General features: G+C 38.1%; 29 protein-coding genes (1 of these 29 running past the window's edge). 27 read left to right on the plus strand and 2 right to left on the minus strand.

Annotated features, from left to right (window positions below; all coding sequences use genetic code 11):
- From A6733_RS08965 to A6733_RS09685, 14 genes are all read left to right on the plus strand, one after another.
- Nucleotides 1-1,434 (plus strand): hypothetical protein (locus tag A6733_RS08965; protein WP_176696781.1); only part of this gene is annotated, 1,434 nt, incomplete at its 5' end.
- A 769-nt stretch (nucleotides 1,435-2,203) separates the two neighbouring features.
- Nucleotides 2,204-4,006, plus strand: coding sequence for a hypothetical protein (locus A6733_RS05585; protein ID WP_092460618.1), 1,803 nt, complete (start codon nucleotides 2,204-2,206; stop codon nucleotides 4,004-4,006).
- Between the two features lie 327 nt (nucleotides 4,007-4,333).
- A complete protein-coding gene (locus tag A6733_RS05590; protein ID WP_092460620.1) occupies nucleotides 4,334-6,436 on the plus strand; it encodes a hypothetical protein in 2,103 nt (700 codons plus the stop codon).
- A gap of 2,086 nt (nucleotides 6,437-8,522) precedes the next feature.
- On the plus strand, nucleotides 8,523-10,631 hold the full coding sequence (locus A6733_RS05600) for a hypothetical protein (RefSeq protein ID WP_092460624.1): 2,109 nt from the start codon (nucleotides 8,523-8,525) through the stop codon (nucleotides 10,629-10,631).
- Nucleotides 10,632-10,696: 65 nt separating this feature from the next.
- Entirely contained in the window at nucleotides 10,697-10,822 is a 126-nt protein-coding gene (locus tag A6733_RS09670; RefSeq protein ID WP_278183890.1) for a hypothetical protein, read from the plus strand.
- 311 nt (nucleotides 10,823-11,133) lie between these two features.
- Nucleotides 11,134-11,382 carry a hypothetical protein gene (locus A6733_RS05605; RefSeq protein ID WP_092460627.1) on the plus strand — a complete coding sequence of 83 codons (249 nt, stop codon included), beginning with the start codon at nucleotides 11,134-11,136 and terminating at the stop codon, nucleotides 11,380-11,382.
- Nucleotides 11,383-11,487: 105 nt separating this feature from the next.
- Nucleotides 11,488-11,631 (plus strand): hypothetical protein, encoded by a 144-nt coding sequence (locus A6733_RS08970; RefSeq protein ID WP_176695548.1) that lies wholly within the window; start codon nucleotides 11,488-11,490, stop codon nucleotides 11,629-11,631.
- 1,130 nt (nucleotides 11,632-12,761) lie between these two features.
- Nucleotides 12,762-12,947 carry a hypothetical protein gene (locus A6733_RS05615; RefSeq protein WP_092403616.1) on the plus strand — a complete coding sequence of 62 codons (186 nt, stop codon included), beginning with the start codon at nucleotides 12,762-12,764 and terminating at the stop codon, nucleotides 12,945-12,947.
- A 188-nt stretch (nucleotides 12,948-13,135) separates the two neighbouring features.
- A complete protein-coding gene (locus A6733_RS09675) occupies nucleotides 13,136-13,258 on the plus strand; it encodes a hypothetical protein (protein ID WP_278183850.1) in 123 nt (40 codons plus the stop codon).
- A gap of 319 nt (nucleotides 13,259-13,577) precedes the next feature.
- Nucleotides 13,578-17,672, plus strand: coding sequence for a hypothetical protein (locus tag A6733_RS05620; protein WP_092460631.1), 4,095 nt, complete (start codon nucleotides 13,578-13,580; stop codon nucleotides 17,670-17,672).
- Nucleotides 17,673-17,897: 225 nt separating this feature from the next.
- Complete coding sequence (locus A6733_RS09680) at nucleotides 17,898-18,020, plus strand: hypothetical protein (RefSeq protein WP_278183851.1); 123 nt, start codon at nucleotides 17,898-17,900, stop codon at nucleotides 18,018-18,020.
- Nucleotides 18,021-18,407: 387 nt separating this feature from the next.
- Nucleotides 18,408-20,630, plus strand: a complete 2,223-nt coding sequence (locus tag A6733_RS05625) for a hypothetical protein (RefSeq protein ID WP_092411406.1) — start codon at nucleotides 18,408-18,410, stop codon at nucleotides 20,628-20,630.
- Between the two features lie 745 nt (nucleotides 20,631-21,375).
- Entirely contained in the window at nucleotides 21,376-22,623 is a 1,248-nt protein-coding gene (locus A6733_RS05635) for a hypothetical protein (protein ID WP_092402817.1), read from the plus strand.
- A 909-nt stretch (nucleotides 22,624-23,532) separates the two neighbouring features.
- Nucleotides 23,533-23,661, plus strand: coding sequence for a hypothetical protein (locus A6733_RS09685; RefSeq protein ID WP_278183860.1), 129 nt, complete (start codon nucleotides 23,533-23,535; stop codon nucleotides 23,659-23,661).
- A 153-nt stretch (nucleotides 23,662-23,814) separates the two neighbouring features.
- Here A6733_RS09685 and A6733_RS08975 read toward each other — a convergent pair whose 3' ends face one another.
- Nucleotides 23,815-23,973: a hypothetical protein gene (locus A6733_RS08975; RefSeq protein WP_176696148.1), complete on the minus strand. Its 159-nt coding sequence runs from the start codon at nucleotides 23,971-23,973 to the stop codon at nucleotides 23,815-23,817.
- Between the two features lie 269 nt (nucleotides 23,974-24,242).
- Between A6733_RS08975 and A6733_RS05640 the strand changes: the two genes are divergently transcribed.
- The 12 genes from A6733_RS05640 (at nucleotide 24,243) to A6733_RS05680 (ending at nucleotide 52,085) form a co-directional block, all read left to right on the plus strand.
- Nucleotides 24,243-24,503 carry a hypothetical protein gene (locus tag A6733_RS05640; protein WP_092402819.1) on the plus strand — a complete coding sequence of 87 codons (261 nt, stop codon included), beginning with the start codon at nucleotides 24,243-24,245 and terminating at the stop codon, nucleotides 24,501-24,503.
- Between the two features lie 455 nt (nucleotides 24,504-24,958).
- Nucleotides 24,959-25,129 (plus strand): hypothetical protein, encoded by a 171-nt coding sequence (locus A6733_RS08980; RefSeq protein ID WP_175330602.1) that lies wholly within the window; start codon nucleotides 24,959-24,961, stop codon nucleotides 25,127-25,129.
- A 1,054-nt stretch (nucleotides 25,130-26,183) separates the two neighbouring features.
- Nucleotides 26,184-30,749, plus strand: coding sequence for a hypothetical protein (locus A6733_RS05645; RefSeq protein WP_092460633.1), 4,566 nt, complete (start codon nucleotides 26,184-26,186; stop codon nucleotides 30,747-30,749).
- Entirely contained in the window at nucleotides 30,730-30,873 is a 144-nt protein-coding gene (locus A6733_RS08985; RefSeq protein ID WP_175330669.1) for a hypothetical protein, read from the plus strand. Before A6733_RS05645 ends, A6733_RS08985 begins: the two co-directional genes overlap by 20 nt.
- A gap of 564 nt (nucleotides 30,874-31,437) precedes the next feature.
- Nucleotides 31,438-34,611 (plus strand): hypothetical protein, encoded by a 3,174-nt coding sequence (locus A6733_RS05650; protein ID WP_092460635.1) that lies wholly within the window; start codon nucleotides 31,438-31,440, stop codon nucleotides 34,609-34,611.
- 1,367 nt (nucleotides 34,612-35,978) lie between these two features.
- Nucleotides 35,979-38,312 (plus strand): hypothetical protein, encoded by a 2,334-nt coding sequence (locus A6733_RS05655; protein ID WP_092411427.1) that lies wholly within the window; start codon nucleotides 35,979-35,981, stop codon nucleotides 38,310-38,312.
- Nucleotides 38,313-38,967: 655 nt separating this feature from the next.
- Nucleotides 38,968-40,788, plus strand: a complete 1,821-nt coding sequence (locus A6733_RS05660; RefSeq protein ID WP_092460637.1) for a hypothetical protein — start codon at nucleotides 38,968-38,970, stop codon at nucleotides 40,786-40,788.
- A 1,473-nt stretch (nucleotides 40,789-42,261) separates the two neighbouring features.
- Nucleotides 42,262-46,566, plus strand: a complete 4,305-nt coding sequence (locus A6733_RS05665) for a hypothetical protein (protein ID WP_141663466.1) — start codon at nucleotides 42,262-42,264, stop codon at nucleotides 46,564-46,566.
- A gap of 417 nt (nucleotides 46,567-46,983) precedes the next feature.
- Complete coding sequence (locus A6733_RS05670; RefSeq protein WP_092411478.1) at nucleotides 46,984-47,193, plus strand: hypothetical protein; 210 nt, start codon at nucleotides 46,984-46,986, stop codon at nucleotides 47,191-47,193.
- 15 nt (nucleotides 47,194-47,208) lie between these two features.
- A complete protein-coding gene (locus A6733_RS05675; protein ID WP_092415032.1) occupies nucleotides 47,209-47,442 on the plus strand; it encodes a hypothetical protein in 234 nt (77 codons plus the stop codon).
- A gap of 444 nt (nucleotides 47,443-47,886) precedes the next feature.
- Complete coding sequence (locus A6733_RS09690; protein WP_278183853.1) at nucleotides 47,887-48,012, plus strand: hypothetical protein; 126 nt, start codon at nucleotides 47,887-47,889, stop codon at nucleotides 48,010-48,012.
- A gap of 1,280 nt (nucleotides 48,013-49,292) precedes the next feature.
- Complete coding sequence (locus A6733_RS05680; protein WP_092460642.1) at nucleotides 49,293-52,085, plus strand: hypothetical protein; 2,793 nt, start codon at nucleotides 49,293-49,295, stop codon at nucleotides 52,083-52,085.
- Between the two features lie 214 nt (nucleotides 52,086-52,299).
- On the opposite strand, the gene A6733_RS08990 is transcribed toward A6733_RS05680, so the two are convergent.
- The gene (locus tag A6733_RS08990; protein WP_176695564.1) at nucleotides 52,300-52,452 is read right to left on the minus strand and encodes a hypothetical protein; all 153 of its coding nucleotides are present in this window, start codon (nucleotides 52,450-52,452) and stop codon (nucleotides 52,300-52,302) included.
- A 1,166-nt stretch (nucleotides 52,453-53,618) separates the two neighbouring features.
- Between A6733_RS08990 and A6733_RS08995 the strand changes: the two genes are divergently transcribed.
- Nucleotides 53,619-57,671 carry the 5' portion of a hypothetical protein gene (locus A6733_RS08995; RefSeq protein ID WP_092460644.1) on the plus strand. The gene runs 3 nt beyond the window's last position, so only the first 4,053 of its 4,056 coding nucleotides appear in the window; the start codon lies at nucleotides 53,619-53,621; its stop codon lies beyond the right edge, outside the window.

Below are 57,671 nucleotides of genomic sequence, written 5' to 3' on the forward strand. Positions count from 1 at the left end.
GGTTTTGTACACAGATGCCTTCGTGAGTATCATGCTAAGCACAGACCTGGTTTTATACGTTCTCTTTCTGACATTAAAGTGTTATCTAATTCCTCTGGCAGTGATGTGGAGATGTTAAGTGGAGATGTGTTGCTGAGTTTTTTATCGAAACTAGATTCTGCTGTTCGTGGTATGGTGGAGCGTATTTTTAACTCTAATTGGGATAGGGTAGTTGGTAAGGTTTTTAGTGCTCTAGAAGAAGGGTCCTTGGATGATGTTAGTTGTAAAGATTTTAAAGATGTCCTCGACATTGCTGGCGTTCCCTTAGTGGCATCATCTTTAGTATCGCGTTCAAAAACACAATCTTTGAGAACACATACAAGTAATGAAGATATTGATGAGAGTACAGCATCAGGAGGTGGACCTTCTTCTAGTATGACTGCAGAAGAAATGGATACTGGTGGTGCTTGTGCTGGGGCGGGAGTCGTTTGTGCCACTGTTGATGGGTTATCGCCCATTCAATGTGTTGATTTGCTGGGTGTTAGGGTTCATCCCGATAGTACCAAATCAATTTATGGGCTCTTTTCTGGTATACGTGAATCTGCAAAGATGTCTTATTCTAGTTCTATACTAAACCACCTCTTGACGACTATTAATAGCGAACTTTCGTTGGTTGGGCGAGCCATTTGGTGCAAAACTTACAGGGAATTGCATCTATGTAGTTTTATATTCAGGTTTCTTTGTATCTACCACTACAAGTATCGTCCTGATTTTATACGTTTACTTCCCAGTATTAGAGTATTGTCAAGTTCCTCTGATTGTAAGTTAGTTCCATTGAGTGGAGGTAGTTTATTAGGTTTTTTATCGAAACTAGATGTTGCTATTCTTGATGAAGCGAAGTCTGTATTTATATCTCATTGGGATAAATTAGCTGGCAAAGTTTTTGTAGAAGGTGGATCATTGATCGACGTTAGTTGTGGAGATTTTGTTAATGTCCTCGATGTTGCTGGTGTTCCTGCTGTGGCATTTTCATACTTCCAAAGACGCAGGGTAGGTAAAAGAAAGATATCAGAAAATAGTAGTAAAGTTACAAGTGAAGGTACTACTTCAGAAGATGGTAACACAGGTTCTGTAGGTTCTTCTTCAGGTTTGCAGCTTCAGTCTGAATTGTCGTCTCGGCCTGAACCTGGTTCACTTGAAGGTGGATCTTCGTTGCCTAATGTTGCTGCGACAAGTGTTTCTGGCGAATCTTTTTTGACTCCTAGTGATGATCTATTAGCTTCAACTGATGATGGTGCTGTTTCTAATTTGGAAGTTTTAGAGGGTGAATTACTTGCACCCTCATTCTCGCCTGAACTTATACCTGAATCTTTGCTTCCACCTTCGCTTGAGTTGGAGCAAGTTCTGATGCCTCCTCCTTTCCTACACCACCATTGGCTAGAGAAGTTAGACTGACAGCGGTTGGTGCTGTTTATGTGTTGTGAGCTTTAGGAGATGGTTTACCTTCGTCTCTGATTATTCTTTTTTGTGTCTTTTGCATGCTCAGATGTAGGTTGTACTTTTTACCCGCATTCATTTAGATTTTCATAGGCACTTTTTTGTTTTTTTCCACATTTTATATTTATTCTGCACATGATACGTACGCGCCAAGGTTATATATGGTTTTTTGTCAAATATAAAGGTACTGTACGACATATAACTTTGATCGGTATTTGTCTTTATTTATTGAACTAACCCAGATCTTAAGTGTTACAGGTAATATGTTTATTATACGAGTGACGAGTGTTTGGTATTGTATATGATGGACTGTTATACATAAATTTTAGTACATGTGTATGGCTTGAATCCGTTATCCGTATTACTTAAATTTGTCTTGCTATTTTTAACATAAACCATTTGTTGATGTTTGATGTCGGTCTTATTTTTGCATACATTTAATTAATGCACACTTGTTTAGTTAAATAATGATTAATTAATGGTTGATGGGTAGTGTATTTTTACTTCGCCTTTGTGCGTGGTAACTACTACTCTTGTGGGATGTGATTGTTGTTTCATGAATTGGATTGTAAAAGCAGTGACGTATTAATATTTATGTTAGTGACGTTGTATGCGTTTTGTTGGGTGATTGTACTTGCTTCTCTCTTGTGGTGTTAGTGTGTGATTGGATGGTAGAATCTTAAGATAATAAATAGTAAACATATAATCAATAATTATGGAGATTGTTATGTATCCCATATCTGTAACCAGTGCTGCTGCTTTTAGTGATGCCGCAGAGGGTGGAGGTGATGGTGATAGTAGAGAGGGTGCTGCTGTACAGGCTAGTATTTCTGGTGGTGATGTGCAGAAGTCTGAAGGTCATTTTGCTACTGCTTCGTCTGATGTTACTTCAAATATAGCTGTTGCGGTGGATGAGGGGGTGAGTACTAATGGAAGAGGTGGGTCTTCTTTCCAAAGGCGTTGTACCACCGAAGCTGGTGTTTCTTCTTCAGACTTTACTGCTGATGGCGGTGTTTTTGATTTACTAGGTATTATGGCACCTCTTGAGGGTGCTCAAATAATTGATAGTCTCTTTCTTAAAGTCGATGTATTTGCTAGACGTATTTACGAGGATATAGTAGCCAACCAACTCCCACCTGATATTAGCGGCAAACTTACAGCAACTGGACGAGCCATTTGGCACGGGACTTACAGGGTAATGTGTGAGGCTAGCTTTGTATCCATGTGCCTTCGTGAATACCATTCTAAGCATCGTCCTGGTTTTATACGTGCTCTTCCTAGAATTAGATTACTGTCTAGTTCTTCTGGCAGTGATGCAGTATCATTAGCTGGAGATGGTTTGCTAAATTTTTTATCTAGATTAGATTGTGCTGTACGTACTAAGGTGGAGTCTATTTTTAACTATGCTTGGAGCCAAGTAGTTGATAGCACTCTTAGCACTCTGGAAGATGGGTCCTTGAGTTCAGTTGTTTGTAAAGATTTTGCTGATGTCCTAGACATTGCTGGTGTTCCTGCAGCTGCATTGTTGGCAGCACACTCTGCAATGTACACAGTTAGTAAGGGTACTGGTAGGAGTAGGGGGGCATTGGTGGAGGATTCTAGTACATCTTCCTCATCGTCTATTTCTGCTGAGAATAGTAATCTACCTTCTTCTACAATTGAGGCTTCTTCCTCTTGTGTTTCATCATCTGTTCAATGTGTTGACTTGCTGGATGTTAAATTACATCCTGATAGTGCTAGAATGATTTGTAAGCTCTTTTCTGACATTAATAAATCTGCCAAAACATCTTGTTCTCGTTCGATAGCTAATTACCTATCAGAGATTGTGAATAGTAGACTTCCTGAGGTTGGGAAAGCTATTTGGTGCAGAACCTATAGGGAACTGCATCTATTTGGTTTAATATCTAGGTGTCTTTGTATATATCATTCCAAGTACCGTCCTAATTTTATACGCAAGCTTTCTGACATTAGGGTACTATCAGGTCCTTCTGATTGTAGTTTGGTTACATTAAGTGGGGGTAGTCTACTAAATTTTTTATCGAGACTAGATTGTACTATTCGTGGGTTTGTGGAGTCTATGTTTGTCTCGTATTGGGATGAAGTGGCTAGTTCAATTTTTTCTGGGCTAGATGGTGGTTCATTGAGTGATGTTTGTTGTGAAGATGTTATTAATGTCCTCGATATTGCTGGTATTCCTGTGGAAGCACTTTCAGTTTCAGAAAGATATTCAATGAGTAAAAGCAAGGCGTCGGGAGGTAGTGGTAAACGTACGCTTGAGGGTGCAAAGTCAGGAGCTAGTGCTAGTGCTAGTGCTAGTGCTAGTGCTAGTGCTAGTGGTCTTACTAGTTCTTCGGCTACCTCTATTTCACAATTTCAGTCTGAGTTACCATCGTCTGAAACTGAATCATTACCTAATCCACCTCCTCAATCTGAGGGAAAATTAAGACCTTTGTTGTTATTAGAGGATGGTTCTGATCAATCTTCTTATAGATTTGTTAAATTGCTTTGTTATAGAGATACACATCGATAGCGTATCTGCCACTCTCTAATGTTGTGGTGTTACTTAAATGTACTGGATTTATATAATTAGTAGTACTTATTGTGTGTAAATATCTGTTTTTTTTAAATTATATGCAATATAAACTACTTTGTCAGGCGGTTGGTTTTTTACATTTGCCCATGCCTGCGTGTGTGGTAACCGCTGCTTTTGTGGGATGTGTGGGCGTTACCTCATGAATTGGGATACGATAATGGTGTGGTAACGTGTTGCTGTTCGTGATGCTGGTGCGTAAGTTTATGATAAGACGTTAGGATAACAAGTAAATAATAAATATAACCAATAAGCATGGGGATTGTTATGTATCCTGCAGCTACAACCAGTGCTGCCGCTTTTAGTGATGTTCCGGATAGCGGTGGTGAAGGTGGTGTCGTACAGGTAGGTATTTCCGGTAGTGATTTGCAGCAGATTGATGTTTCTGCTCCGGCTTCGGATGTTGCTGCTGTGCGTAAGGGCGTGGGTGCTAGGGGTAGTGCTGCTTCAGCCCTTATTGCTGCCAGTTCTGCTTTTTTGGGTTCGCTGGGAATTAGGTTACATCCTGATAGTGCTCGGGTAGTTGATGTTTTCTTTTTTGAATTTGATTTAATAGCTAAAGGTATTTTAGATACTGTTATGAGCAAACAGTTTCCATCAAGCACGAGTGACAAACTTACTGTGACCGGACGGACCATTTGGTATGGTACTTATAGGGCATTGTGTGAGGTTGATTTTGTGCACAGATGCCTTCGTAAGTATCATGCTAATCTCAGACCTGCTTTTATACGTCTTCTTCCTGAAATCAAGGTATTGTCTGATTCTGGTAGTGGTTTGGAGACATTAGCTGGTGTTATGTTGATGAGTTTTTTATCCAAGCTAGATTCTACTATCCGTGGTATTATGGACGGTATTTTTAGCTGTCATTGGGATAAAGCAGTTGGTAAGGTTTTTGGTGCTTTAGAACAGGGGGCTTTGGATGGTGTCAGTTGTAAAGATTTTATCTGTGTTCTTCACATTGCTGGTGCTCCATCAGTTGCATCGTCCTCATTATCTCGTTTAAGAACACAATCTTCGAGAATACGCAAAAGTAGTAAAGGTGTTAATAGGTGTGCGGCATCGGGAGAAGGGCCTTCTAGTGTATCAATTACGGAGGAAAGACCCACGAGCAGCAGTGGCGTTTCTGTTCCTACTTCTGCTCATGCTGGGACAGGAATTATTTGTACTACTGTTGGTGAGGCAGGGCACGTTCAATGTGTTGATTTGTTGGGCGTTAAGTTACATCCTGGTAGTGCTGGGATGGTTTATAAGCTCTTTTCTGATTTTCGTGAATCTGCAAAAAGGTCTTATTCGAACTCTATACTTAACTACCTCCTAATGATAGTGGATGGCGAACTTCCATTGGTTGAGCGGGCCATTTGGTGTTCAACTTATAGGGAGTTGCATCTGTATAGTTTTATGTCTAAGTGTCTTAGTATCTATTACTACAAGTGCCGCCCCGATTTTATAAATTCACTCCCTAGTATTAGGGTATTATCAAATTCCTCTTCCTCTGGTTGTGAGCTAGTTCCATTAAGTGGAGGTAGTTTGTCGGGTTTTTTATCGAAGCTAGATTGTGCTATTCGTGATGACGTGAGTGCTATGTTCAACTTAGAGTGGGGTAGGGAAGTCGCTAGAGTTTCTTCCAAACTAGAGGATGGATCATTGAGTGATGTTAGTTGTAGAGATTTTGTTAATGTCCTCAATGTTGCTGGTATTCCTGTAGTGGCACTTTCATATTATCAATTACGTACGCTAGGTAAAAGGAAGATGCCAGAAAATAGTGATAAAGTTACGGGTGAAGGTACGACTTCAGAAGATGGAACCACAGGTACTGTGAGTCCTTATCCCAATTTGCAGCTTCAGCATGAATTATCATCTCAACCTGAACCATTATTACCTGAACCTGAGTCATTACCTGAACCTGCGTCAAATGTTTCTGATTCGGAAGAAGTTTTAGGACATGGTACGGTGGGTGGAGGAGAGATATCAGAAAATAGTGATAAAGTTACAGGTGAAGGTACGACTTCAGAAGATGGAACCACAGGTACTGTAAGTTCTTCTTCCAGTTCGCAACTTAAGTTTGAATTGTCACCTCAACCTGAACCTGAGTCATTACCTGGAGGTGTTGGATCTTTGATTCCTCTTGTTGTTGATTCTGTTGCCTCGTCAAACGTTTCTAGCGAATCTTTGATTGCTAGTGATGTTTTACTACTCTCAACTGCTGCTGATGCTGTTTCTGATTTGGGAGTTTTAGGATATGAACTGCCTCCTGTACCATCATTTTCGCCTGGGCTTATACCTGAATCTTTGTCACCTTCGTTTGAGTTGGATCAAATGCCGGTTTTTCCTCCTCTCCCGCACCACCATTGGCTAGAGAAGTTGGATTAACAGCGGTTGGTATAGTGTTGTGGGAGTTTTAGTAGGGGATGGTCCGCCTTCTCCTCCGTCAGCATTGCATAACTTTGTGCGTTCGTTGAGTACATGTGGTTGTTTTTTTATTATTACTCTTTTTTGTGTTTTATAGGTTGTGTTTTTTGCCCGCGCTCATTTAGATTTCCATAGGTAGTTTTTTATCTTTATTGCAGTTCTTTATTTTTTCCACCTTTCTTATTCAATAAATATTACAACTGCAATCTTTAGCTACTAATGCATTTATCTAATCATTTTTTTATACCAACATACTGATTGTTATTTTTATCGAATTTATAATTTTCACATTATGAAAAAGTTGTACTTATTATAATCATACCCATAATATAGAGTGGTGCTAAATTGATGGATAAAAGATAAGTTTTTGGTTGCAGTTGGAGTAGTAGGTATTTGCTGTTTTGACTGGGTAGATCATATTCTTAATAAATGACAATAATTGTATACCTATATTTTATATAAACTAAATTTTATTATTTTTTATGTTAGATTTTGCGATTTTAGAACTGTTCTAGTCTGTACTAATGGTAGTAATTTTTAGTTATAACAATGAAAAAGTTTTTTTATTTCTGCAAAATTGGGATAAATATCCAATCCTTTAATAGATACGTATATATTTTTCTATTTCGTGCAAATTTTCTAGTTTTTTGATGCTTCTTCATTAGAGTGTTGCATACGTACGGTAGTTATTGCCCATTTCTTGTTGTAGGTTTTTTTGTGATAACAAAACACATGTTAGTGTAGATGTATTAGAGGTTGAATATGAATTATGTACTTGGAGTTTGTGATTATTATTCTTGTGTTAGTGATGAATGTGATAATTATTCTGATCAGATTAAATTTTTAATTTTTATAGAGCCAAAGCTTTGTCTGTTTGTGTATTAGACTGTACTGCTACTATTGTTGCCTGTATTATTGCTGTTGCCTATGTAGGCAAGGTAAATATTAGTTGTGAGATAGTGGATGATATTGGTCCTGGTTGTTCCTTCTTTTACTTATTATGGAATATTACGCTCCCGAACTTTTATCTTTTTTTGCTACATATATAAAGGTTAGTAGTTCTGCGATTTTCGGTATTGTTATCGAGATTGGAGTACATGAGATCCAGGCTGATGGCACTTAATCGGATGCTGCTACCTTTGTTGCTATTTGCTAGTTAATCAGGTGTTTCTATAACAGTTGGTAGGAGTGTATGTATCTTACTTACATGGTGGTAGTGCTCAGGTAATAGGTGGTTGTAACAGAGGAGTAGTCAATCGTAAATATCCTTGTGCTGACTTAATGGAGGTTATCATCTACCACGATACTTGTATGCAGAAAGACATATTAAATATTTATGCTGCATATGATAAATTCTTGTTAGGTTTGTATGATTTTTGTGTAAGATGAAAAGTCATCGTACGACGCGTAACTTTGATCGGTATTTGACTTTATTTATTGAATTCTAGGTTTTAAGTGTTCCAGGTAATATTTTAAAATATCCATACGAGTGTTTAGTATTATGCATGATAGATACGCTATACAACAAGTTGTTTTATGTTGGTGTATGTGTGAGTCTTATATTCGTATTACTTGAATTTATCCTATGTTTCTAACTCAAAACATTTGCTGGTGTTTGCTATCGATGGCATTTTTACTACAGCATCACATTAATTTACACTTACTTGTCTAGTTAAACAATGCATCAACTGATACATAAAGCATTGTATTATAATACTTAATTTATGCAACTAGTAGTTGTTTGTTGGATGTAAATGTTTGTTTTTTTTAAGCTACATGCAAGTTATCATGGAGCCGATGGTGTCGTCTTTTGACTTTACCTTTGTGCGCGATAAATGCCCCCTTAGGGGCTGTTTCGTGAATTGGGTTGCAATGGTAGTTATGTATTACTCTTACTGTTAGTGATTTTGTATGAATTTAGTTGTGTAGTTGTGCTTACTTCTTTCTTGTAATGTTGATGTGTGGTCTGATGATAGAGTGTTGAAACAATAAACAATAAACAATAAACAATAATTAATAAATAAAATTAATAAGTATAGAGGTTGTTATGTGTCCTGTATCTGCAACCGGTGCTGCTGCCTTCAATGCCTCAGAGAGCGGTGGTGATAACAAAGAGTGCATCGGAGAGAGCGGCGTAGTGCAGGCGGGCGTTTCTGGTAGTGATTTGCGGCAGATTGAAGCTCCTCCCGCTCCTTTAGCTGCTACCGCTTCAAATGTTGATATTACTGTGCGTGAGGGGGGGGGTGCTAGTGGTGGGGCTTCTGTCAGAAAAAGAAAATCTGCTAGAAGAAGAAAATCTGTTGCTGCCTCAGATTTTACTGCCGTTTCTGCTGTTTTTGAATCACTGGGCGCTGAGTTACATCCTGATAGTGCTGAAATAGTTAAAGGTCTTCTCCTTAGAGTTTATGTACTGGCTGGATGTATTTGCAGGAGTATTATAAAAAAACAATTTCCGTCGAACCTGAGTGACGAACTTATGGCGGTTGGACGTACTATTTGGTGTAATACTTATAGGGTATTGTGTGAGGTTAATTTTGTACACATGTGCCTTCGTGAGTATCATTATAAGCATAGACCTGATTTTATACGCTCTCTTCCTGACACTAAGGTACTGTCTAATTCTGGTCGTGATGTGGAGACATTAAGTGGGGATAAGTTGCTGAGTTTTTTATCGAAACTAGATTCCACTGTTCTTGGTATGGTGGGGAGTGTTTTTAACTCTCATTGGGATGAAGCAAGTGTTAAGGTTTTTGCTGTAGAAGAGGGGTCCTTAGTTGATGTGAGTTGTGAAGATTTTATCGATGTCCTTGAGATTGCTGGTGTTCCCTTAATTGCATCATCTTCAGCAAAGCATTTAAGAAAAAAAAGATCTTCGAGAATACGTACAAGTAGTAAAGATATTGATAAATGTACGACTGCATCGGGAGGTGGATCTTCTTCTAGTGCGATTTTAGAAGAAGGACACATGAGTAGCAGTAGTGGTTGCGTTACTGTTTCCACTCATGCCGAGACAGGAGGTATTTGTTCTGTTGTTGGGGAGGACCTACCTATTAAATGTGTTGATTTGCTGGGTTTTAAGTTTCATCCTGGCAGTGCAGAGCTAGTTTATAAGGTCTTTTGTTGTCTTCGTGAATCTGTAAGGATGTCTTTATCTGGTTCTACTCTAAACCATCTCTTAGCGACTGCGAGCGGCGAGCTTTCGCCTGTTGGGCGAGCTATTTGGTGCATGACTTATAGGGAGTTGTATCTATCTAGTCTTATTTTTAAGTGTCTTTGTGCCTATCATTACAAGTACCGTCCTAATCTTATACGTGAACTTCCTAACATTAGAATAGTATCAAGTTCCTCTGATTGTAAGCTAGTTCCATTAAGTGGACGTAGTTTGTTGGATTTTTTGTCGAAACTAGATAGTGCTATTCGTGTGGAAGTAAAGTCTATGTTTGACCCTCAGTGGGATGAAGTAGCTGGTAAAATTTTTGCTAGACTAGGAGATGTATCATTGAGTGATACTAGTTGTGAAGATATTATTGGTGTCCTTGATACTGCTGGTATTCCTGCAGTGGCATTTTCAGCATCCCAAAGAGATACGTTGAGTAAAAGAAAGAAATTAGAAAATAGTAATAAAGTTACATGTGAAAGTACTGCTTTAGAGGATGGCACCACAGATCTTGTGAGTTCTTCTTCCGGTTCTCATCTTCAATCTAAATTACCATGTCAACCTGAATCTGAATCATTATCTGAAGGTGCTGGATCTTTGTTGCCCCATGCTGTTGATTCTGTTGCTGCGTTAAATGTTTCTAGCGAGTATTTTTTGACTGCCAGTGATGATTTAGTCTCAAATGTTGGTGATATTGCTCCTGTTTTGGAAGTTTCAGTGGATGAATTATACGCGCCTTCTTTGTTGCCGCTTGTTGTTGATTCTGTTGCTGCGTCAAATGTTTCTGGTGAATGTTTTTTGACTGCCAGTGATGTTTTATTAGTCTCAACTGCTGGTGATGTTTCTCCTGATCCTGAAGTTTTAGTGGATGAATCATCTGCGCTTTCTTCGCCTGTACTTGTACCTGAATCCTCACCTTCGCTTGAGTTGGAGCAGATGCCGATGTTTCCTGATTTTCTGCACCACCATTGGCTAGATGGTTCTAGTGATATGCTATAGATAAAGGTGATGATATTGTTGGTAGTAAAGAGGGAGTCATACAGGGTGGTGCTTATGCAGGTGATTTGCAGCAAGTTGAAGCTCTTCCTACTGCTACTGATTCAGCTACTACTTCAACCACTGTTACTACTACGGGTGAGGATGTGAGTACTAGAAGACTGGATGTGTTCTACCTCACTGAGAGTGATTAAATAATCGAAGATATCTTTTTTAAAGTTAATGTATTCTCTAGACGTATTTACAATGATATGGTAATCAAACAATTTCCATAAGTCGTAAGTGATAGACTTACTGTTTCTGGTTTTATTTCTAAATGTCTTTGTACCTATCATTACAAGTACCGTACTGATCTTGTAAGTGCACTTCCTAATTAGATAGTATCAATTTCTTTTGTTTGTAAGCTAATTCCATTAAGTGTAGGTAGTTTGTTGGATTTTTGTCGAAACTAGATTGTAGTATTTGTGAGTAAGTGAGGTCTATATTTAAATCTCAGCAAGATTAAGTGGCTGGTAAAGTTTTTGCTGAACTAGAAAATGTGTCATTGAGTGATGTTCGTTTCGAAGATGTCATTAATATTATCGATGTTGCTGATGTTCCTGTAGTGGCGTTTTCAGATTTCCAAAGAAGTAAGTTAAGTAAAAGAAAGAGATCAGAAAATAGTAATACAGTTACAATTACAAATAGGGTGCGACTTCTGGAGGTGATACCGCAGGTATTGCGCGTTCTTTTTCCAGTTTGCAACTTCAGTTGAATTATTATATCAACCTGAACCTGAGTCATTATCGAAGGTACTGGGTCTTATTTACCTCTTGTTGTTGAGTCTGTCGCTGAGTCAAATGTTTCTGGTGAGTCTTTTTTGAACAATAGCGATGTTATTTTGGTCTCAACTGCGATAATTGCTTCTGATTTTGAAGCGCTAGAGCAGCTTCCAGTATTTCCTACAATATCACTGGTTATAGAAGTTGGATTGATAGCGGTTGGTGTCGTTTCTGTGTTGTAAGTTCTAGGAGATGAAGTATGTTCACCTCTGTTAGCCTTGCATAATTGTGTTTATTGCATGCTTAAGTGTAGGCCGTATTTTTTTGTCTGTTTAGATTTCTATTCTTTCTAATATGTAGCTTTTTTTTTCACCTTTCTCATTCAATGTTATTCAATAAATATTACAATTCTAGTTCCATTATTTAGTGGCCAATTTTTAGTAGAGAATGTATCTATTTAATCGTTTATTATACCAACGTATCCATTGATATCCCTATCGTATTTATAATTTGCACGCTATGAAAAAGTTGTATTTATGCAGCCATACTCATACTATAAAGCAGTACTGTAGTACTAAATTAATCGATGAAATATAAACTGATAAATTTTTGGTTGCAGTTAGAATAGTAGTAAGTATTTGCAAATTTTGACTTGGTAGTTCATATATCAATAAATTACAATGATCGTATATCTCGTTTTGTACTAAATTTTATTGTTTTTTTATGTTAGATTTTGCAATTTTTGTGCTGGTGTATATCTATGGTGGTAATTTTTGCTTATGTCAATGAAAAGTGTTTTATTTATGTAAGATTAGGATAAATATCCCACACTTTCATATATACGTTATACGTGTGGGTTTTTCTGCGCAGTGCAAGTTTTCTAGTTTTTAATTCTGCTCTTACTCTTAATCAGATTAGTACGTACGATAGTTATCTCTTCCTTCTTGTTAGTATGCTTTTTGTTGCGATAATAAAATACATATTAGTGTGGAAGTGTTAGAGTTGGGCTAATTCTGTAATTGCAGTTTGTGGTTCTTATTCTTGCATTGGTACTGGATGTGATAATTATTCTGGTCAAGTTCAATTTTTAATTTGGAGCAAGCCAAATCTTCGCCTGTTTGTCTATTAGACTGTACGCCACCTTTACTACTGTTGCTACCTTTGTAGATAAGTTAAATATTAATATTATGTGTGAGAAAATGGGTGGCATTGGATCTGTAATTATTCCTTCTTTTACTTCTGGTACATTGTCTGATATAGAGAATGTTTTTTTGTGTTCTGTCTATGAGTATGCTTGTTCAACTTTTGGTAATTGTATTGAGAACATTTTCTTATGTATGGCACTTTGTAGTATAGAGAGAGTTTCTACTTTATGCCTTTACGCAATGAATTATTTGCTGCTGCTTCAGTAGATGTTAGCACTATTCTTAGAAATGTATATCTTGATAGAATTAATAACTTGGCTATTTTTTCTTCTGACATTCCTGGTGGAGCGGTGAGAAGATTTGCCGTAGAAGAAATTACAGAACTTTTGAGATTGTTTACCGTTAATATATAATGATTAAAGTTAATAATAGTTTTTCACTTGTTCGGAGCTCTGAGATTTCGCGTTCATATGCGGATAGTGTTTATTTATTGGCAGTTTGAGCTTTTAGTGAAATTAGTAAGGAGGTAATATTGCAATTCGTACCCGGTAGTGTTGAAGTTGCTGGTGTAGTTTTAATGTTACTGTGACAGGAAATTTGTATGATGCAGGAGCCTTATCTAGTAGATTCGACATTTATTTATGATATGGGCTTATCTTATGTTTCAGATATATCTAATGAGGTTGTTTTGCCCACCGACTCTGTGGTTGCAGTAAATTTATAAGATATATTTCCTGCATATTAATCGGAAGCGTCGGTGTTTGTTTTTTTAAGTTATATGCCAGCCACCATAGCTGGCGGGCGGTGTTTTTCTGTCCTTTGACTTTGCGCGTGGTAACTACTACTTTTGGGGGATGTGAGTGTTATTTCATGAATTGGGATATAAGAGTAGTGATGTACTACTCTTCCTGTTCATAAATAATTTTGGATGCTTTTCGTTGAATGACTGTACTTACTTGTTTCTTATAATATTTATCTGTAAGTTGATGGTAAGACATTAAAATGACAAACAACAAATATAACCAATAGGCATAGGGGTTGTTATGTGTCCTGTATCTGCAACCGGTGCTGCTGCTTTTAGTGATGCCCTAGAAGATGGTGGTGGTGAGGATAATGTTAATAATAAAGAGGGCGGTATACAGTTAGGAATTTCTGGCAGTGATTTGCAGCAAATTGAAGTTTCTGCTGCTTTAGCTACTACTACTTCAAATGCTGCTATTGCTCCAAATATTGCTACTTCTGTAGGTAAAGTGATGAGTGCTACTGGGGTTAAGGGCAAGGCTCCTGCCAGAGAATTTGTTGCTGCTTCTTCCTTTACTGCCGGTTCTAGTATTTTTGATTCACTGGGTGTTAAGTTACATCCTGATAGTGCTCAAATAATTAATGATCTCCTTTTTAAAGTTGATGCACTAGCTAAACGTACTTACAAGAGCGTTATAAGCAAACAACTCCCATTAAGTGTGAGTGACAAACTTACGGCGACCGGACGTACTGTTTGGTATAGTGCTTATAGAGTGTTGTGTGATGTCAATTTTGTACATAGTTGTCTTTGTGAGTATCATGCTAAGCACAGACCTGGTTTTATACGTTCTCTTCCTGTCATTAAAGTATTGTCTAATTCTTCTGGCAGTGATATGGAGACATTAAGTGGAGGTGGGTTGCTGAGTTTTTTATCGAAACTAGATTCTGCTGTTCGTGGTACGGTGGAGAGTGTTTTTAACTCTCATTGGGATGAAGCAGTTGATAAAGTTTTTAGTGTTTTAGAAGAGGGGGGCGTGTGTGCTGTTAGTTGTAAAGATTTTACAGATGTCCTCAACATTGCTGGTATTCCATCAATGGCATTATCTTCATTATCGTATTTAACAACACAATCTTCGGAGACACATACAAGTAGTAAAGATGTTGATAAGTGTACATCATTAGAAAGTGGATCTTCTTCTAGTCCGATTGTAGAAGAAAGGCACACGAGTAGCAGTAGAGTTTCTATTCCTGTTTTTACTCGTGCCGAGGCAGGAATTGTCTGTCCTGTTGCTGAGGAGGCGCCGTCCATTCAATATGTTGGTTTGCTGGGCGTTAAGTTGCACACTGATAGTGCCGAACTAATTGGTAAGCTCTTTTCTGATCTTCGTGAATCTGCAGAATTATCTTATTCGAATTCTATATCCAACTGTCTCCTAATGTCTGTGGATAGCGAACTTTCTGTGGTTGGTAGGGCTGTTTGGTTCAGTACGTATAGAGAACTGCATCTATACAGTTTTGTGTCTAAGTGCATTTGTATCTATCACTACAAGTACCGTCCTAATTTTATGCGTGCACTTCCTAGTATCAGAGTATTATCAAGTTCCTCTGATCACAAGTTAGTTTCATTAAGTGGGGGTAGTTTATTAGATTTTTTGTCAAAGCTAGATTGTGCTATTCGCAAGGAATTGGAGTCTATATTTAACTTGGAGTGGGACAGAGAAGTTTTTAAAGTTTTTTCTAAACTAGAAGATATACCATTGAGTAATGTTCGTTGTGGAGATTTTATCGATGTCCTTGATGTTGCTGGTATCCCTGTAGTGGCATTTTCAGCTTCCAAAAGACAGCTTGCGGTAGGTAAAAGAAAGATATTAGGAAATAGTAGTAAAGTTACAAGTGAGGGTACTACTTCAGGAAGTGGTACCGTAAATCTTGCACGTTCTTCATCCAGTTTGCAACTTCAGTCTGAACTATCATCTCAACCTGAACCTGAGTCATTACCAGAAGGTACTGTATTTTCTTTGCCTCTTATTGCTGAGTCTGTTGCTGTATCAACTGCTGATGATATTGTTCCTGATTTAGAAGTTTTAGGAGATGAGTTATCTGAGCCTTCATTTTCTACCTTACTTGTATCTGAATCTTTATCTACACCTTCATTTGAGTTGGAGCAACTGCCTATATTTGCTTCTTTTCTACACCACAATTGGCTAGATAATTTTAGTGATACTCCAGATAATGTTGATAATAAAGATGTTGTCATACAGGGTGATGTTTCTGTCGATGATTTACAGCTGCTTGAAGCTCCTATTCTTACTACTGATTCAGCTACTACTTCAACCACTGTTACTATTACTACAGGTAAGGGGGTTACTACCAGGAGTAAAGGTAAAGCTTCTGCCAGAAAACTTGATACTTCTATTGCTGTTTCTTCTTCAGTTGCTATTGTTGATTCGGATGTTTTGAGCTCACTGGGTGTTGTGTTATCTCCTGATAGTGTTCGGGTAATTGAAGGTCTCTTTCTTAAAGTTTATGTATTCTCTAAACGTACTTACAAGAATATGGTAATAAAACAATTCCCATCTGGAGTAAGTGACAAACTTACTGTGACAGGACGAGCTATTTGGTATTTTACTTATAGGATGATGTGTGAAGATAATTTTGTTTCCAGGTGCCTTGGTGAGTACCATTACGAGTATCGCCCTGGTTTTATACGTGCTCTTCCTAGCATTAGAGTATTATCTAATTCTCCTGACTGTGGTGTAGTGCCATTAAATGGAGATAGCTTGTTAGATTTTTTATCGAGGCTAGATTGTGCAGTCCGTAATAGGGTAAAGTCTATTTTTGACTCTTGTTGGAGTGAAGTTTCTGTTACTCTGGAAGAAGAGTCCTTGAATACTCTTAGTTGTAAAGATTTTATCAAAGTCCTTGAAGTTGCCGATATTCCTCCATTAGCATTGTCTGCAATGTTAGAAGCTACGGCATATGCAAGAAGTAAATTCCGTACAAAGGGTAAAAATCGTGCAATAAGTGAAGGAACGGGTAATTGTACGGCATCAGGAACTAGTGTTACTGATATTGCATATTCCTCCCCTTCCAGTTCTCAGTTACTTCCATCTCAGTCTCATACTGAATTGTTAGACCATATGCATTATCAATCTGAGTCACAATTGGATACTTTGTTGCCATTAGGAGAGGCTTCTGGTACACCACCTTCCAGATTAACTCCGCTGTCTTTTGTTGGAGATTCTGGTGGTGGATCTTTCTCTGATCAAATTGTGGCAAAAAGATACAAGGATAGTGATAGTGTTACTGTTTCTACTTATGCTGAGACAGAAGTTGTTTCCTCCATTGTTGGTATACTACCTATTTCTTCTGAGTCGAATATTATAACTTCTGCTGCAATTTCCCCCCCTTCTTCCTGTGTTTCACTGTCTGTTCAGTGTGTTGATTTGCTGGGTGTTAAATTACATCCGGACAGTGCTGAATTAATTTATAGTATCTTTCGCGAAGTTCGTATATCTGCCAGAAGGTCTTTCTCGCAATCTATGATAAATTACATCTCAACGATAGCGAGTAGTGAACTTTCGGCGCGTGGAAAAGTTATTTGGTTCAAAACCTATAAGGAACTGCATCTATCTAGGTTTATGTGTAAGTTCATTTGTGTGTATCATTATAAGTATCGTCCCAATTTTATACGTTCCCTTGATAGTATTCGGGTATTATCAAGTTCCTCTGATCCTATGCTGGTGCCATTAAGTGGGGTTGGGTTACTAGATTTTTTATCGAAACTAGATTGTGATATTCGTGAGGAAGTGAGGTCTATATTTAACTTGGAATGGGATAGAGTAGCTGATAAGGTTTTTGCTGAACTAGAAGATAGATCATTGGGAGATGTTAGTTGTGAAGATTTTATTAATGTTCTCGATATTGCTGGTATTCCTATAGTGGCATTTTCAGCTTTCCAAAGAAAACGTACGATGGGTAAAAGAAAGATATCAGGAAATAGTAGTAAAGTTACAAGTGATGGTACGGCCTCAGGAAGTGGTAACATAGGTCTTGTGAGTTCTTCTTCCAACTTGCAACTTCAGTCTGAATTATCATCTCAACCTGAAACTGATTCGTTATCTGAAGGTACTGGATCTTATTTGCCTCTTGTTGATGAGTCTGTTGCTGCATCAAATGTTTATGGTGAGTCTTTTCTGATTACTAGTGATGCTGTTTTAGTCTCAACTGCCGATGATGTTGTTTCTGATTTGGAAGTTTTAGAGGATGAATTGTTTGCACCTTCTTTTTCTCCTGTACTTTTACCCGAGTCTTTATCTTCACCTGCATTTGAATTAGAGCAGCTGCCGATGTTTACTCCTTTCCTGCATCATCATTGGCTAGATAAGTTGGATTGATAGCGGTGTTGGTACTGTTTATGTCTAGGAAAGTTTTGGGAAATGTCTTGTTGGGAAAGATATTCGGTGCAGAACACTATAGTGAACTGCATCTATTTAGTTTTATATCTAGGTGTATTTATATCCACTATTCGTATCTATTATTCCAAGTATAGTCCTGATTTTATATGTGTTATTAATGATATTAAAGTACCATCAAGTTCATCTGATCCATAAGATAGATCATTGAGTAATGTTTGTTGTGAAGATGTTATTAATGCCCTAGGTGTTGTTGGTATTCCTGTAGCAGTACTCTCAGTTTTACAAAAAACGCTCAATGAGTTAAAGCAAGACAGCAGTAAGTGGTAGTAAATGTGCGAAATGTGCGGTTGAGGGTGTGAAAGCAGGAAGTAGTACTATTGATCTTGATCGTTCTTCGGTTACTATTTCATAATCTCAGACTTGAATTGTCATTTTAACCTGAACCATATCATTAATCTATAAATTAAGATCTTTATTGCTACTAGAGGATGGCTACGATTAATCTTATTCTAGATTTTACTACTTTGGGGGGATATGCGTTTTGTTTTATGAATTGTACTACAAGAAGTGATGATGTGCTCTCCCTATAGTGATGTTGTATGCATTTAGTTGTGTGACTGTGCTTACTTCTTCTTTGTAATGTTGGTGTGTTAATTGATGATAAGATGTTAGAATAGTAAGCAACAAATATAATTAATAAGCATAGAGGTTGTTATGTGCCCTGTGTCTGCAACCGGTGCTGCTTTTGGTGATACCATAGAGAACATTGGCTATGATGGCAGTAATAAAGATGACGTAATGCAATCTGGTGTTTCTGGTAGTGATTTTCAGCAGATCGAAGCTCCTCCTGCTACTGCAGATACTGCTATTTCAAGAGTTGCTGTTACTGTGCGTAAGGGTGGGAGGGCTAGGTCTTCTGCCAAAAAACGTGATACTGTTTCTGCCGTTTCTTCTTCAGCTACCGCTGCTTCTGTAGGTAAAGGTATGAGTACTACGGACAAGGGTAAGGCTCCTGCCAGAAAATCTGCTACTGCTTCAACCTCTACTGCCATTCCTGATGCTGTGCCTAAGGGGGTGAGGGGTAGTAGGTCTTCTGCCAGAAAGCGTGATGCTGTTTCTGCCGTTTCTTCCTCAGCTACTGCTGCTTCTGTAGGTAAGGGTATGAGTACTACGAAAAAGGGTAAGGCTCCTGTCGTAAAATCTGCTACTACTTCAACCTCTACTGCCATTCCTGATACTGTGCCTAAGGGGGTGAGGGGTAGTAGGTCTTCTGCCAGAAAATCTGCTACTGCTCCAGCCTGTACTGCCAGTTCTGATGTTTTTGATTCACTGGGTGTTAACTTACATCCTGATAGTGCTCAAATAGTTAATGATCTCCTTCTTAAAGTTGATAAACTAGCTGGACGTATTTACAGGGGTACGGTAAGCAAACAATTTACATCAAGTGTGAGTGGTGGACTTACGATGACGGGACTTAGTATTTGGTATAATACTTATGGACCACTGTTTAAGGTTAGTTTTGTATACAGATGCCTTCGTGAGTATCATTGTAAGCACAGGCCTGTTTTTATACGTTCTCTTCCTGTCATTAAAGTATTGTCTGATTTCTCTGGCAATGATGTAGAGACGTTAAATGGAGATGTTTTGCTGAGTTTTTTATCGAAACTAGATTCTGCTGTTCGTGGTATGGTGGAGGGTATTTTTAACTCTAATTGGGCTGAAGTAACCGGTAATGTTTTTAGTGCTCTAGAGGAAGGGTACTTGGGTGACATTAGTTGTAAAGATTTTATCGATGTTCTCGGCATTGCTGGTCTTCCCTCAATGGTATTCTCTCCAGTGTCGTATTTAAAAAAACAATCTTCGAAAACAAATACAGATAGTAAAGACATTGGTAGTTGTACGGCACCAGGAGATGGATCTTCTTCTTCTGCTCCGATTGCGGAAGGAGGACACGCCAGTAGCAGTAGTGTTTCTATTCCTGTTTCTGCTCATGCTGATACAGAAATTATTTGTGTTGATGTTGAGGAGGTATCGCCCACCAAATGTGTTGATTTGCTGGGTCTTAAGTTTCATCCCGATAGTGCTGAAATAATTTGTAAGCTCTTTTCTGGTCTTCGTGAATCTGCAAGAACATCTTGTTCTTGTTCTATAATCAACTACCTCCTGACGGCTATAAATAGCGGACTTTCTGCGGTTGGGATAGTTATTTGGTGCAATGTTTATAGAGAACTTCATCTATATAGTTTTGTGTCTAAGTGTCTTTGTATATATCATTACAAGTACCGTCCTAGTTTTGTACGTGTGCTTCCTGATATTAGAATATTATCAAGTTCCTCTGATTGTAATCTGGTTCCATTGAGTGGAGATGTTTTATCGGTTTTTTTATCTAAACTGGATTGTGCTATTCGTGATGTGGTGGAGTCTATATTTGATTATGAGTGGGATGAAGAGGCTGCTAAAGTTTTTTCTAAACTAGAAGATGGATCATTGAGTAATGTTAGTTGTGAAGATATAATTAATGTCCTCGATGTTGCTGGTATTCCTGTAGTGGCATTTTCAGCTTCACAAAGATGGCGTACGCCGGGTAAAAGAAAAACATCAGGAAGTAGTAGTAAAGTTACAAGTGAGGGTACGGCTTCAGCAAGTGGTGTTACAGATGTTGCTTGTTCTGCTTCTAGTTCGCAGTTTCAGTCTGAATTATCATATCAATCTGAAGTTGCATCAACTGTTTCTGGTGAATCTTTGATTGCTAGTGATGTTTTACTACTCTCAACTGCTGCTGATGATGTTTCTGATTTGGAAGTTTTAGTAGATGGATTATCTACACCTTGTTCTTCGCCTGTACTTGTACCAGAATCCTCATCCTCACTTGAGTTGGAGCAGTTGCCAGTGTTTCCTCCTTTTCTGCAACATCATTGGCTAGAGAAGTTAGATTGATAGCGGTTGGTGCTTTTCTGTGTTGGTATTTTTAGTAGATGGGGATTGCCTTCTCCTCCATCAGAACCGCGTAATTTTGTGCGTTCGTTGTGTACACATGTGGTTGTTTTAGCATTACTCTTTTGTTATGTTTATTGCATGCTTGGGTATGGAGGCGGGTTTTTTTGCTTGCATTCATTTGAATTTCAATAGGTATTACAATCTCTAGCGGAGTGATATATTTATTTAATCGTTTTTTATACCAATGCCAATTGGTATTTTCGTCGTATTTATGATTTGTACGCCATGAAAAAAATGTATTTATGCAGCCATACTTATACTATAAAGTAGTACTAGATTAGTGGATGAAAGATAAGATAAATTTCTAGTTGTAGTTGGAATGTTGATCATTTGTTGTTTTAGCTTGGTAGTTCATTTCAAAATGACGTTGATTATATGTCTAGTTTTATGCTAAATTTTATTGTTTTTTTATGTTGTATTTTGCAGTTTTTGTACTGGTGAGTATTGACAGCAGTAATTTTTAATTACACCAGTGGGAAAGTGTTATTTATGTAAAATTAGGATAAATATCCTATACTTTCATGGACACGTATGGGTTTTTCTATGTCGTACAAATTTTCTAGTTTTTTTAGTGCTGCTTAATTGGAGTGTTGCGTACGTACGATAGTTATTGCTCCCTTATTGTTAGTAGATTTTCGTTGCGATAATAGAACACATATTAATATTGATGTGTTAGAGGTTGGGTATGAATCCTGTAATTGGTGTTTTTGATTCTTGTTCTTGTGTTAGTACTGGATGTGATGATCATTCTGATCAATTGTCAATTGTTAATTTGCAGCAGGCTAAATCTTCTTCTGTTTGCGTATTAGACGGTACTACTGGTACCAACGCTTGTACTACACTTGCTAACTCTGTAGGTAAGGTCAAGATTGGGTGTGAGAAAGTGGATGGTACCGAACCTAGAATTGTTTCTTCTTTTACTTCTGGTAAAAGGATCGTTCGTGCTCCTGTTTGGAAATTACCTGAAGCTTACATTTCTGATATTGCGCCTGTTAGTTCTGCTTCTTCGAGTGCTATGGAGTATTGTGGATTGATGTTCCGTCTCCCAGATTTACTAGTGTTATCTGCTATAGAGAGTGATTTTTTGCGTTCTGTTTATGAACGTGCTTGTTCAACTTTTTATTATTATATTAGAGAACATTTTTCCATGTATGGCACTTTTAATGAAAGAAGAGTTTCTGATTTACGCAGTGAGTTATTTGCTGCTGCTTCAATGGATGCTAGTACTCTTCTTAGAAGTCTATACCTTGATAGAATTAATAATTTTACTGTTTCTTCTTCTGGCATTCCTAATGGGGAAGTGAGGAGACTTACTATGGAAGAAATTACAGAATTTTTGAGATTGTTTACAGTTAATGTAATGATTAAAGTTGATGATGGTTTATCATTTGCGTGGAGCTCTGAGATATCCCGTTTCTATACGGGTAATATTTCTTTGTCGGCGATTTCGGCTTCTAGTGAAATTAGTGGGAAGATGAGCTCACAATCCGTACCCAATGGTGATGAAGTTGCTGCTGCTAGTAGTTTTGATGTTCCTGTGGCAAGAAGTTTAGATCATGATGGGGCTTTGTCTGATGGTATATTATCAACATTTGTTTCTGATGTAGGCTCATCTTGTGTTCCAGATATATCCAATGAGTTTGTTTTACCTACCAACTCTGCGGCCACGGTAAATTTAGAGAATAGGTTTTCTTCATCTGAGTCTGGAGCGTTTGTTATTGATGGTGTTTGTTCGTCCTCTCGGGAATTGGTGGATAGTGAGGTCGGTTCGTCCTCTTATGTTCCCGCTACAGTGAAAGAGTGTCCTGCAGATGGTGGTTCTTTTGGCTATCTTCGCGGACTGAAAAAATCACTTATAAGTAGATTCAGTGTTGTTGACAATCCTTCTTCTTTAGCGAGTTTGGGTAGTGGTGCTGCTAAACCTTTTTCTTAGTTGTCTGCGGGACAGGCAGTTTTGCAGCCTCCGCTGCAGATGAAGATGTGGGATGGGTAATTTGATAGCGTTAACACATGTCAAGTTTTTTTGTGTGTTTTACTGTATCCAGTGTGTGACTGTATATAACAAAAAGTCTGATTTTTTTACCTTGGTGCTACGGTTTTGTGGTACAGAGCGTGTTGACTATACCAGATTTGGTGGCGTTAGTTTATTTAGCCACAATGGGTTGTTGCGGTTTTGTTAATGTATAAATAAAAGTGTTATTAAGTATTATTAAATTTTTATTTAGGGGTGACTATCTAAGCTTGCATATTGACGCATGGCATGTTCGTGTCTAATGGTTGAATATGTAAGGTTCGTTTTTTTGTGATGAAGCACTAATGATGTATACCTTAAATTTGCGTTAATTGAATAGTAATTAAAAGAATTGTTGAAATCTTTGGTGGTCGTAAAATGAATATAGCACCACGTGCACAGTACATAGCTATAGGGCCCAGTTTTTGGGGTTTTTCATTAATTTGATACTTAAAAACAGAGAGGAAGTGGCTCAGGAAACAAGTAAGTGATTTAACGTAATCAGCATTCATCACAAAAATATTGATCGGTATTTGTCTTTCCTTATTTGATGAATATAGATTTTGAGCATTGCAGGTAATATTTTAAAACATTTATACATACGAGTGTTTGGTATCGTATATGACATATCGTTCCACACAAGTTTTGTTTTGGTGTATGTGCGAGTCCTGTATCTACATGTCAAAGCAATAAAAGCGATAAATATAACCACCAATAAGTAGAGAGGTGGTTGTGTGTCCTGCATTTACAAACAGTGCTGCTGTTATTGGTGGTACGCTCAGAGAGCGGGGACTCTAGGAATAGCAATAGAGAATATACAGGTGCTTTTGTGTGTGCCATGTAGAACACCTCCCTGATTTTATACGTACTCTTGCTACTACTGACATTCAAGTATTATCAAGTTTCTCCGATCGTATGTTAGTCCCGCTAACAGGAAGTGGATTGCTGAATTTTTTGTAGAAACAGATTGTGCTGTTAGTGATATAGTCAATTCTGTGTTTAATTTGAAGTGAGGTTAAATAGCCAGGAGAGTTTTTTTTGAAATAAAAGAGGGATTATTGGGTGATGTTAGTTGTGAAAACTTTACTATTGCTCTCGATATTTTCTGTGTTCCTAGGGTGGCAATTGTAGAGCCCAAAAAGATTTACGAAACGTTTTAGGAATAAAAATTGTACGTCCAGAAAGTAGTAATGGAGGTATAGTTGGAGGTGCTTCAGGAGGTGACGCTGTTGATCTTGTTCTCTCTTTGCCATTTGTTCTCAATCGCTTCAATTGCCTCAGTCTTAACCTGAGTTACAGCCAAGGTTTTTGTTACTATATTAGGAGAGTTTTATGGCCCACCTTCAGAATTGATTAGGTTGTTTTCTGCTGAAGCTTTTGGTGATGGATTTTCCTCTGATCCTATTGCGCTGGAAGGTCACATAGGCGGTGATTTTGCTACTTCTTCATGAAAGTGATGAATAGTGTAGACTTTATAGGACTGGGCGAGCTATTTAGTGCAAAAATTATGAGGAAATGCGAAAATATAATTTTATATGTAGGTGTTTTGTGCATATCATTTTAGGCACTATACTGACTTTATACGTGCTCTTGATGGTATTCAAGTATTATCATGTTCCTATGATCGTAGGTCAGTGCCGCTAAAGGGAATTGGGTTACTAGATTTTTTTTATCGGGGCTATATACATCTAGGTATTACTCCATCAGTAACTGGAGGTCCACTGGGATATATTAGATACTTCTTAAGAGCTAAGCGTAAGATGTTGGGAAGTAGTAGTAAAGTTTCATCTTCCAGTACGTAGCTTCATTGGTCTGAGGCGCAATTATGACCCTTGTTGCTGTTAGGGAAGTGTTTTGATCAGTCTTCTCCTATAACCACACTCTTTCGCAACTTCAGTATTAACTATAATTGTCTTCTAAGCCTCGGCCTGAATCTTCTTTGACTCTTATTGCTGAGTCTGTTGCTGTGTTACCTATCTTTGGTGAGTCTTCTTCGATTATTAGTTGAGATTTTTTAGTCTCAACTGTGGATGTTGTTGCTTATGCTTTGCGAGTTTTAGAAGACGAATTGTCTTTACCTTCACTCTCATCTTTATATTCATCTTAATCCCTGTCTTTATCTCCGTTTGAGTTAGAAGTAGCTGCTGATATTTTTTCTGATTTTTCGCCGGCTAGAGAAATTGTAGTTAGATTGACTGCAATTGGTGCTGTTTCTAAGTTTTGAGGTTCAGGAGATGAATCGCTTTCTTCTTTAATTATGCAGTTAGTTAAGGATCCTATTTGGGTACCTGCGAGTAATGGTATTGCTGCTGGACCTTCTTCTTCTGCACCTGTTGGTGTTGTTGTCAATGTTCCGCTAGTAGATGTTGCTGCTATGGAAGATGATTTGGGTAATACAGCATTGATGAACCGAGTACTGCCACCTTAATTACTACTTTTTGCTGAATCAAGTGGTTCAGTTTCTGTTAGGGATAGAGGTGTGATGAGGAGGGTGTAAAAGGAGGAGTTCATTATAAAAATAGATTTTATTTATCACTACCGGGGTAACATAATTTTATGAGTTTTTGTGTGTGGGTGGTGTCTTTATACTACGTTTAGTGTTGTGCATTGTGTTTTTTCATATGAGGGCGCCATTTGTATTTTTAGAGCGAATGATTAATTATGTATCTCACATTGATCATGAAGTAGTTGGGAAAACATGTGTGACATTTGACTTGGATCAGTTTTTTTCTTTTTTTATTGAGTCGATATAATCTAGGTTTTAAGTATTGCAGGTAAATAATGATCAATTGATGCACCATATATTAATACAATACTTTTGTTTGTATAATTAGTTGTCGTTTATTGGATGTAAATATTTATTTTTTTTTAAGCTATATACGAGCTACCATGGCCCACTGGGGTTTTATTTTGCCTTAGTCTTTGTGCATAGGAACTACTGCTTTTGAGGATGTGAGTTTGGTAGTGTGGATAGTGTGAGTTATTTTATAAATTGAGCTAATTGAGCTATAAGAATAATGGTGACTATACCTATTCATGGCGTTGTGTCTGGGTTGATGATAGGATGAGGACGATGAAATGATAAATACAAACAGTGAGCGGAGAGAGAAGTTGTTATTGCGCATGTTATTATTGCACATTTGTTCAGTTAAGTAATGGCACAATTAGTGCATTGTGATTGATACTTTATTTATTCTTATTCATCTATGCAGCCAATTAGTTTTATTGGTATTGGGTGTGAATGTTTGTTTTTTTTAGTTATAATATGCAAGTTGTTTCGCGGATGAGTGGGTTGTCATCTTGGGTTTGTTAGTCGTGGGAGTTTTTCTGCTTGAGTTTGAGTTGATGACAATAAGTAGATAAGTAGATAAGTAGATAAGTAGATAAGTAGATAAGTAGATAAGTAGAATAAAAGTAGAAATTGATGCTAGTGCCAATTAGAAATAGCAGATAAGAATAAACAATAAGCGAGGGGGGTTGTTGTGTATCCTGCTTTACCTGTAGCTAGTGTTGCCTCTGCTTCTCTGCCTGCTGAAGAATCTGTTGCTGCTGAAGAATCTGTTGCTGCTGAAGAATCTGTTGCTGCTGAAGAATATGTTGCTGCTGAAGAATCTGTTGCTGCTGAAGAATCTGTTGCTGCTGAAGAATCTGTTGCTGCTGCTGTAGCATCATCTAGGGTTGATGGGTCTTCTTTGCCTGTTGTTAAGATATGTAAGGGGGTGAGTGCTAAGGGTAAGTGTAAAGCTCCTGCCAAAAAGCGAGGTACTTCCGTAGTTGCTTCTCCCTTAACTACTGCTATAAGTAAGGGGGTTAGTGCTAAGAGTAAGGGTAAAGCTCCTGCCAAAAAGCGAGGTACTTCCGCAGTTGATTCTTCCCCAACCGCTGCTATAAGTAAGGGGGTTAGTGCTAAGAGTAAGGGTAAAGCTCCTGCCAAAAAGAGAGGTACTTCCGCAGTTGATTCTTCCCCAACCGCTGCTATAGGTAAGGGGGTGAGTGCTAAGGGTAAAGCTCCTGCCAAAAAGAGAGGTACTTCCGTGGTTGCTTCTTCCTCAACAACTACTACGGATAAGGGAGTGGGTGCTAGAAAAGGTAGGGGAAGGGTTTGTTCTAAAAAATCCTCTGTTTCTGTTCCGGATTGTTCTTCACTGCATGCTATGGCACTTCCTGAGTGCCTCCCAATGATTAAAGATCTCTTTTCTAAGGTTGGTGTATTTGCTAGGAGTGTTTACGAGTACATGATAAGCGAACAACTCTCACCAGAAGTAAGTGACGAGCTTTCAGTGACCGAAGAAGCTATTTGGTACTCGACCCATATGGCAATGTGTGAGACTAGTTTTGTGTCCATGTGCCTTGGTGAGTACCATGCCAAGTACCGCCCTCGTTTTGTGCGTTCTATTTTTCTTTCTAAGATTCAGATATTATCGGATGCCGATGGTAGTTTGCTAGATTTTTTATTGGAGCTAGATTGTGCTGTTCTTAGAGAGGTGAAGTATATTTTTAACTCTTCTTGGAGTGAAGTTTCCGTTTCTCTGGAAGAGGGATCCTTGAGTGCCATTAGCTGTGGAGATTTTGTTAGAGTTCTTAATGTTGCTGGCATTCCAGCAGTAGCGTTATCGGCAAATGTAGAAGTTCCTACAAAAGAAGGAAGTAGTAAGAAGGGCACAGTATCGGGGTCTGCTAGTGTTAAAGGACTTACGCACTCTTCTCCTACCGTTCCCCAATCATTATCATCTCAATCTGGTTCACAGTTGGGTTCTTCGTTGCCATTAGGAGAGGACTCTGGTGCCGCACCTTCTGAATCGGCTATGCTGTCCTCTCCTGATATCGAGATTATTGAGGAGCCGCTTGTTTCTACCGAAGCGAGTGCTCTAACTGCCTCTTCCTCTGGTGCTTCATTGTCTGTTCAATGTGTTGATTTGCTGGGTGTTAAATTACACCCTGATAGTGCTAGAATAATTTGTGATCTCTTTTATGCAATTCGTAGATCTGCCAGAATGTCCTGCTCGAAGGGACTGTATCGTCTCTTAATGGCTGTGAGAGGTGAACTTTCAGGTGTTGTTCGGGTTATTTGGTGCAGAACTTATAAGGAACTTCATTCGGTTAATTTTATAGCTAAGTGTCTTTGTTTGTATCATTCCAATTATCGTCCTGATTTTGTACGTTCTCTTGGTGATATTCGAGTACTTTCGGGTTCCTCTGATCATAGGCTAGTACAATTAACTGGAGGTGAGTTACTAAGTTTTTTATCGAAACTGGATTGTGCACTTCTTGAGGAAGTTAGGTCTACATTTAACTCGGAGTGGGATGAATTAACTGATAAAGTTTTTTCTGAACTAGAAGGCGAGTCATTGAGTGGTGTTGTTTGTGAAGATCTTGTTAATGCTTCCGATGCTGTTGGTATTCCTGCAGTGGCATTTTCAGTTTCCCCCGGATATGAAAAGTATAGAAAACGTGTGATAGCTAAAAGCAGGACGTTAGGAAGTGGTCAACCTAGTGTATCTGTGCGTGCTACTGTCTCTGCCGTTGTAACATCACCTGTGGGTACTGGAAAGTCCTCTGTTTCTGTTCAGGATTGTGCTTCACTGTGTGCTATGGTACTTCCTGAGTGCGCTCTAATGATTGAAGATCTCTTTTCTGAAATTGGTTCACTTGCTATAAGTGTTTACGAGGACATGGTAAGAGAACAGTTCCCGTCAGAAATGAGTAGCAGGCTTTCGGTGGCCGAAAGAGCTGTTTGGTTATTGACCTACAGGGCAACATGTGAGGCTAGTTTTGTGTCTATGTGCTTTGGTGAGTACCATGCCAGGTACCGCCCTGATTTTGTAAATTCTCTTTCTGAGATTCAAGTACTATCGGATGTCAAGGGTAGTTTGCTAGATTTTTTGTTGGAACTAGATTGTGCTATTTGTAGAGCGATTGAGTCTGTTTTTAGCTCTTGTTGGAGTGAAGTTTCTGTTTCTTCGGAAGAGGAGTCCTTGAATGCCATTAGTTGTGGAGATTTTGTTAGAGTCCTTGACATTGCTGGCATTCCCGCAGTAGCGTTATCGGAAAAGGTAGGGGTTTCAATAAAGGAAAGTAAGGGTAAGGGTGCATCAGTAACTAGTGTTGTAGATCTTACGCATTCTTCTCCTCTCAGTCCTCAGTCATTACCATCTCAATCTGGTTCACATTCTGTTGGAGACTCTGTGGGTGAGTCTTCTTCTAATCTGGTTGCAGCAAAAAGACATAAGGGTAACGATAGTGTTTCTGTACCTGCTTGTACTACTACTGCTGTGGCACAGACAGTTTCTACTGAAGCTGGTACCGTAACTGCTTCTGCGTTTCCTACCTCTTCCTCTCGTGCTTCATTATCTGTTCAATGTGTTGATTTGCTGGGTGTTAAGTTACATCCTTGTAGTGCTAGACTGGTTTATGATCTCTTTTCTACTACTCGTGCATTTGCCAAAAAATCTTGCTCGCGGGTACTGAGCCGTTTCTTAAGTGATGTAAGAAGTGAAATTTCTACGGTTAGGCAGGCTGTTATTTGGTGCAGAACCTATAAGAAACTTCATTTACTTGGTTCTATGGCTAAATTTCTTTGTACGTATCATTCCAAGTACCGTCCTGATTTCATACGTTCTCTTGCCAATACTAGAGTATTATCAAGTTCATCTGATTGTAGCCTAGTGCCATTAAGTGGACGTGGGTTACTAAGTTTTTTATCGAAACTGGATTGTGCTATTGGTGAGGAAGTGAAGGCTGTATTTAACTTGGAGTGGGATGAGTTATCTGTTTCAGCTTTTGCCGGACTAGAAGATGGATCATTGAGTGATATTGGTTGTGCAGATCTTATTAATATTCTCTATACCGTTACTGCTCCCGTAGTGGTATTTTCAATTTCTAAAGGATATGAAAAATATCAAAGACGTATGATATGTCGAAGACGTGATCTAAACAAGAGCAAGACATCAGGAGGTGGTGCTAGTTCTCCCTGGACTTCTCTCCGACAAATTAGGACCGAGCCCAAGCCTGGGTCTTCTTCAACTCTTGGTCCTGTTATTAAACCTGTTGGTATGTTAACTGTTTCTGATCAACCTAGCAGTGTATCTGCGGTTGGCACTGTCTCTACCGTTGTGACATCACCTGATGGTGCTAGATCTTCTTTGCTCCATGTTAAGACCGTTCCTAAAAAACGTGTGATAAGTGAAAGCAAGATATCAGGAAGTAGTGGTAAACGTGCGGAGGGTACGGAGCCAGGAAGTCTTGCTATTGATGTTGTCCGCTCTTTGGTTGCCTCTCTTCCACGACTTGAGCCTCGGCATGGATTATCTTCTCGATCTGAATCATCGTCTAAGCGTCGTCTTCTATCTAAGATGCAGTTAGGGTCTTTGTCGCTATCAGATGCGGGTTCTGATCAGTCTCCTGGATTTGCGCTTTTTTGTAGAGATCAATCTGTCAGTTTATCTTCTACTGATACTGTCTCTACTGCTGTAGCGTTACCTAAAGGTGATGCTGGTTCTTCTTCATCTCTTGCTGCTACTGAGTCTGTTGCTGCGTCAACTGTTTCCGATAAACCTGTTGCTGCGTCAACTGTTTCCGATAAACCTGTTGCTGCGTCAACTGTTTCCGATAAACCTGCTGGTGTATCTACTACTGACACTGTCTCTGCTGCTGTAGTATTACCTAAAGGTGCTACTGAGTCTTCTTTGTCTCTTGCTGCTACCGGATCTGTTGCTGCGTTAACTCTTTCTGGTGAGTCTTCTTCGATTATTAGTGAGGATGTTCTAGTCTCGACTGAGGTTGTTGCTTCCTCTTTGGAAGCTTTAGAAGATGAATCACCTTCACCCTCGTCTTTATCTCCATCTGAATTAGGATTAGCTGCTGATATTTCCTCTGCTTCTCCTCTGGCTAGGGAAGGTATAGCTAGATTGACTGCGATTGATATTGCCTCTGAGTCGTGTGGGTTAGGTGGTGAATCACCTTCGCTTTCACCGGCATCTTCATCTTCATCTTCATATATGTATTCGTCTCCATCTGAATCAGGATGGGATGCTGATCTTTCCTCTTAAATCATTTGTTATGCAATTAGTTAAAGGACCTTTTGAGGTACCTACGAGAGGTAGTAGAGGTATGTTGTCTCCTCACTTCAGGGTAATTGCTCACATGGGAAGTGGACGAAAGGAAAAGAAATGAGTAGTTTGTGAGAAGGATCTTGCTTCCTAATGCTAGTGTCACATAGTTTTATACGTTTGTTGTGTGTAGGTGATTTTTTTTTGTAAGATAATGGCCATCACTTGTGTTTGCGTGCTTGGATATTGGCCTTGTTTTTTTCTCATATTAATTTGGGTTTTTAGGCAGTATTTCATTTCCCCCACCTTTCTTGTCCAACAACAGTAAATATTACAGTACATTTCTTTACACCAATATATTATTTACAATTTGCACATTATGAAATAAGTAACACTTATGCAATCATATTTATAACATAAAGTATCACTAAATTAATGGATAAAAGACTAATTTTTAGTTGCAATTAGAGTAGTGAGTATCTATGTTTTATCTTGGTGATTGGTGGTTTCTTAATGAATAACAACGACCGTTATCACCTTTTCCTATCCAAACTAAGTTTTATTGGTTTTCTATATTAGGGTTTGCGATTTTTGTTCTGTTACCTTCTGTTAGTATTATGTTAGTAGACTATTCATTACAATAATATAACATACATATATGTTGATGCGGATGTGTTAAAGGTTAGTTATGAATCCTGTAGTCGGAGTCTGTGATTCTTACATTGGTACTGAATGTGATAATCACCCTGATCGAAGTTCAATGGTTAATTTGCAGCAAGCTGAAGCTACATCTGTTTGTGTATTATACAGTATTGCTGGCACCACCACCTACACCACTGTTGCTACCTCTGCTGTAGGCAATGGCAAGGGTAGTGATAAGGATGAGAAGGGGGTTGGACCTGGTGTTCCTGCTTCTATTTCTGCTATAAAACTTGTTCAAGTTCCTGTTTGGGAAATTCCTGTTAATGTTCCTCCCTCTACTTCTATTGGAGGGATTGTTTACCTTCCTGTTCAATATGTTGATTTGCTAGGTGTTACGTTACTTCCTGAGGTTGCTGAAATAATTAAGGAGCTCTTTTGTAATTTTCGTAAATTTGCTGATCTTGTGTGTGATGTTGTGGTAGCTGACTATCTATCAACAATTAGCGAGAGCAGCGAGCTTTCCGCTACAGGGAGATATATTTGTTGTAAAAATTACAGGGAACTACACCTATCTGCTCTTATGTACAGGTGCCTCTGTGTGTATAATCTCAGATACCGCCCTAATTTTATACGTACCCTTACCATCACTGGCATTCAAGTATTATCGAGTTCATCTGATCGTAGGTTAGTACCATTAACTGGAAGTAGGTTACTAGATTTTTTATCAAGACTGGATTGTGCCATTAGCAACATAGTGAACTCTGTGTTTAACTTGAAGTGGGATGAAACAGCTAAGAGGTTTTTTTCTGAAGTAAAAGAGGGATCCTTGGGTTATGTTGGTTGTAAAGATCTTATTGCTGTTCTCGATGCTTGTGGTATCCCTGGGGTGGCGCTTGCAGAGCTTCGAAAGCATGAGAGACAAAATAGAGGTGGTACGTCGGGAAGTAGTAGAGGTACAGTTGGAGGTACTTCAGGAGTTGGTACTATTGATCTTGCACGTTCTTTGCCATCTAGTGCTCAGTCGTTTCAATTGCCTCAGTCTAAACCTCAATCACGGCCAAGATTTTCGTCTCCATTAAGAGAATATGCTGGCTCGCCTTCCGAATTAATTAGATTATCTTCTGCTGTAGGTCCTGATGGTGATGTTCCATTGTCTGTTCAATGTGTTGATTTACTTGGTGTCACGTTGCTTCCTGACAGTGCTGAAATAATTAATAAACTCTTTCGTGATCTTCGTGTGTTTGCCAGGAATTTTACCGGTAAGGCAGTAACTGTCCACTCTTTCACGAATTTGATGAATAGTAAACTTTTGGAGATCGGGCGAGCTATTTGGTGCAAAAATTATAAGGAGGTGCAAAAATCTAATTTTATGTATAAGTGCCTTTGTGCATATTATTCTAGGCAATACCCTGACTTTATACGTGCTCTTGCCGGTATTAAAATATTATCCAGTCCCTCTGAGCGTAGGTTAGTGCCGCTAACAGGGGTTGTGTTGCTAGATTTTTTATCGAGACTAGAGTGTGCTATTCGTGAAACGCTGCTGCACATGTTTGAACTAGATTGGGGTGAAATGGTTGGTGATATTTTTGACAAACTAGAGGAGAGATCGCTGGATGCTGTTAATCTTAGAGATTTTGTTAGTGTGCTCGATGTCGCTGGCATTCCTTCATCAGTAACCTCTGGTTCCTCGGGGTATCTTAGATATTTCGTGGGAGTTAGAGATATTAGAGATAAGAATTCAAGAATTAGTAGTAAAATTACAAGTGAAGATGTAGTTTTAGGAAGTAGTGTTGTTGTAGCATTACCTAAAGGTGATGCTGGTTCTTCTTCGTCTCCTGCTACTATTGAGTCTGTTTCTGTGTCAACTGTTTCCGATAAACCTGTTGCTGCTTTAACTGTTTCTGATGAACCTGCTGGTGTGACTGCTACTGATACTGTTTCTAATGCTGTAGCGTTACCTAAAGGTGCTGCTAAGTCTTCTTTGACTCTTGCTGCTACTGAGTCTGTTGCTGTGTCAACTGCTTCTGATGAACCTGCTGGTGTGACTGCTACTGATACTGTCTCTACTGCTGTAGCATTACCTAAAGGTGCTGCTGGTTCTTCTTCGTCTCTTGCTGCTACTGAGTCTGTTGCTGTGTCAACTGCTTCTGATGAACCTGTTGGTGTGACTGCTACTGATACTGTTTCTACTGCTGTAGCGTTACCTAAAGGTGCTTCTAAGTCTTCTTTGACTCTTGCTGCTACTGAATCTGTTGCTGTGTCAATTGCTTCTGATGAACCTGCTGGTGTGACTGCTACTGATACTGTTTCTACTGCTGTAGCATTACCTAAAGGTGCTGCTGGTTCTTCTTCGTCTCTTGTTGTTACTGAGCCTGTTGCTGCTTTAACTGTTTCCGGTGAGTCTTCTTCGATTATTAGTGGGGATGTTCTAGTATCGACTGTGGTTGTTGCTTCCGCTTTGGAAGCTTTAGAAGATGAATCACCTTCACCTTCGTCTTTGTTTCCATCTGAATTAGGATTAGCTGCTGATACTTCCTTTGCTTCTCCTCCGACTAGGGAAGGTAGAGTTAGATTGACTGCGGTTGATACTTCCTCTGAGTTGTGGGGGTTAGGTGGTGAATCACCTTCGGTTTCACCGGCATCTTCATCTTCATATATGTATTCGTCTCCGTCTGAATCAGGATGGGATGCTGATCTTTCCTCTTTCTCTCCAGAGTCACCTTTATTGACTAGAGAAGTTGGATTAGTTGAGGAAGGTATTGCTTCTACGTTGGGGGCTTTGGGTGAATCAACTCCTGCGTTCTCATCTGAGCAGCTAATAGTGCCGATTACTGCCTCTTCTTCTATTTCTGCCCCTATAGGAGAATCTTTTACGGCAGCTAAGGGTAGTTCTTATAGTTATTTTTACGGACCTAAGAAATCATTTATTATGCAACTGATTAAAGGGACTTTTGAGGTACCTACTAGCAGTGCTGACATTGGACCTTCCTCTTCCGCGCTTGTGGATGATGTTCAGCCAGTAGCTGCTGCTAATGATATTGCTGCTGAGGAGGATGATGTGGGAGCGGGATTGGCAGCGTTGCTGAATCGAGGGTTTTTACCTTCAACACTAATTGCCAGTGAATCAAATAGGTCTATAAGAGTTGATAGAAGTGGAGTATCTTCTTCACATCATAGTGGTGCTCAGAGAGGAGGTGGGCATAAAAGGAAGAGGAGTTAATTGTGAAAATTGATCCTATTTCTTGTTATTATCATTGCAAGATTTTATGCGTTTGTTGTGTGCAGAGGGAGGTTGTGCGATAGAGGCTCTTCTTCTTTGCATTGTTGAATCCTTATATGTAGGCGGTGTTTTTTTGCCTGTATTCATTTAAATTTTTGTGTTTTCCCAGCCCTCCACACTTACTTGTTCGATAAATATTACACTACATTAGTGAAGTAGTATATTTATTTAGTCATTTTTTATAGCAATACATTATTTTATCGTATTTTGTAATTTGTACGTTATCAAAAACGTTATGCTTATACAATCATACCCACTATATAAAATAGTACTAAATTAGTGGATAAGGAAAATTTTTAGTTTGATATTAATAAATAACAATGATCTTTTTTATCTTAAATTTTGCAATTTTTGTACTGTCATATATTAATGTAAGTAGTTTTTAGATATACCAATGACCCACATACTTTATATATGTTTATTTTTTCATATGTAATTTTTTATACCATATAAATTTTTATATTAAATGTATAAAGCTTATTTTTTTGTGATACCAATGCTTAATTTTTTATTAATTAAAATAATTATTAATGATCTTAGCGATAGTAAATAAATCTATACGGCGCACAATTTATTAATCGCTAAGTTTTTTGTTAATTTTATGTTTCTATAATAAAATTATTATCAATCACTAATCACAAAATTTGCATACAAGAAGATATGTTAAATATTAAATTCGTATAATGTACATACTAATAATTTAGATATTTATTTTTTTATTGCATTTATGATATATATATTATTAGTATTACTAAAGTATATTTTAAATACTCACACAATTTTTATATTATCCATATCAGTATACATATATTTCGTGATCCACTTACATTAAATATGCATATTGGTTAATTTATTGTTTTACTTTGATAACATTAATCCATGTCATGCAACACATTTTATGTTTTTGTTATGAAGTATGGTGATTAGTATTTGACATAAATATGTCATTGCTTATCTTTTGTGCAACTGGTAAAAATATGTCTCTCGATAATGTTAAGTAATAAATGCTCTTCATGTTAATTATGTAATTGTGATTTCTTTGTTTGAAGCATTAATAATTCTTTAATATGCTTAGTACATTACTACAGTGTATGGCATTTAACTACATATTAGGCATGATTGGTTGTTTTTTTGACGCATTTTTTTGCCTAAATTAAGATATAAAAATAATAATGGTGTATGGCACATGTTATGTGCAGTGTTATCTACTGTTTGTTGTGGTGTATATCTATTATTTTGGCATGTGAGTTGATAGTAGGATATTAATGTAATGAGCATGAGTAGATGGAGGGGGTGATATTCATCCTGTGACTGCAATTGGTGATGCTACTTCTAGTTATTATCCTGAAAATAATGAAGGTGGCAATAATAAAGAAGATAGTACTGTACAGTGTGGTGTCTCTTCTGGTTGTTATTTGCAGCAAGCTGAGGCCATTTTTGATACTGCTTCAGATACTACCGTATATAATGGAGTGATTACTAGGACTATAAGTAATATTCCTGCTGAACATTTTATTGCTACTACTGTTCTTTCTGCTGATGATAATGTTTCTTGTACAACATTTGCTATTCCTACCATTGCTGGATCAATGAATGATATCGTACCATCTACTGTTTCTGCTGAATCAAGTGTTGTTAGATCTTCTGAAACGTTAACCTCTAACTCTTGTGTTTCATTTTCTGTTCAACGTGTTGATTTACTAGATGTTACATTACTTTATGAGGATGCGGAGCTAATTAACAACCTACTTAATGATTTTCGTGAGTTTGCTAAAACTACTTGCGAAAATATGGTAACCAACTATGTTTCAACGACTGTAGTAAGTGGTAAACTTTCTCCGATTGGTAAAGCTATTTGGTGCAAAACTTACAGGGAACTACATAAATCTAGTTTTATATCTAGTTGCCTCTATGTGTACCATGTCGAGTACCGTTCTGGTTTTATACGTACTCTTACTAGCGTTCAAGTAGTATCAAGTTTTTCTGGCGGGATAGTGCTATTAACGGGAAGTAGGTTACTGGATTTTTTATTGAGACTAGATTGTGCTATTCTTGAGATAGCGAATTCTACATTTAACTCAGAGTGGGGTGAAGTAGCTGAGAGAATTTTTTCTGAACTAGAAGATGGATCCTTGGATGCTATTAGTTGTGAAGATTTTATCAATGCCCTCGATATAGTTGGTGTTCCACTAGTAGCAATTTCAGGTTCTAAAACACGTGCAAAAGGTAAAGATAAAGGTAAGACGTCGATAAGTAGTAGTGAGGGTATAGCATCAGGAAGTATTAAGGAACCTACACATAATTCTCTTCCGTTTCATAGATCACTGTTGTTCCAGTTTCAGCCTGAATTATCATCTTATCCGTATCATCAATCTGGTCCGCAATTAAGTTCTTTGTCTCCATTAATTAAAGCTGATATTCTACCTTCAAAATTTATTAAATTGTCTTATGATGGAGTATCTTCTTCTGGTTCTACTGCAGTAAATGGACAAATTGTTAGCAGTAATGGTTTTGTTAGTGCTACTGTTACTTCTTCTGCAATGCTAGACTTTTCCTTGTGTGTGCCATTACCTGTTAAACATGTTGTTTTACTGGGTGTCACGTTACTTCCTGATGGTGCTGAAATAATTAATAAGCTCTTTAGAGATTTTCGTGTATTTGTTAAACGTGCTTGCGTGGGTATGGTAACACGTTATCTGTCAATGATTGTAAGTGGTGAGCTTTCTCCAATTGGTAAAGATATTTGGTGCAAAACTTATAGAAAACTACATGAATCTAATTTTATGTCTAGGTGTATTTGTATATATCATGCTAAGTACCGTCCTGGGTTTATACGTACTCTTACTAATGTTAAATTATTGTCAGGTTCTTCCGATAGGCTAGTGCTATTAATGGGAAGTAAACTACTAGATTTTTTACTGAGACTAGATTGCACTATCCTTGAGATAGTGAGTTCTACATTTAACTCGGAGTGGTGTGAAGTAGCTGAGAGAGTTTTTGCTAAAATGGAGGATGGATCATTAGATGCTGTTAGTTGTAAAGATTTTGTTAATGTCCTCGATGTTGCTGGTGTTCCTGCAGTAGCGATTTCAGGCTACCAAAGACACATGAAATATGTTAGTGAATCTTCAGCTCCTGCTGCTAAAAAAGAGTTTCCTATGGACAGAAATAATAGTTCTTTGAATTATCTTCGCGGACCCAAGAAATCGTTTATAAGTAGATTTTTGGGTATGGTTGGTCCTTCTTCTTTGTTATCTGTAGCTAATGTTTCCACCACTACTTTTTTTTCAAAGTATGACTTGAGTGCTAATGAATCTTCACTGGCTCCTACCGCAGAAAAAGAACTTTCTATAGGAAGAAGTAGTAGTTCTTTGAGTTATTTTCGTGGACCCAAGAAATCATTTATGAGTAGATTTAATATTGTTGGATGTTCTTCTTCAGTATCTGCAGGCAGTAATGCTGTGGTTTCAGTTGCTGCTAAGGATGAGGGGGATGAGAGAGAAAGATTGTTAGTATCGTTGAATTGTGGATCACCTACTGACGGTAAATCAAGTAGCTCAATGATGGACGATAGTGGTGGAGTGTCTTCCTCACATTGTGGAAGTTCTAAAAGGATACGTGGACGGAAAAGGAAAAATTAATTTCGTAATTTTGAGTGCTGATTTTATTACCAGTATTGCATAATTTTATACTTTTTTCTGTATGCAAGATATATATATAATGGTTCTCCTTTGTATTCCTTCATGATTAAATAAAGTTTATGTTTTTGTTCTCATATACTATTTTGACTTTTTCAAAAAATCATACCCACACCATTCTATGTTTAATATGCGTTAGTAGTAAGTTAACTTATAAATTTTTTAGCTCAATTAAAATGGCAGGCATTTGATATTATAATTTTATTTCTTAATAAATGATAAAGACCCTATTTTATATAAACTAACTTTTATTGTTTTTTCTATAAAGTCAGGGCAAACATAATCGATGTTCTCTATCTAAAAATTATTTATATCAATTATTAATGTTTCATCTAATTGTTGTCTATTACGTATATATTATATTTTAGTATTTTCTTGAGTTTAGATGAGATTTGCCGGAAGAATAAAAAATCATATATATCATATAGGTTATTTCCAATTTCTACCCGAATAACATTAGTTATAACGTTAAATTGTATGTATTATTTATTTTTAATTATTGAAATAATATATTGATATTTATATCTTGCAAGTTGTTAAAATATTTGCCATGTTGTTGTGGTGTCTCTAATAGTTAATGCATGTGAGGTGATTTTGCATGAGTGATTGCAGCATGATCGATGTGGATTCTTTGCGCTACCCTTCGATTGATATGGAGTCTTCAGATAATGACATAAGTGTTCATTTCTCTAGCACTGTGCAGCATTCTAGTAGTAAATATATTGATGCATATAATATATGTAAAACAGGAGGGAACTCTCTTGTAGAGGGCAGTTCCATTTCATGCCAATCAGTTTTTTATCAGGATCTGGTTAATCCAATTCATTATTCTACAAATCATAGGCTATTGTTGAATTCTGTTCTAGGTAGTTGTTGCACCGTGTTCGGTAACACAATATTAAACAATGATTTGAGATCTATAAGTGCACTTGAGAATTATTTTATAAATTGTCTATTTGTTGCTATTACCGATGTACTATATGCTTTTGGAGAACGTTTCTCCAATTATCTAATACTTAAGGGATACAATGTTGTTTCAATAAAAGTATTAATCTATGATTTCATATCGTACATTAAATCTAACGTTAGTACTATCATGAGCGAAATTGACGATAAATGTTTGACACTTTTTTGCTCAAAAATTAGTGTAGAACTAAGAAAAATATTAATAAATTCATCAGTATTAGATGGTATTACAGAAAGATTGTTGCTTCCTGGTGAGGTTGATGTATTGGAGTCATGCTTTAACGCGGTCATTTCAAGCAATAAGAGAATATTAGTCGATTCTACTATTGATAGGTATACCTTTTATCTTAGAATTACTTTGTTTCCTGATGATGTTGTTGTTAGTAGAGACTATAAAGAAACTATTATTTCATATTGTTCCGCTGCTGCTTTTTCATGCAAGTTTTCTTTATTTTTTTCAAAAGGCAATAATTTTGTAGATAATACTGCTTGTTTTGATTCACATCTAATATCATTTCCTTATTCTTATTTTATGTATAATCGAGAAAAATTAACGACCCTCAAGTCCGGTTTGAGAACTTTTGATGCTTATTTGTTAAATAATATAAAGTGTGATTTTATTATTTCTGTAACTAGATTAATTGACTTAAAGATTGAAGAAATCGGATTGTTGACCAGAAGAACAGTAGATATCTCTGATGTTCGTTTGGGTTTGATTAATTTAGAATTAGATTCTTACAGATTAAGGTCAGAAATATGGAAAGATGCCGTTGATATTTTTGATAGAAATTTTTTTCCCAGATTGCATGATTTAGGATTGGGAGCGGTAAGTGACTCATATAGTGGCACTGTAATTAGTATGCTAGATGATAAAGAGTTTGTTTATTCCTTTATTTGTGATCTATTTTATAGTATCGACACCATATTTAATAGAAATTTAAAAAAATTGATAAATGATATATCTAAAGATAGAAGTGAAGATATATGTAGTTGCCAATATATAAACGATCCGCTAATTAGTAGTAATAAATTTATTTGGATGTTTGGGTTTTGCATAGAAGAATCGGCTGTAAGTATTATTAATCACGGTATAGATCTTTTTTTAGTTGAGTCTAAATATCATATTCCTTGCTTATTCGATAAGTTGGTTTCATCCTACTTGTCCTCTAGAAATAAAGACGATACTGACCTATCTTTATATTTTAGCGCTTACAAGGCATTTTCTTTGGCTAAAACAAAATCTTCTGAAGTTTTTTATGAAAAAATTGCTCCTAAAATGCAATCGTTAGTGGACTCTGTTGTTATACGTGATAAGAATGTGTTTAGAATTGCATCGTTAAGGGAAACTATACATATCATCAGGAGTTGTATTTTTGATATTGATAACTCGCAGCTTAAGATTATGGATTATGCGTGGAGGAGTGCTATAGGATTGCTTACTGAAGGAAAGTAGCTTAGCGGTAAAAATGGCAATCATGGATCTGATGGATTTTTAGTTGATGCTTATGTAACTTAGTTAAAATACATACGTACTATTATAAATAGTACACAGTTTTGTTATTTTTACTTAAAGTATTGGTGGTGTTGCTCTGCATTTGTGATTCTTAACGAAGTAGCTATGCACTTGCTTTATTTGTTATTTCTTCCACCTGTGGTAGGTGTTATTTTTTATAGTTTACTTGTAAAGTATTAAATGTGGGCCAATTTTTGATGGGTTTTAATGCGGACAATATGTTGTTGGATAGAGATCCTGTAGAGTCCAGAGAGCTTATTTATTATCCTACTGTTTTGTCTTATAATGCGGGGGTGTGCTTTGCACTGTAACCAGTTGCTGTAATTAAATGCTCATGTATATAAAGTATTATATCCATCAAGACGGATATGGGAATTTAACCAAGTTTCTCTTTTTCTATATCGTCAAATACAATCTTGGTATCAAAAGTTATTAAAGAGTTTTGCGTGTTTTTTGAGTAGCTTCCTAGCTCTGTGATGTGGTGGGTACATCACAATCAACTGTCCCTGTTCAATTATTTATCTTTGTTGTTGTCATCAACTGCTCATCAGGTGCTATTGCTATTGGTTATAAAAAGAGGCGATAGGTTAGCTCGTTCAACGTACACCGCAGCCGTATATTCATAGGGACCTGATCCAAGAATAATTAATCTGCTGCCTGCAAAATTTGCTGCTTACAATTTTGTCTCTTGCATTTTTTTCTGCATTATTTTTACTCTTACCTGTAAAATTTACTGTCCGTAGAAAGTGAATTTAATAATTGCTTTTATTGATAATTGTGTCAACAATATAGCTTCTAAGTACACTTTTTTGTCGTTACCTTGCATTTATTTAATTTTTGTGTAACTTTGATACTATCAAGTGATGTGATTAGCGGTTACAATGTTTATTAGTTGTACTTAGTGCTGCATTGTTTTTTTGCAATTTTGTTCTAGGAGAATGTTTTTTTATATTTTGGGGGGAACCGATGTTTGTTGATGTGGTTTCTGCCGTTTCTAGCTCAGTGGTGGTTATACTTTGTGAGAAAGTAGATCCATTTTAAGTTATTTTGTTTGGCTCTATGAGAGTTATAGTGGGTGATTAGCAAGGTCGTGAGGTCATATTTTATGTGGTTAGCCCAGGTGATTCTTTTTGATAGATAGGGACAGTTGGGTGTTTAAATTGCGATTATATGCGGACTATTGTATCTGATGAGTGGTGTTTTGCCTTTGTAATTGTACGTGTGGATTGCTATCTTATTTTAGTGATGTGAATATTGCGGGGTGGCAGCGTACGGCTTTGTCTGTCCGTGTTTAGTTTTGCAGTTGTTCTGCTTCGTAATGTTGGTGTATGGGTTTATGTTAGGATATTAAAGTAATTAATAAAGTATAAATAAGAATAATAAATCTAAACTTATAATAATGGAGAAGGGATGTTGTATCCTGTATCTTTAATTGGTGCCGCTGCTCCTGATGATGTTCCTGAAGGTAGTTTGCAGCAACTTGAGGCTCCTACCACTTCTGCTTTAGCTGCCACTACTTCAGCTGGTGATGCTGTTGTGGGTAATGGAGTGATCACCAAGGGTAGAGGTAAGTCTCCTGCCAAAGGGCGTGATGCTGCTGCTGTTTCTTCTTCTTTAGGTGCTGCTGTCGATCCGGGTGTTTTGAGTGCATTAGGTGTTGCTCTATCTCCTGAGGGTGTTCAAACAGTTGCAAATCTCTTTTTTAAGGTTAGTGAATACGCTAGACGTTTTTACCATAACATGGTAGTCAGACAGCTGCCGTCGTCAGGATTGAATGACGAGCTTTTATCGACTGGGATAGCTATTTGGTACGGTACTTATAGGGAAATGTGTAAAGATGTTTTTGTATCCATGTGCATTTGTGAGTACCATTCTAAGCACCGCTCTGATTTTATACATGCCATTCCTGGGGGTGTATTGTCTGACTCTTCTGACCATGGTGCAGTGCCATTAACTGGGAATAGTCTGCTAGCTTTTTTATCTAGACTAGATTGTGCTGTTCTTAGCAAGGTGGAGTCTATTTTTGGCTCTTATTGGGATGAAACTTCTGTTTCTCTGGAAGGGGAGGCATTGAATGGTGTTGTTTGTGAAGATTTTACAAGAGTTCTCGACACAACAGGTATTCCTGAAGTAGCTTTATCGATACTGGTAATAGGTTCCTCTGTAGAGAAAGAAATAGGTAGGGGCACGATTAAACGTACAGCGTCAGGAGTTATTACTGCCCCGGATCTTATTTTATCAACTCAGTATCATCCTGAAGATGGATCTTTTTCTGATCCAGTTGCAGGGGGAGGACATGTGGGCAGCGGTGACGTTCCTGTTTCTGATTGTGCCAAGGCAGTTATTGTTCGTGCCCCTGTTTGGACTCCACCTGTTCTTGGGGGGGGTGATGTTCTGCCTTCTGTTGGAGGTTCTGGTGCTGGATCTTTTCCTCCAATTACAGAAGAAGGTCATGTGGGCAGCGATAACTCTCCTGTTCCTGCTAGCGGTGAAATGAACCTTGATGATGGTGGTACTAGGTCTTCTTCTGTGGTTTTGGTTCCTTCATATCTTCAATGTGTTAATTCGCTGGGTCTGAGTGTTAGTTTACATCCTGATAGTACCAAACTAGTTGGTATGTTCCTTTTCAGGGTTCGTGGATCTCTCGTAATGTCTTTCTCGAGATCAGTTGGCAATTACATCTCAAAGGTGTTGCTTAGTGATATTTCTATGGTTCAGCGATCTATTTGCTTCAAAACTTATAGAGAATTGCATCTATGTATTTTTATGTCTAAGTGTCTTTGTATTTACCATTCCAAGTATCGTCCTGCTTTTATGCGTTCTCTTGCTAGTATTAGAGTATTGCCAGATTCCCCTGACCGTGGGCTAGTGCCACTAAGTGGATCTAACTTGGTAGATTTTTTATCGAGATTAGATAGTGTTGTTCGTGGTCTAGTGGAGTGTGTATTTAACTCGAGGTGGGATGTGGAAACTAATGTGTCCCATTCTGAACGAGAATGTGGATCATTGAGTGATGTTAGTTGTGAAGATATCATTAGAGCTCTCAATGCTGCTAATGTTTCTTCATCATCATTTTCAATTTTCCGAAGATATATGATATATAAAGGTAAGAGATTAGTAAGTGGTAGTAAAATTACGGGCAAAGGTACGGTTTCAGGGAGTGATACTACAAGTCATGAACCATTACCCAAGAGTCATCCTCGACCTAAGAAGCAATTACGGTTTTCACCCCTGTTAGGGGGGGATTCTGATTCCATTTTTGATGAATCTTCTTCTACTGGTAAGGACGTTTCAGTCTCTGCTAAGGTTGCTCCTTTATCTCTGCCTTCGGTTTCGTCCGCACCTATATCCTCATCTCCATATACTTCTGAGTCTGATTCCCAATCTAGGGTGGGATTGGAGTCTTTGTTGCTATTAAAGGATGTTGTTCATGATAGGTTTTCTAGCTATAGATTTGTTAAATTGCTTTCCTGTGTAGATCAATCTTGCAGTGTGTCTGCTACCGACACTGTTTCTACTTTTGTGGTACCACCTGAAGGTACTGAGTCTTCTTTGCCTCCATCTGAGTCAGTAGTAGCTGCTGATGTTTCCTTTGCTTCTGTAACTGCTGTTGCTACTTTTAGTGATGTCTCAGATAGCGAAAGTGCTGATAGTAGCAGAGAAGCGGAAGAGGGGTATATACAAGGAAGTATTGCTGGAGGAAATTTGCAGCAGGTTCTGGTTCCTCGCGATACTACTTCAGATGCTGCTATTTCAGCTGTTGTTACTGCTGTGGGTAATGGGGTGAGTACTAAGGGTAGAGGTAAGGCTTCTGCCAAAAAAGGTGCTGCTTCTGTTGCTGTTTCTTATTTGGATACTACTCTTAATCCTAATATTTTGAGTTCACTGGGTGTTGTGCTATCTCCTGAGAGTGTTCGAGTAATTGCAGGTCTTTTTTATGAGGTTGGTGAATTTGCTAGACGAGTTTATGAGGGGATGATAAGAAAACAGCTTCCATCAATCATGAGTGGTAAATTTTCAATGACTGGGCTAGCCATTTGGTACCATACCTATAGTTCAATGTGTAAGTATTTTTTTGTATCTAGGTGTCTTGGTGAGTACCATGCTAATCATCGCCCTGGATTTATAAGAACTCTTCCTAGCATTCAAGTAGTATCGGATTTTTCTGGCCATGATGCGGTGACATTAACTGGAGATGCTTTGCTAGGTTTTTTATCGAGGCTAGATTGTGCTATCCGTAGTGAGGTTGAGTCTATTTTTGACTCTTGTTTAAGTGAGGTTTCTGTTCCTCTGAGAGAGGAGTCCTTGAGTGCCATTAATTGTAGAGATCTTGTAGATGTTATGAGTGTTGCTGGTATTTCTCAGGTAGCATTATCGGTAATGCTGTTGGGTTTCCGCGTGAAAAAAGCAAAAAAACGCAGGATTCATAAAGATGATGTTCCTGTTCCTGTTCCTGTTCTTGTTCCTGGTGGGACAAGGATTGTTCGTGCTCCTTTTTGGGTGCCTCCTCTTGCTAATCCTTCCGAATTGAGTCTGTTGTCTTCCGACGAAAATTCTCGTGGTGGGCCTTCGTCTGACCCAATTGCAGTAGAAGGACATGCGGATGATGCTGTTTCTGTCCCTCATCCTTCCGAATTGAGTCCGTTGTCTTCTGCTGAAAATTCTCGTGGTGGACCTTCGTCTGACCCAATTGCAGCAGAAGGACATGTGGATGATGGTGTTGCTGTTGCTGTTCCTCATCCTTCCGAATTGAGTCCGTTGTCTTCTACTGAAAATTGTGGAGGTGTACCTTCTCCTGATCTAATTTCTGCCGAGGGTGATACTCCATCTTCTTCTGCATTTTCAATTCCTTCATATCTTGAATGTGCTTCTTCGCTTGGTGTTGAGTTACATCCTGATAGCGTTCCACTAATTCATAGTTTCTTTCGTAGAGTTCATTTATATATTGTAACTTCTTTTTTGAGATCGGTTCGCAGTTACATCTCAACTGCTATTGGTAGTGGACTTTCGGTTGTTGGGCGATTTGTTTGGTTCGAAACCTACAGGGAACTGAATCTATATAATTTTATTTCTAGGTGCTTGGGTTCGTATCATTACAATTATCGTCCTGACTTTGTACGTGATCTTTCTAATATTAGAGTACTATCAGATTCATCTGATCTTGGTCTCCAATTAAGTGGAGGTGGTTTAGTAGATTTTTTGTCAAGACTAGATTATGTTGTTCATAATTTAATTAATTGTGTATTTAACTCGCAGTGGGATGTAGAAGTTGACAGAGCCTGTTCTGGACTAGAGGATGGATCATTGGATAATGTTAGTTGTGAAGATTTAATTTATGTTCTTAACACCGCTGGTGTTCCTGAATTAGCACTCTCAGTTTACCAAAGACGTAGAAAAGGTGTAAAAAGACGTAGAGAAGGTATAAAAAGAAGTAGAAAAGGAATACCAGGAAGTAGTAGTAAAATTACAAGTAAAGGCAAGGCTTCGAGTGGTGGTGCTACGGGTGTTGGTTTACAACCTCAACCGGAATTATTACTCCAACCTCAACCGGAATTATTACCCCAACCTCAACCGGAATTATTACCTAGTAGTGATCTTCGATCTGGTGTTTCTAGTGGGTCTTTGTCGCCCCTCATACCTGAATCTTCATTTGAGTGTGATCAGCTGCCTATATTTGCTCCTTTTTTACAACACCATTGGCTAGAGAAGTTAGATTGATAGCGGTGGTGCTGTTTGTGTGTTGGTAGTTTTAGTTAAGTGGATGGAGGTAGCTTAGTGGATTTTTTATCGAGACTAGGTTGTGTTGTGCGTGAGCTAGTGGAGTCTATATTCAGCTCTAAGTGGGGATATGGAAACTGGCAAAGTTTATTATGAACGAGAACATGGATTTTGGGGGTTTTCCCAAAATATAAGACAAATAAAAAAGCAAGATGGCAAATAAAAACAAAACAGTAGGTAGTAGTAAAATTACAAGTGAAGGTACGGCTTACAGGAAGTAGTACTACATGTCTTATGCATTTTCATCTTTAGTGTGCAATTTCGGCATAATCTCAACCTGAGCGTTAATCTCTGCCTAAGAGTTATCTTAGGTCCAAGAAGCAATTCAATCTTCTTTTAGATTTGTTAAATTTTTCTATGGAGATCAATCAGTTTCTACTGACGCTTATTGGAGAATCTTCCACGTCAGATAGTAGTTCTTATAGTTATTTTAGTGGACCTAAGAAATTATTTGTTATTCATGGATCATTTAGTGGGGCGACTCTTGAGGTTCCTATGGGTAGTGGTATTGAGGCTGAACGAACCTTCCTCTTCGGTATCTATGAAGTGGTAGTGATCGTTGTATGATCCTCTTCTGAGCCTGTGGATGTTAGCAGTGTTCCTCTGTTAGCTAATGCTACCGGTATTGCTGCTGAGGGGGGTATCGGAGTGAGATTGGCAGTGCTGCTAAATCTTGGTTTTTCACCTTTATCCCGCCTGCCAGTGAATCAAGTGGGTTATACTATATGTGGTAGAGGTGGAGAAGGTGTATTTTCCTTACACCAAAGTAAAATGATAAGAGAGGAAGTGGTAGTAAAAGAAATGAGTAGTTTGTGAGAATTGATCTTACTTCCTAGTGATTAGTGTTAAATGATTTTATACATTTGTCGTTTGCATGTGGCATTTTTGTATGGTAAATTCCCATCCTTGTTTTTCCTACACACTTGTATATAGTCCGCGTTTTTTTCAATTTAGATTTTTGTTGGTAGTTTTTTGTCTCTTATCGTTTTTTCTATGTTAGGTTTTGTAATTTTTTTACTGTTGTACATTAATGTCAGTAGTAGGTGTACCAATGAAAAATAGTCTTCACTATTTATGTTAAATTATGATTATCATCTTGTACTTTCATAGATGATATTTCCTGTTTATGAATCATGTAATTGTAGGAGTTAACCTGTAATTGTAGGAGTTTGTGATTCTTATGTTGATACTGTGCATGATAGTTACCCCGATCAAAGTTTAACTATTAATTTGCAGTAAGGTAAGGCTTTTTCTGTTTGCGTGCTAGATAGTATTGACATTACTACCGCCTGTACTATTGTTGCTGTATCTGCAGGTAGGATAATAAACAGAGGTGCGGAAAAGGGTAATGGTACTGGACTTAGACTTGTTCCTGCTTCTGTTTGAAAATCTTCTGATTATGTTTCTGTTCTTGATCTAGTGATAGCTAGTACCGCGCCTTTTTTACGCAATGAATTGTTTGCCGCCGCTTCATAATGGTTACAACCATTCTGAAGAACATTCCACTATATCTAGTGGTAGTTATTTTAGATGATCTAAGAGATTATTCATTATAGGTAAATTAGGTATAGGGCCCGCTAATGAGGTGGTGCGCAAAGAAGAAGTGGACGTAAAAGAAAAAGGGTTAGCTAACTGCAAGAATAGATCTTTCTTTTTACTATTACATAATTTTATACATTTACATTTGTTGTTTGTTGTGGGTATTTTTGCACGATAAATGACCATCCTTGTTTGTCCTGCACGCTTAGAACCAGGAATTCAAATTATTAAAAGAGAAGTGACAGATTATCTCGCGCGGTATACATTGCAGCTCTGTACCCATAGGGACGGGTACCTGAACCAAGAATAATTAACTTGCTATTTGCAATCTTGTCTTTATCTTTTGTGTTTTTATTCATAATTTTTAGTGTCAGATAACGTTAATTATCATGTTTTTTTGTTACGTAATATAGGTAATACTTGGTAGTTTTACTATTGTTCAATGCCTCTTGAGAGGATCTAATATTTACTTTGGTTGATTTTGTGTCAAAGATATCATCCTCAGGTACGCTTATTTTGCGCAGATGGTTTGTGTGTCACTTTGGTACTGCCAAGTGATGTGCTTAACGGTCAGTCTGCTTATTGGTTGCATTGGGTGCTGCATTGTTTTTTTGCAGTGGTGCCCTAGGAGATGTTTTCTATTTTGTGAGGAACCTGTTTGTTGGTAGTTTGTATTATTTTTAAGAGAGATCTTTCGTACGAATTAGCAAATTTAGTTGCTCTTTTAACTCTGAGCGGTTGGTGCAGTTGTTGACATATGCGGTTCATCGTAAGGTTACTAGTACTCAGGTGATGTAGATGGTGTTTGTGCTTGGTGAGAGCACTTTACATTGTTTTGTGTGGCGGCATTGTACATAAACTACCATATCTGGTAGATAGTGTCGTGATATTTTGGGCTTTATTACTCCCTTAATTGTACGTGGTAACTGCTACTTTTGTTGTGATGTCAGTATCGAAAATGTAGTAACGTACTATTTTGTTTATTGGTGGCGTTGTGTGCACTTCATTTTGAAACTGTGCCTACTTCTCTTCTGTAATGTTGGTTTTTGAGTTTGTTCTAGGCTGTTAAAGCAATTAATAAAATAAATAATAAACATAAACTATAGGAAGGTGGAGGCACCATATTTATGTATCCTGTATCTTTAACCAGTGCTGATGCTTCTAGTGATCTCCCAGAGAGTGAAGGTAATAGTGGTAATAAAGGTGAAGGGGGCGCTGTACAGGGTAATATTCCTGGAGGTAGCTTGCAGCAAGTTGAGTCTCCTACTGCTGGGGGGGTGAGTACCAAGGGTAGAGGTAAGGCTTCTGCCAAAAAGAGAGGTACTGCTGCTGTTTCTTCTTCAGCTGCCGCTGTTATTGATCCAGGTGTTTTGAGTGCATTAGGTGTTACTCTATCTCCTGATAGTGTTCAAATAATTGCAAATCTCTTTTCTAAAATTAGTGAATACGCTAGACGTTTTTACGACAATATGACAAGCAGACAACTGCCATCAAGATTGAGTGACGAGCTTTCACTTACTGGGCAAGCTATTTGGTGCGATACTTATAGGGAAATGTGTAAAGATGTTTTTGTATCCATGTGCATTTGTGAGTACCATGCTAAACACCGCTCTGATCTTATACACGCTCTTCCTAGAATGGGGGTGTTGTCTGACTCTTCTGACCATGGTGTAGTGCCATTGACTGGGGATATTCTGCTAACTTTTTTGTCTAGACTAGATTGTGCTGTTCTCAGCAAGGTGGAGTCTATTTTTAGCTCCTGTTGGAATGAAGCTCATGTTTCTCTGGAAGGGGAGGCATTGAATAGTGTTAGTTGTGAAGATTTTACAAAAGTTCTAGACACTGCCGGTATTCCTGAAGTAGCGTTATCGGTAATGATAGCAGGCTCCACTCTAACAAGAGAAATAAATAAAGGTACTATTAAACGTACAGCATCTGGAGTTATCACTGCTCCCGATCTTGTATTATCATCTCAGTCTCATTCTGGTTTTTCACTTCGTATGTGTTCTCAATCTGAATCACAATTAGGATCTGCCTTTCCACCGGGTGAGGCTTCTGGTTCCGAGTTGAGTACGTTGCCTCCTGTTAGAGTTAGAGATTCTGGTGATGGATCTTCTTCTGATCTGATTGTGGCAGAAAGACATGCCGGCAGCTGTGACGTTTCTGTTTCTACTCATACTGAGACAGATGGTACTGTTCGTGCTCCTGTTTGGAGGCCACCTGTTATTAGTGAAGAGGGCACTCTACCTTCTTCTGCAGGGCTTTTAGAATTGAATATGTTACCTTCTGTTAAAGATACTGGTGCTGGATCTTCTTCTGATTTGATTGTTGCAGAAAGACATGCTGGGAGCTGTGAAGTTTCTGTTTCTACTCATGCTGAGGCAAATATTATTTGTGCTCCTGTTTGTACACCACCTGTTATTAATGAAGAGGATACTCTATGTTCTGCTTCTATTCCTTCATATGTTAAATGTGTTGATTCTCTTGGTGTAAGGTTACACCCGGATAGTACCCAAATAGTTTATGATCTCTTTTGTGACATTCGCGTATCTTTTATGACGTCTTTTTCGAGATCGATTAGCCATTATATATTAGCTACTCTAAGTAGTAAACTTTCAGTGCTTGAGCGACTTATCTGGTTCAAAACTTATAGGGAACTGCATCTATCTAGTTTTGTGTCTAGGTGTCTTTGTATGTATCATTCCAGGTACCGTCCTACTTTTATACGTGCTCTTGCTGGTATTCGATTGTTATCAGGTTCCTCTGATCGTAGGCTAGTTTCATTAAGTGGGGGTAGATTAGTAGATTTTTTATCGAGACTAGATTATGTTGTTCGTGAGTTAGCAGGGTCTATATTCAGCTTTAAGTGGGATATGGAAACTTGCAAGGCTTATTTTGATCGAGAAAGCGGATCATTGAGTAATGTTAGTTGTGATAATGTTATTAGAGTACTCGATGTTGCTGGTGTTCCTGCAGTAGCATTTTTTTCAGTTTTCCAAAAATATATGACAAATAAAAATAAGGCATCAGTAGGTAGTAGTAAAATTGCAAGTGAAGGTATAGCTTCAAGAGGTGGTATTACAGGTCTTATGCATTCTTCATCTTTAAGTATGCAATTTCGACCTGAATTACCATCTCAATCTGAGTGTGAACCATTATCTAAGCGTCGTCTTAGTTCTGAGAAGCAGCTAGGATCTTTGTTGCTATTAGAGGAGGATTCTAGTAAATCTTCTTATGGATTTATTAAATTGCTTTATTATAGATATCAAACTGCTAGTTTATCTGATGTTGCTACTGTTTCCATTTCTGATGAATCTTCTTCGAATATTGGTGATGATGTTTTAGTCTCGGATGAGGATAGTTCTTGTTCTGAGTTTGGAGCTTTAGGTGAGTCGTCTTCTACGCCTTCATCTATATATTCGATTTCATCTTCATCTACTTCTGAGTCTTCATCCTCTACTTCTGAGCCTTTATCCTCATCTACTTCTGAGCCTTTATCCTCATCTACTTCTGAGCCTTTATCCTCATCTACTTCTGAGCCTCATTACCAATCTGTGCCTCAATTAGGATCTTTGTTGCCATTAGAGGAAGTTATAGTAGAGGAAATGGTAGTAGAAGAAATGATAGTAGAGGAAGGGGAGAATTCTGATCAATCTTCTTCTAGACTTGTTGAATTTTCTTACGGAGATCGACCTGCTAGTGTACCTGATGCTACTGATACTGTTCCTATTTTTGTGGCATTACCTGAAGGTCCTGGTTCTTCTTTGCCTCTTGTTGTTGATCCTGTTGCTGAATCGAATGTTTATAGTGAATCTTTGTCGCCTGCAATCGTACCTGAATCTTTATCTTCATTTGAGTGTGAGCAGCTGCCTATATTTACTCCTTTTCTACAACACCATTGGCTAGAGAAGTTAGATTGATAGCGATTTGTGTTGTCCGTGAGCTAGTGGAGTCTATGTGATGAATCTTCTTCTGATCCAATTTGCAGCGGTAAGATACGTGGGCGGCGGTGAGGTGTCTGTTTCCGCTTGTGCCTAGACAGTTATTGTTCGTGTTCCTGGTTTGGATGCCACCTGTCATTGAGGAGGATAATATTCTGCCTTCTGTTGGAGATTCTGGTGCTGGATTTTTTGTTCAATAACACGTAGCACATGCAGATACCTCCTTTCCTAAAAATACTGCTACAGATGATAGTCCTAAATACTCTGCATTGACACCAATTGCTACAATTAAACAATCCTCATGAGTGCGAAGTGTTAGCTCCTTCAAGACCAAATGGTCTTTCACTAAGATGTGCTTTTCCTGTATTGTAAAATGCAATCTCGGTATCAGAGCGTTCTGCTTATTTTTCCAATCTCTGCACTAGCCATCACACTTTGTTCAGTGACTATATCACGATCAGATGGTCAATTATCTTCTTCTATTGCCGTTATTAATTGTGTGCAGTCGTGTACCCATATGGACAGGACCTGGCCCAAGAATAATCAACTTGCTATTTACAATCTTGTCTTTATCATCTCGTGTTTCACCTTTACTATAAAATTTACTACTTTGCGGTGCTATAGATAACATTAATTATCCTAATTTTTGCTACATAATATATGTAAAACTTGGTAGTTCTTCAATGCCTTTTGAGAGAATCTACTATTCACTTTGGTTAATTTTATGTCAACTATATTATTTTTGATCACACTTTTTTGTTGTTTACTTGTACTTATTTTACGCATATAATTTGTGTGTCACTTTGATATTATAAAGTGATGTAGTTAACGGTATGTCTGATTATTGGTTGTATTGGATGCTGCATTATTTTTTGCGGTAATACCCTAGGAGATATTTTCTATTTTGTGAGGAATCTTTTTATTGGTAGTTTATAGCGTTTTTAAGAGTGATCTATCCGTGCTAGTTAGCAAATTTCAGTTGCTCTTTTTAACTATTAGAAGTTGTAACAATTATTTATATATGCAGTTCATAGTAAAACTACGGGTACTCAGATGATGTAGCCTATGGTTGTTCTTGGTGAAAAAAACAGACTCACTTTGTTTTGTTACATGAGAGTTATGGTAGGTTATGATAAAAGTTGTGAGTTCATAGTTTCTTTCCTTATCCAAGTTGATTTTTTACGAAAGATGGGGGTAACTGGATATAAATTATTTTTTTAAACTAATTTATACAAGCTATCTGGGTGGTAGTGGTCTGATTAGTGTAGTAATGTTTTTGGCCTTTATCATTCTCTATAATTGTACGTGGTAACTGCTACTTTTGGTGATGTCAGTATCGAAAATGTAATAACGTACTACTTTGTCTATTGGTGGAGTTGTGTGCGCTTCATTTTGCAACTATGCCTACTTCTCTTCTGTAATGTTGGTTTTTTGAGTTCGTGCTAGGATGTTAAAGCAATTAATAAAATAAATAATAAATATAAACTATAGGAAGGTGGAGGCACCATATTTATGTATCCTGTATCTTTAACCAGCGCTGATGCTTCTGGTGATCTCCCAGAGAGTGAAGATATTAGTGGTAATAAAGGGGAAGAGTTAGCTGTACAGAGTGATATTCCTGGGGGTAGCTTGCAGCAAGTTGAGTCTCCTACTACTGCTTTAGCTACTACTACTTCAACTACTGCTACTGTTGTGGGTAGGGGGGTGAGTACCAAGGATAGAGGTAAGGCTACTGCCAAAAAGCGTGGTACTGCTGCTGTTTCTTCTTCAGCTGCTGCTTCTATTGATCCAGTCGTTTTGAGCGCATTAGGTGTTACTCTATCTCCTGATAGTGTTCAAATAATTGCAAGTCTCTTTTCTAAAATTGCTGAATACGCTAGGCGTTTTTACGACAATATGACAAGCAGACAACTACCATCTAGATTGAGTGACGAGCTTTCATTTACTGGGCGAGCTATTTGGTACGGTACTTATAGGGAAATGTGTAAAGATGTTTTTGTATCCATGTGCATTTGTGAGTATCATGCTAAGCACCGCTCTGATCTTATACATGCTCTTCCTACGATAAAGGTATTATCTGACTCTTCTGACCATGATGCAGTGACATTAACTGGGGATAGTCTGTTAGCTTTTTTATCTAGACTAGATTGTGCTGTTCTTAACAAGGTGAAGTCTATTTTTAGCTCTTGCTGGGATGAGGTTTCTGTTTCTCTGGAAGGGGAGGCATTGGATAGAGTTGTTTGTGAAGATTTTACAAGAGTTCTTGACATTGCCGGTATTCCTGAAGTAGCTTTATCGATAATGGTAATAGGTTCCACTCTAACAAGAGAAATAAATAAAGGTACGATTAAACGTACAGAATCGGGAATTATTACTGCTCCTGATCTTATACTATCATCTCAGCCTCATTCTGAATTGTCACTTCGTATGTGTTCTCAATCTGAATCACAATTAGGATCTACCTCTCCACCAGGAGAGGATTCTGGTTCCGAATCGAATGTGTTGCCTTCTGTTGTAGATTCTAGTGATGGATCTTCTTCTGATTCGATTGTGTCAGAAAGACATACTGGTAGCTATGACGTTTCTGTTTCTGCTCATACTGATATAGATGATACTGTTCGTGCTCCTGTTTGGAAGCCACCTGTTGTTAGTGAAAGTGAGGAGGATACTCTACCTTCTTCTGCAGGGCTTTCCGAATTGAATATGTTACCTTCTGTTATTGTTTGTGATCCTGTTGTTGTTCGTGCTCCTGTTGTTGTTCGTGCTCCTGTTGTTGTTCGTGCTCCTGTTTGGAATCCACCCGTTGAGTGTACTTTAAGTTCTTCTGTGGGACCTTCTGAATTGGATATGTTTCCTCCTGTTGGAGATACTAGTGCAGGATCTTCTTCTGACCTAATTTCAGAAGAAAGGGATAGCTATAGTGTTTCTGTCTCTACTTCTACTCATGCTGAGACAAATGTTGTTTGTGCTCCTGTTTGGGCGCCACCTGTTCTTAGTGAAGAGGATATTCCACGTTATGCTTCTATTCCTTCATATGTTCAATGTGTTGATTCTCTGGGTGTAAGGTTGCACCCCGGTAGTACTAAAGCAGTTTATGATTTATTTTGTAACATTCGCATATCTTTCATGACATCTTTCTCGAGATCGATAACCAACTATATCTTGTCTACTCTAGGTAGCGAACTTTCAACGGTTGAGCGAGTTATTTGGTTTAGAACTTATAGGGAACTGCATCTATCTAGTTTTATGTCTAGGTGTCTTTGTATGTATCATTCCAGGTACCGCCCTGCTTTTATACGTGCTCTTAGTGGTATTAGATTGTTATCAGGCTCCTCTGATCGCGGACTAGTGCCATTAAGAGGAGGTAGATTAGTAGATTTTTTATCGAGGCTAGATTGTGTTGTTCGTGAGTTGGCAGAGTCCATATTTAGCTTGAAGTGGGATATGGAAACTTGTAAAGCTTATTATGATCGAGAATGCGGATCATTGAGTAATGTTAGTTGTGGTGATGTTATTAGAGTACTAGAGGTTGCTGGTATTCCTGCAGTAGCATTTTTTCCAGTTTTCCAAAAATATATGACAAATAAAAATAGGGCATCAGTAAGTAGTAGGAAAATTACAAGTGAAGGCACAGCTTCAAGAGGTAGTACTGCAGGTCTTGCTAAAAACAAGTCATCAGTAAGTGGTAGTAAAATTACAAGCGAAGGTACATCTTCAAGAGGTAGTACTACAGGTCTTATACATTCTTCATCTTTAAGTATGCAATTTCGACCTAAGTTATCATCTCAATCTGGACATAAATCATTATCTAAGCGTCATCTTAGGTCTAAGAAGCAGTTAGGATCTTTGTTACTATTAGAGGAGGACTCTGCTCAATCTTCTTCCAGATTTATTAAATTGCTTTCTTATAGACATCAAACAGTTGGTTTGTCTGATGTTGCTACTGTTTCCACTCCTGATAAATCTTCTTTGAATATTGGTGAGGATGTTTTAGTCTCTACTGAGGATAGTTCTTGTGCTGAGTTTGGAGTTTTAATAGATGTGTCATCTTCTATGCCTTCATCTATACATTCTATTTCATCTCCATCTACTTCTGAGTCTTCATCTTCTACTTCTGAGCCTCATTACCAATCTGAGCCTCAATTAGGGTCTTTGTTGCTATCAGAGGAAATGGTAGTAGAGGAAGAGGTAGTAGAGGAAGTGGTAATAGAGGAAGAGGTAGTAGATGAAGTGGTAATAGAGGAAGAGGTAGTAGAGGAAGTGATAGTAGGGGAAGAGGTAGTAGAGGAAGAGGTAGTAGAGGAAGTGGTAATAGAGGAAGAGGTAGTAGGGGAAGAGGTAGAGGAAGTGATAGTAGGAGAAGTGGTAATAGAGGAAGAGGTAGTAGCGGAAATGGTAGTAGAGGAAGTGGTAATAGAGGAAGTGGTAATAGAGGAAGAGGTAGTAGGGGAAGAGGTAGAGGAAGTGATAGTAGGAGAAGTGGTAATAGAGGAAGAGGCGGTAGAGGAAGTGATAGTAGGGGAAGAGGAGAATTCTGATCAATCTTCTTCTAGACTTGCTGAATCCTCTTATAGAGATCGATTTGCTAGTGTACCTGTTACTGATACTGTTCCTACTTTTGTAGCATTACCTGAAGGTGCTGGGTCTTCTTTGTCTCCTATTACTGATCCTGTTGCTGTATTGACTGTTTCTAGCGAGTCTTCTTTGAGTATTGGTGATGATGTTTTAGTCTCAGCTGCGGAAGTTGCTGATTCTGATTTGGTAGTTTTAGAAGATGAATTACCTACATCTTCGCCTGCATCTTTGTTTTTACCTCAATCTGAGTTGGTAGTAGCCGATGATATTTCCCTTTCCTCTCTGCTACCATCAGCTGAAGATTTGGTCGCAGTTGGTGTTGCTTCTGAGTCTAGGGGGACAGGGGATGAATTATTTTTGCATCTCTCTTCACCTTCGATTGAGCCCTACTCTTCATCTTCATCTTCATGTTTATCTTCATCTCCATCTGAATCAGGATTATATGCAGATATTTCCTATTCCTCCTCTCCAGACTCACCTGTGTTGACTAGAGAAGTTGGATTAACCTCGGAAGTTACTGTTTCTGAGTCGGGGGTTTTATTAGGTGAATCAATTCCTGCGTCCTCATCTGAGAAGCTGGTAGTAGATCCAGTCGTTGCCTCTTCTTCTGTTTCTACTGTCGCTACTGGAGAATCTTCCATGGCAGCTAGTGGTAGTTCTTCTAGTTATCCTTACGGACCTAAGAAGGCATTTATTATGAAATTAGCTAAGGAGCCTTTTGAGACACCTACGGGTGGTGATGTCATTGCTGGGCCCTCCTCGTCTGCACCTGTTGCCAACATTTCGCCAGTGGCTGCTGCTACCGATGATGTCAATGAGGAGGAGGATATTGGAGCGAGATTAGCAGCATTGCTGAATCGAGGTTTGCCACCTTCACCACCTACTGCTATTGAATCAGGTAGGTCTGCTAGAGGTGGTAGAGGTAGATTGTCTTCTTCACATCAGGGTAGTGCTCGGAGAGGAAGAGGTCGTAAAAGAAAAAGAAATGAG

Origin of the sequence: Candidatus Ichthyocystis sparus (genome assembly GCF_900078745.1) — a bacterium.
Classification (GTDB): Bacteria; Pseudomonadota; Gammaproteobacteria; order Burkholderiales; family 2013Ark19i; genus Ichthyocystis; species Ichthyocystis sparus.

Excerpts from the sequence above, each read along its gene's own strand:
- A6733_RS05585 (WP_092460618.1), top strand. The coding sequence starts at position 2,204 with ATGTATCCCATATCTGTAACCAGTGCTGCTGCTTTTAGTGATGCCGCA.
- A6733_RS05590 (WP_092460620.1), top strand. The coding sequence starts at position 4,334 with ATGTATCCTGCAGCTACAACCAGTGCTGCCGCTTTTAGTGATGTTCCG.
- A6733_RS05600 (WP_092460624.1), top strand. The coding sequence starts at position 8,523 with ATGTGTCCTGTATCTGCAACCGGTGCTGCTGCCTTCAATGCCTCAGAG.
- A6733_RS05615 (WP_092403616.1), top strand. The coding sequence starts at position 12,762 with ATGCCTTTACGCAATGAATTATTTGCTGCTGCTTCAGTAGATGTTAGC.
- A6733_RS09675 (WP_278183850.1), top strand. The coding sequence starts at position 13,136 with ATGATGCAGGAGCCTTATCTAGTAGATTCGACATTTATTTATGATATG.
- A6733_RS05620 (WP_092460631.1), top strand. The coding sequence starts at position 13,578 with ATGTGTCCTGTATCTGCAACCGGTGCTGCTGCTTTTAGTGATGCCCTA.
- A6733_RS05625 (WP_092411406.1), top strand. The coding sequence starts at position 18,408 with ATGTGCCCTGTGTCTGCAACCGGTGCTGCTTTTGGTGATACCATAGAG.
- A6733_RS05635 (WP_092402817.1), top strand. The coding sequence starts at position 21,376 with ATGAATCCTGTAATTGGTGTTTTTGATTCTTGTTCTTGTGTTAGTACT.
- A6733_RS08980 (WP_175330602.1), top strand. The coding sequence starts at position 24,959 with ATGCAGTTAGTTAAGGATCCTATTTGGGTACCTGCGAGTAATGGTATT.
- A6733_RS08985 (WP_175330669.1), top strand. The coding sequence starts at position 30,730 with ATGCTGATCTTTCCTCTTAAATCATTTGTTATGCAATTAGTTAAAGGA.
- A6733_RS05650 (WP_092460635.1), top strand. The coding sequence starts at position 31,438 with ATGAATCCTGTAGTCGGAGTCTGTGATTCTTACATTGGTACTGAATGT.
- A6733_RS05660 (WP_092460637.1), top strand. The coding sequence starts at position 38,968 with ATGAGTGATTGCAGCATGATCGATGTGGATTCTTTGCGCTACCCTTCG.
- A6733_RS05670 (WP_092411478.1), top strand. The coding sequence starts at position 46,984 with ATGGAGATCAATCAGTTTCTACTGACGCTTATTGGAGAATCTTCCACG.
- A6733_RS05680 (WP_092460642.1), top strand. The coding sequence starts at position 49,293 with ATGTATCCTGTATCTTTAACCAGTGCTGATGCTTCTAGTGATCTCCCA.